Consider the following 57346-nt stretch of genomic DNA (forward strand, 5'->3'; position numbering starts at 1 on the left):
GTTCGGTTGACACCTTTCGCGGTCGGGCCACGACTCATTGCCGCTGCGGTACTGGAACGGGCAGGCGAGCCGCAAACCGCGCTCGAGCAGAGCCGCCTTGCACTCAGGCATGGCGCGGCAGACCCTTTCGTCTGGCATGCCCATGCACGCCTGAAGATGCGCCTGGGACAGATGGATGACGAGCTGAGTTTTGCGTTGGCACGTATCGAGCAGCTCGCTCCTCGAAGCTACTGGCTGCGATCACGCAATGCGACGCTGGGCCTGCAATACTGGGAATGGGGCAGGCCGGACCAGCGTGCCGCCTGGGTCCGAGACGTTGATTTCGTGCTTGCCACCGATGCGCAGGCATTCCTGCGTACGGTCCTGAGCATGCGCCGTGAGACGCTGTTCTGCAGGGAATTCCGCACACGCACAGCGGCGCTGGAGCCCTGGTGTCGGGGTGCGCTGGCAGCACGCCAGATCTGTTATACGACGCCGCAACGACCCGGAACCCAGGCGTGGTGTCGGCGTGTCGGTCTTTCCATGGATCTGCCGCATGAGTGAAACTGGCCAGGGCCTGCGGCTGGCGGCGCGGTTGCCGTTTGCGGCACTGCTGCTCATCGTGTTGTGGATGCCCCTGCCTTACGGCTCGAATGTACCCTGGGCCGTTGCGCTGCTGGGAATACTGACTTTCTCCGCACTCGCTCTCTGGGCGCTGCTGTCGCTGACGGGACAATCGCGTGTGCCGCGAGCGCTGTGGGCCAACCACTGGGTGCTGCTGATCTGGCTGTTGTGGCTGGGTTGGGTGGCAGGGCAGCTCATGCCTTTACCGGTGCCGGGTGCTGCCACGGCAACGACCCCGAGCATTGCACCCGAGAAAACCTACCAGCACCTGCTGGAAAGCTTCACGTACTTCGGTCTGTATCTGCTCGTGCTGCTTACCGCGACCAGCCGGCAGCGCCTGCGCCTGCTGGGCATGGCCATCGTAGTCTCGGGTCTGATCCAGGCGCTCTATGGCAGTCTCATGGTGCTATCCGGCCTGGAGTATGGTTTCTTTGAGAAGAAAACGGCCTATCTCGGCAACGCAACCGGCACGTTCATCAACCGGAATCACCTGGCCGGTTACCTGGAAATTTGCGCTGCCGTCGGTGTTGGCCTGGTGGTCGCGGACCTGAAGACGGGTGGCGCGCGAAACTGGAAAACCTGGCTCCGGGATATCACCGAATTGGCTTTCAGCCGCAAGTTCCTGGTACGGGCATTTCTGGTCGTTATGGTGATCGCGCTGGTTCTGACGCGCTCGCGCATGGGTAACGTCGCATTCTTCGCCAGCCTTGCTGTGTGTGGCTTGCTGTACGTCTTGCTCCGTGAACGGCGCGCCTTCCTGAAGGCCGTGGCGGTGTTCGGCAGCTTCCTGGTGATCGACCTGGTGATCGTGAATCAGTGGTTCGGTCTGGAGAAAGTCGTCGAACGGATCGAGCGGACGGAGGCGACGACGGAAGGGCGGGCCTACATATTCCCGGTGCTCATGCGAGCGATAGAGACCCACTGGCAGGCCGGCTCTGGGCTTGGCACCTTCAGCCTTGCCATACTCCCATTCCGTGCCACGATGCCCAAGCAGCACTGGGACCACGCACATAACGACTATGCGCAATTCCTGATCGAAGTCGGCTTGCCTGGGGCGCTGCTGCTGGCCTGCCTCGCGCTGGTAACGACCGTACATGCATTCAGGGTGATCGCCAGCCGGCGCAACCGGCTGAGAACCGGTGTCGCACTGGCAGCGCTGATGGCCCTGACCGCACTGGCCGTTCACAGCGCCGTGGATTTCAATCTGCAGATCCCGGCCAACGCAGCCACGCTGGTCATCGTCATGGCCATGGTCAACAGCTGTTCGCACCGTTCGCGCCGCGTGCGCGACGGCAGCGCTGACGACCGACACATGCCCGCAACAGGCCATTGACCCTCAGCTGCAGCCGGCACGACTGTTCGAGGGGCGGCGAGGGGTGTATATTCGGGAAAATATGACCAAGCAGTCAGGCGGGGGGATTTATGCCAAGGGTACCTGGTCAGGTTCTGCAACTGGGCTTGCTGCTGGCGCTGCTGTGTCTCAGCCAGACCGCGACGGCGGCCATCGGTCGTATCTACTTTGTACATGGCGGTGTTTATATCCAGCGCGGCGCGGACCGGATCCCGGCGGAGAAGGATGCGCTGCTCGAAGCGGGCGACACCTTGGTTACAGAGTCTGATGGCCGCGTGCAATGGCGCCTGGCGGACGATTCCTATTTCGTTTTACGCCCCAATTCCAGTTACCGGATCGAAACCTATCAGTTTCCGGAAGGTGGCCCAGCAAAGGCTGGCGCCGGCAAGGCCATATATGAACTGCTGAAGGGTGGCGTGCGCACCCTCACTGGTCTCATCGGCAAGACCGATACGGCGGCCTATCAGGCCAAGATGCCGGTGGCAACCATGGGCATCCGGGGCACGGACTACACGTCGATTTATTGCGGCGACTGCAGCTGGGCGGGACCGAACATCAAGTCCGGCCTCTATGTCCGCGTGGATCACGGCGAGATCGAAATCATCAACCAGGGTGGCAGTCTGCGAGTCAAGGCAGGGCAGTATGCCTATGTGGCGTCGGATTCGTTCGCGCCCCAGTTATTGCCTGAGGCACCGGCGGTGTTCCTGACTTGGGCGGTGGACTTTGAGTTCGTCTATCCGGGCCTGGAGAGCGTGATCGACCGTCTGCGGCGCATCGAGCCGATCGAGCCGATCGAACCTTGTCTTCCGGTGCCGAGCCCGAACGAACCCTGCCCGTAAGTCCGCGAGGGGCCAAAGCGTGCGGGGATTCAGTTTGCGACGGACTGGTCGGAGTGACAGGATTTGAACCTGCGACCTCTTGGTCCCGAACCAAGCGCTCTACCAAGCTGAGCTACACTCCGCTCGCTTCAGAAGCTGCGGCTGACCGAGAATTCCGCCAGGCGGATCAACGCGTCTTTGTAGGCCGAACCGGGAATGTCGGCCAGGGCGGCGATGGCGTTGTCCGCCTCCCGCCTGGCGAGGGCGGCAGTGTACGCGATCGCCCCAGTCGATTCAATCGCTTGCAGAACGTCCTCGATGCGCTCGAGGCCGCCGTTGCGCACGGCATCGCGCACCAGTTCGATCTGGGCGGGCGTGCCGGTCCGCAGCACGTGGATCAGCGGCAGCGTGGGTTTGCCCTCCGCCAGGTCGTCGCCGATGTTCTTGCCCAGCGCCGCTGCGCTGGAGTTGTAGTCGAGCGCGTCGTCCACCAGCTGGAAGGCCAGGCCGGCATGCAGCCCGTAACGGGCCAGCGCGTCCTCCGAGGCGGCGGGCAGGCCGGCCAGGATGGCGCCCAGCCGCGTGGCGGCTTCGAACAGCCTTGCAGTCTTGCGCTCGATGACCTCCAAGTAGCGCGCCTCGGTGATGTCGGGGTCGTGGCAGTTCATCAGCTGCAGGACTTCGCCTTCGGCGATGGCGTTTGTGGTGTCCGCCAGCACCTGCATGACGCGCATCTGGCCAGCCTCGACCATCAGCTGGAAGGCGCGCGAGTAGAGGAAGTCCCCGGTCAGGACGCTGGCCTCGTTGCCCCACAGGGCATTGGCCGTTTGTCTGCCCCGGCGCAGGGTCGAGGCGTCCACCACGTCGTCATGCAGCAGGGTGGCGGTATGGATGAATTCGATCACGGCCGCCAGCAGCAGGTGCTGCTGACCGGCATAGTCGCCGGCGCGGGCCGAAAGAATCACCAGGGCCGGGCGCAGGCGCTTGCCGCCGCTGCCGATGATGTGCTGGCCGAGCTGGTTGATCAGGACCACGTCCGACTGCAGGCGCTCACGGATCAGCTGGTCCACGGCCTGCATCTCGTCGCGGATCAGGCCGAGAAAGGGTGGCAAGGACATGGAACGGCCCGGGAAAAGTGGACGCCATGCTAGGGGCCCGCGCCAGCCAGCGTCAAGGCAAGAAAGGCCGGCGCCCGCCTCATTCCGCGATCCGATTTTTCTCATTGACCCCGCAGGGCGAAGTCTATAAAATGCCGCGTCTTTTCAAGGCCTAACGGCCCCACCGTTTCTGGAGATGTGTCGATGCACGCCGTGATTGTGACTGGAGGCAAGCAGTACCGCGTCGCCGAGGGCGACGTCCTCCGGGTCGAGAAGCTGGAGGCCGGCAAGGACGGCAAGCTCGAGTTCGACCAGGTCCTGCTGCTGTCGGACGGCGCCGAGGACATCCGCATCGGCACGCCCTATGTCGAAGGCAGCACGGTCACGGCCACGGTCGAGGGCCAGGGTCGCGCGGACAAGGTGGAGATCTTCAAGCTGCGCCGCCGCAAGCACTACCGCCGGCACCAGGGCCACCGCCAGTACTACACCGAGATCAAGATCACCGGCATCAAGGCCGGCAAGAAGTAACCGAGGCTAGTTCCCATGGCACACAAAAAAGCAGGCGGCAGTACCCGTAACGGCCGCGATTCCATCTCCAAGCGCCTCGGCGTCAAGTGCTTCGGCGGCGAGAGCGTCGTGGCCGGCAACATCATCGTGCGCCAGCGTGGCACCCAGTACCACCCCGGCGTGAACGTCGGCCTGGGCAAGGACCACACCCTGTACGCCAAGGTGAACGGCACGGTCAAGTTCGAGACCAAGGGCCCGAAGGCACGCAAGGTCGTCAGCATCGTGGCCGGCTGAACGCTACCTGGGAATCACGCAAAGGCCTCGCGATGCGAGGCCTTTTCGTTTGCGCGCCGTAGAATCACCCCATGAAATTCGTAGACGAGGCCAGGGTCAGGGTCGAGGCCGGCGATGGCGGCAACGGCTGCGTCAGCTTCCGGCGCGAGAAGTTCATCCCCTTCGGCGGGCCGGATGGCGGTGACGGCGGCGATGGCGGCAGCGTCTGGCTCGAGGCCGATCCCAACCTCAACACCCTGGCGGATTTCCGCATCGCGCGCGTGTTCCGCGGCGGTCGCGGCGAGAACGGCCGTGGCAGCGACTGTACCGGCGCCTCCGGTGCGGACTGCGTGGTGCCGGTGCCGGTCGGCACGCTCGTCTACGACGCCGGCACGCGCGAACTGATCGGCGACCTGACCCGGCCGCGCCAGCGCCTGAAAGTCGCCCAGGGCGGTTTTCACGGCCTCGGCAACACCCGTTTCAAGAGCAGCACCAACCGTGCCCCGCGCAAGGCCACCGCCGGCACGCCGGGCGAGAAGCGCGACCTGCAGCTGGAACTGAAGCTGATCGCCGACGTGGGCCTGCTGGGCCTGCCCAATGCCGGCAAGTCCACGCTGCTGGCGGCGGTGTCCGCCGCCCGCCCGCGCATCGCGGACTATCCGTTCACCACCCTGCACCCGCAGGTCGGGGTGGTGTCGGTCGGCCCGCTGCGCAGCTTCACGCTGGTGGACCTGCCGGGACTGATCGAGGGCGCGTCCGAAGGGGTAGGGCTGGGCCTGCGCTTCCTGCGGCATGTGCAGCGCACCCGCCTGTTGCTGCACGTGGTGGACCTGTGTCCGGCGGACGGCAGCGACGTGCTGGATAATATCCGCCAGATCCCGACCGAGCTGGAGAAATTCAGCGAGGAACTTTCCCGGCGCGAGCGCTGGCTGGTGTTCAACAAGGCCGACCTGCTGCCGCCGGATGAGGCCCAGGCTCGAGTTTCGGAACTGGTGCGGGCGCTGGGCTGGCAGGGCCCCGTATATCTGATCTCGGCCCTGCAGCGCCGCGCTCTGGACCAGCTGATGCAGGATGTCATGGCGCGCCTGGAAGCCCTCGGGCGGCCTGAACAGGAAAATGAGACCCCCGATGGACAAGACGCCGCTCCATAAGGCCCAGCGCTGGGTGGTGAAGATCGGCAGCTCGCTGCTGACCAACGACGGCCGTGGCCTCGACCTGGCCATGATGGACGCTTGGGTGGCCCAGGTCGCCAGCCTCTGCGCGCAGGGCCGCGAGGTGGTGCTGGTGTCCTCCGGGGCGGTAGCCGAGGGCATGTCGCGGCTGGGCTGGCGCCAGCGGCCCAAGACCATGCACGAGCTGCAGGCGGCCGCCGCGGTCGGCCAGATGGGCCTGGTGCAAGCCTACGAGAGCCGCTTCCAGCAGCACGGGCTGCGCACTGCCCAGGTGCTGTTCACGCACGAGGACGTGCGCGACCGCCAGCGCTATCTCAACGCCCGTACGACCTTGAAGACCCTGCTGGGGCTGAAGGTGGTGCCGGTGGTCAACGAGAACGACACCGTGGCCACGGACGAGATCCGCCTGGGCGACAACGACACCCTGGGCGCCCTCACGGTCAACCTGACGGAGGCCGACGTGCTGGTCATCCTGACCGACCAGCAGGGCCTGTACGAGACCGACCCGCGCGCCAATCCCGGCGCACGCCTGATCAGCACCGGGCGCGCCGGTGACCCGGCCCTGCTGGCCATGGCGGGCGGCAGCGCGGGCGAGCTGGGCCGCGGCGGTATGCGCACCAAGCTGGCGGCGGCGGAGCAGGCGGCCCGTTCGGGGGCGGCCACGGTCATTGCCCACGGCCGCGAGCCCGAGGTACTGCCGCGGCTGGCGGCGGGAGAGGCCATCGGGACCCTGCTGCTGCCGGGCGAGGCCAAGCTGGCCTCGCGCAAGCGCTGGATTGCCGGGCAGATGCAGGTCCGCGGCCGGCTGCACTTGGATGCCGGCGCGGCGCGGGTCCTGCGCGAGGCCGGCAAGAGCCTGCTGCCGGTCGGCGTACAGCGAGTCGAGGGGCGTTTCCAGCGCGGCGACCTGGTGGCCTGCCTGGACCCCGAGGGCCGCGAGATCGCCCGTGGGCTGGTCAATTACGCGGCCGAGGAGGCCATCCGCATCAGCGGCCGCTCCAGCGCCGAGATCAGCGAGCTGCTGGGCTACGCCGCCGAACCTGAACTCGTGCACCGCGACAACCTGGTGCTGCTCTGAAGGCCAGGCGTGCAAATACAAAGGCCGGCGTAAGCCGGCCTTTTTATAAGCTCAGACAGTAAGTTAAGAAATCGTCTTCATGCGCTTGCTGAGCAGACTCTTCTGGCGCGCGGCGGTGTTCTTGCCGATCAGGCCCTTGCGCGCGGAGCGGTCGATGACCGGGACCGCCAGCTTGATGGCTTCCAGCGCCTTGGCCTTGTCGCCGCTGGCGATGGCCTGCAGCGCATTCTTGAAGTAGGTGCGGACGGCGGAACGCTGGCTGGCGTTGCGCTGGCGACGCACTTCGGACTGACGGGCGCGCTTGCGCGCTTGAGCGGTGTTGGCCAAGGCAAAACTCCTGCACGGGATGGTCGCGGGACCGGGGTCTAAGCCCCTGAAAGCGGCGCATTATCTGGACTTGGCCGCGCCAAGTCAATGCGTCTGCCGGTACCGCAGACGCTGGGGTATGATGCCGCGACCCAAGAAAAATCCCATGCCCTCACTCCTGAAATCCACCTCGGTCGTCGGCCTGATGACCTTCCTGTCGCGGCTGACCGGCTTCATCCGCGACATGCTGATGGCGGTGCTGTTCGGCGCCACGGCCGGCATGGACGCCTTCCTGATCGCCTACCAGATCCCGAACTTCCTGCGGCGCATGTTCGCCGAGGGCGCCTTCTCGCAGGCTTTCGTGCCGGTACTGGGCGAGACCAAGGCCAAGGGCAGTGCGGCCGAGGTCCGCGAGCTGGTGGGCGTGACCAGCGGCACACTGGGCGGCATCCTGCTGGGCCTGACCGCACTCGGCATCCTGGCGGCGCCGCTGCTGATCCTGCTGTTCGCGCCGGGTTTCCTGCAGGAGCCCGGCAAGTACGCTCTGAGCGTCGAGCTGCTGCGCATCACGTTTCCGTATCTGCTGTTCATTTCGCTGACCGCACTCGCCGGTGGCGTGCTCAACACCTACAGCCGCTTCGCCATACCGGCCTTCACGCCGGTGCTGCTGAACCTGTGCATGATCGGCGCGGCGCTGTGGCTGGCGCCGCAGTTCGAGCAGCCGGTCGTGGCGCTGGCGCTGGGCGTTTTCGTCGCCGGTGTGGTGCAGCTGGCGTTCCAGTTCCCGTTCCTGCGCCGCATCGGCATGCTGCCGCGGCCGCGCTGGGGCTGGCGCGACAGCCGGGTGCGCAAGATCCTGCGCCTGATGCTGCCGGTGCTGTTCGGCTCCTCGGTCTCGCAGCTGAGCGTCCTGCTCAACACCATCATCACCTCGACCCTGATCACCGGCAGCGTCAGCTGGCTGTACTACGCCGACCGCCTGATGGAGTTCCCACTCGGCATTTTCAGTGTGGCGATTGCCACGGTGATCCTGCCGGCGCTGTCGGCGCGCCATGCGGAGGCCTCGCACGCGCACTTCAGCCAGACGCTGGACTGGGCGCTGCGCCTGCTGCTGCTGATCGTGGTGCCGGCTGCGGTGGGGCTGTTCGTCCTGGCCGGGCCGATGGTCGCCACGCTGTTCCAGTACAAGTCCTTCACCGCGCAGGACACGGTGATGACGCGTTACGCGCTGATGGCCTACGCGCTCGGGCTGCTGAGCTTCAGCCTGGTCAAGGTGCTGCTGCCGGGGTATTACGCACGCCAGGATACGCGCACGCCCGTGCGCTACGGGGTGATCGCGCTCTCCATCGGCATGGTCATGAGCCTGAGCTTCGGCCTGGGCCTGAAGGCAGCCGGCTGGGTGGCGCCGCATGCCGGCCTGGCGCTCGCCACCTCGCTCGGCGCCTTGCTCAATGCCGGCCTGTTGTTCCGCGGTCTGCGCCGCAGCGGCGCCTACCAACCGGCCGGTGACTGGCTGCGCTTCGGCGCACAAGTGGCCCTTGCGGCCGTCGTGATGGGCGGCCTGCTGTGGTGGCTGGCCGGCGATCTGGCGCTGTGGCAGGGCTGGGGGCTGCGCGAGCGCGTCTGGCGCCTGGCGCAGCTGATCGCGCTGGGTTTTGCCACCTATGCCGGCCTGCTGATGCTGACGGGCTTGAGGCCACGTGACTTGAGCGCGCCAAGGCATTGATTGACCGCTATAATGCAAAATTTGCACCGCTTGCCGGGATGACCCGCCACCGATGGAGCTGATACGGGGACTGCACAACCTGCGTGCGCGTCACCACGGTTGTGTCGCCACCATCGGCAATTACGACGGTGTGCACAGGGGCCATCAGGCCATCCTTGCCCAGCTGCAGGCGCAGGCTCGGCAGCACGGCCTGCCGTCCACGGTGATGATTTTCGAGCCGATGCCGCGGGAGTTTTTCGCCCCCGAGCAGGCGCCGCCGCGCATCGCCAGCCTGCGCGAGAAGCTGGAGGATCTGGACGCCACCGGCGTGGCGCGCGTGCTGTGCGTGCGCTTCGACGCGCGCTTCGCGGCCCTGAGCCCGCAGGCGTTCATCACGCGGGTGCTGGTCGAGGGGCTGGGCGTGAAGCATCTGGCGGTGGGCGATGATTTCCGCTTCGGCCATCGCCGTGCCGGGGATTTCACGTTGCTGCAGCAGGTCGGACGTGCGCAGGGTTTCGCGGTCGAGCACCTGCCGGCCTTCTGCCTCGATGGCGAGCGGGTCAGCAGCACGCGCATCCGCGCGGCGCTGATGGCCGGTGACCTGGCGCAGGCGGCGCGGCTGCTGGGGCGGCCCTACCGCATCGACGGGCGCGTGGCGGCGGGACAGAGACTCGGGCGTCAGCTGGGCGTGCCGACCGCCAACCTGCCACTGCGGCAGCGGCGCGCGCTGCGCTACGGCGTTTATGCGGCGCGGGTCGATATACCCGGCGCCGCGGGGCAGCCGGCGGTGGTGAGTGTCGGCGTGCGCCCGACCGTACCGGGTGGCGACTGCCTGCTGGAGGCGCACCTGCTGGATTTCAGCGGTGACCTCTACGGGCGCCGGATCCGCGTGCACCTCTTGCACTTCCTGCGCGCGGAGGAGCGTTTCGAGAGCCTAGACCGCCTGCGCCTGCAGATGCAGTGCGATATCGCCCAGACGCGAGCCTGGCTGCAGGCCAATGTGTGAACCACAAGCGAGAGAGACAAGTGCAGTGAGCCCAAAGCCGTGACCCAGGACAGCCCGAACGAATACAAGCACACGCTGAACCTGCCGCAGACGGATTTCCCGATGCGCGCCAACCTGCCCGAGCGCGAGCCGCGCTGGGTGCAGGACTGGCAGGCCGCGCGCCGCTACCAGCGCCTGCGCGAGCACTGCGCGGGCCGGCCGCGCTTCGTGCTGCTGGACGGCCCGCCCTATGCCAACGGCGACATCCACATCGGGCATGCCGTCAACAAGGTGCTCAAGGACATCATCGTCAAGGCCAAGACCCTGGGCGGGTTCGATGCACCCTATGTGCCGGGCTGGGACTGCCATGGCCTGCCGATCGAGCTGCAGGTCGAGAAAAAGGTTGGCAAGCTGGGCGAGACGCTCGACGCCAGGGCCTTCCGCAAGGCCTGTCGCGACTACGCCGCCGAGCAGATCGACCGCCAGCGCGCCGACTTCATCCGCCTGGGTGTGCTCGGTGACTGGGAACGGCCTTACCTGACCATGGACGCCCGCTTCGAGGCCGATCAGCTGCGCGCGCTGGCGCGCATCATCGAGCGCGGCCATTTGCACCGCGGCTACAAGCCGGTGCACTGGTGCATCGACTGTGGCTCCTCGCTGGCCGAGGCCGAGGTGGAATACCAGGATCGCCGCTCGCCGGCCATCGACGTGCGCTTCCCGGTGGTGGACGGCCATGACCTGCTGCGCCGCTGCGACTGGCTGGTGGACGACGACGAGCCGCTGCCGCTGTCCGTGGTGATCTGGACCACGACGCCCTGGACGCTGCCGGCCAACCGCGCGGTGGCGGTGAACCCGAAGCTGGACTACGTCATCGTGCAGTGCGAGCTGGACCGTGGCCCGGAGCGGCTGCTGCTGGCCGAACGGCTGGCGGAGGACGCCCTGCGGCGTTACGGCGCGGCACAGCACCGGGTCATGGCGCGCTGCGCCGGCGAGGCACTGGTGGGCTTGCAGCTGCAGCATCCCTTCTACGCGCGCCAGGTGCCGGTGGTGGCAGGCGACCACGTCACGCTCGAGACCGGCACCGGCCTCGTGCACACTGCGCCGGCGCATGGCCAGGAGGACTACGCCGTCGGCCAGGCCTACCACCTGCCGGTGGACAACCCGGTCGGCGGCAATGGCTGTTTCCTGCCGGAGGTCGAGCACTTCGGCGGCCTGCACGTATTCAAGGCCAACCCGCTGATCGTGGCGCACCTGCGCGAGCGTGGCATGCTGGTCTGCGAGCAGGCGCTCGAGCACAGCTATCCGCACTGCTGGCGCCACAAGACGCCGCTGATCTTCCGCGCCACGCCGCAGTGGTTCATCGGCATGGACCAGGCCGGCCTGCGTCAGTCCGCCCTCCAAGCCATCGGCCAGGTCGAATGGACGCCGGCCTGGGGCGAACGCCGTATCCGCGAGATGGTGGCCGAACGCCCGGACTGGTGCATCTCGCGCCAGCGCAGCTGGGGCGTGCCCATCGCGCTGTTCATCGACAAGGCGACCCAGGAACCGCACCCGGAATCACCGCGCCTGCTGCGTGCCGTGGCCGAGCGCGTGGAGCAGGGCGGGCTGGATGCCTGGCATGACTTGGATCCCGCCGAACTGCTGGGCGCACAGGCCGCAGGCTACGAGAAATCCACCGACATCCTCGATGTGTGGTTCGACTCCGGCGTGGTGCATGCCTGCGTGCCCGCGCGTCGGCCGGAGCTGCGGCATGGCCCGGACGATACCGAGGCCGTTGCCGACCTGTACCTGGAAGGCTCGGACCAGCACCGCGGCTGGTTCCAGTCCTCGCTGCTGACGGCAGCGGCCATGTACGGCCGCGCGCCGTACAAGGGCGTGCTCACCCATGGCTTCACCGTGGACGAGCAGGGGCGCAAGATGTCCAAGTCGCTCGGCAACGTGATCGCGCCGCAATCCGTGGTACAGCGCATGGGCGCCGACGTGCTGCGGCTGTGGGTGGCCGCGTCCGACTATCGCGGCGAGATCATGGTGTCGGAGGACCTGCTCAAGCGGATCGCCGATGCCTACCGGCGCATCCGCAACACCGCGCGCTACCTGCTCGGCAACCTGGACGGCTTCGATCCGGCCCGGCATCGAGTGCCGGTCGGGCAGATGCTGGCGCTGGACCGCTGGGCGGTGGAACAGGCGGCGACCCTGCAGGCCGAGCTGTGTGCGGCCTACGACCGCTACGAGTTCCACCAGGTTTACCACCGGCTGCACAACTTCTGCGTGGTGGAGCTCGGCGGCTTCTACCTGGATGTGCTCAAGGACCGCCTCTACACCACGCCCAGGGACAGCTTGCCGCGACGTTCTGCGCAGACCGCGCTGTACCACCTGGCGGAGGGGCTGGTGCGCTGGATGGCGCCGATTCTCAGTTTTACCGCCGAGGAAATCTGGCAGGCGCTGCCGGGGGACAGACCGGAATCGGTGCTGTTTACGACCTGGTATGAATTCCCGCAGGCACAGCAGGCGCCGATAGCGCCCGACTGGGACAGCCTGATGCAGGCGCGCGAGGCGGTGAAGAAGGTGCTGGAGGCGCTGCGGGCCGCCGGCACGATCGGGTCATCGCTCGATGCCGAGGTCGAGCTGCACTGCAACGGACGCATGCTGACCGGCCTGCAGACGCTGGGCGACGAGCTGCGCTTTGCGCTGATCACCTCGGAAGCGCGTGTGCTGCCGGCGGCGTCGCCGCCGGACGATGCACAGCCCACGGACGTCGAGGGTCTCTGGATTCGCGCGACGGCCAGCCCGCATGCGAAGTGCGGCCGTTGCTGGCATCATCGTCCGGACGTCGGACGCCACGCGGCACACCCGAGGCTGTGCGGCCGCTGCGTCGAGAACGTGGCGGGCGGCGGCGAGACACGCCGCTACGCCTGAGGAAAACCGGAATCTTATGGCCATCAAGTATCACAACGTGCACTGGCTATGGCTGTCGCTGGCCGTCATCGTCATCGATCAGATCACCAAGCAGCTGGTGTTCATCAACCTGGAGCCCTACGAAACCCTGCGACTGCTGCCGGTGTTCAACCTCACGCACATGCGCAATACCGGCGCCGCGTTCAGCATGCTGAGCAGCGCCTCGCCGCTGTTCTTCATCGCGCTGGGCGTGGCGGTCAGCATCGGCATCCTGATCTGGCTGCGCCGGCACCCGCAGGGCGAAACCCCGGTGGCGGTCGGCCTGGCGCTGATCCTGGGCGGGGCCCTGGGCAATGTCATCGACCGCGCCTACCGCGGTTACGTGGTGGATTTCCTGGATTTCCATATCGGCGAATGCGGCTGGTGCCACTGGCCGGCCTTCAACGTGGCCGACTCGGCCATCGTGATCGGCGCCGGGCTGCTGGTCTGGGACATGTTCCGCAAGCGCGATCCCGCGCGCAGTGGCTGAGCCGCTCGGCTAAACTTCCATCATGCAGATCCTGCTCGCCAACCCCCGCGGCTTCTGCGCCGGCGTGGACCGCGCCATCGAGATCGTCGAGCGCGCGCTTGAACGCCTGGGGCCGCCGATCTATGTGCGCCACGAGGTGGTGCACAACCGCTTCGTGGTGGACGGCCTGCGCCGCAAGGGCGCGGTGTTCGTGGAAGAGCTGGACGAGGTGCCGGCCGGCGCCACCGTGATCTTCAGCGCGCACGGCGTGGCGCAGTCGGTCTATCGCGATGCCCAGGCACGCGGGCTCACCGTGTTCGACGCCACCTGCCCGCTGGTGACCAAGGTGCACATCGAGGTGCGCCGCTATGCGCGCGAGGGCCGCGAGGTGGTGCTGATCGGCCATGCCGGGCATCCGGAGGTCGAGGGTACCATGGGCCAGTTCGAACGCGGGCATGGCGGCGAGATCTATCTGGTGGAGACGGTCGAGGACGTGCAGCGGCTGCAGTTGCGCAATCCCGATCACACCGCCTACGTCAGCCAGACCACGCTGTCGATGGACGATACGGCGCGCGTGATCGAGGCCCTGCGCGCGCGCTTTCCCCGCATCCTTGGCCCGCGCAAGGATGACATCTGCTACGCGACGCAAAACCGCCAGGATGCGGTCAAGACGCTGGTGAACCGCTGTGACCTGCTGCTGGTGGTCGGCTCGCGCAACAGCTCGAATTCCAACCGCCTGCGCGAGATTGCCGACCAGCGCGGCGTGCAGGCGCATCTGATCGACGGCGCGGATGACATCGATCCGGCCTGGCTGGCCGGCAAGGCCGCGGTGGGCGTCACCGCCGGTGCTTCGGCGCCGGAAGTCCTGGTCCGCCAGGTCGTGGCGCGGCTGCAGGAACTGGGCGGCACACCGCCGCAGGAGCTCTCGGGCCGGCCGGAGAACATCGTGTTCTCGCTGCCCAGGGCTTTGCAGCGGGCCTGAACCGGCAGCCATCCCTGTCCACGCGATGAGCGGCAAGCATCCCGACGCGGTCGTGATCGGGGCCGGCGCGATCGGCCTGTTCACGGCCTGGCGGCTGGCCGAGGCCGGGCTGCGCGTCCTGGTGCTGGAACGCGGCGAGGTCGGCCGTGAAGCCTCCTGGGCCGGCGGCGGGATACTGTCCCCCCTGCATCCCTGGCGCTATCCCGAGGCAGTGCTGGCGCTGGCGCGCTGGTCGCAGGGGGTTTATCCGCAGCTTTGCGAAACCTTGCGCGAACGTACCGGCATCGATCCGCAGTGGACCACCGGCGGCATGCTGATCCTGGAGCCGGAATCGGTACCGGAGGCGCGTCGCTGGGCCGGGTCTGCGCCGGAAACCGTGGAAATCCTCGACGCCGGCCAGCAGGCCCTGCGCTTTCCCGGCGTCATGACTACTTCCTCCGCCATCCTGCTGCCGGCAGTCGCGCAGCTGCGTAACCCGCGGCTGCTGCAGGCCTTGCAGGCGCAGCTGCGTGCCCTGGGGGTGGCGTTCCGCACCGGGCTGCCGGCCGAGCGGCTGCGGGTCGATAAGGGCCGTGCGGTGGCGGTGCAGACCCGGGAGGGTGAAATCGGCGCCGCGTGCTTTGTCGTGGCTGCAGGGGCCTGGAGCGGATCAATCGCGCCGCTGGCGATTCCGGTGGAACCGGTCAAGGGTCAGATGCTGCTCTATGCGGTGGGCGCCGCGACGCCGCCGGTGATGCTGCTGCGCGAGCACAGCTACCTGATCCCGCGCCGCGACGGGCGCGTGCTGGCGGGCAGCAGCGTGGAATACGCCGGCTTTGACAAGACGCCCGACGCCGCCATGCGGCGGCAGCTGCACGAAGGGGCCGTCGCGCTGTTTCCGCAACTGGCCACGGGCGTGATCGAGGCGCACTGGGCCGGCCTGCGTCCCGGCAGCCCCCGGGGGATCCCCTTCATCTGCAGGCACCCGGAGATTGCCGGCGTGTATCTCAATACCGGCCATTTCCGCCACGGGCTGCTCACGGCGCCGGCCTCGGCGCAGCTGCTGGCGGATCTGGTGCTGCAGCGCCAGCCGTTCGTCAATCCGGCGGACTACCAGATGGCCTGAGGCATGGCCGTTTTCGAGGAAGGCTATTTATCCCAGCAGTCGGTACCCAGCGTCCCGCTGGCGCCGCGCACGCCCAGGTGGTTGAGGGTGAAGCTGCCGCATTTGCTGTCGGCGGCCTGTGCGCCCTGCGGTGTCGCCGTCAGGGTATAGGTGGTGGCGGTGCGATTACTGATGGCGATGCGGTAATAGCCCTCGGGTGTCGTGAACGGCCCATTGCCCACACTGCAGCCGGTACCAGTCAGATAAGTGCCGAACTGGCTGTAACAACGCTCCAGCCGCTGTGCCAGGCCTGACAGCTCGGTCTTGGCTTCCGCGCGCCGCGCGCGCTGCACATAGGACTCGTAGCTGGGCAGGGCGATCATGGCCAGGATGCCAATGATCGCCACCGTGATCATCAACTCGATCAGCGTAAAGCCCCTGCTGTGCGGTGCCATCGCTATGAACCTCAGCGGATCTGGCGCCAAGACTGACGACCGCTGTCATCACCCGCATACTCCCCCTTGCGGAAAATGCCACCAGTCGTGCCGCTGGCCAGTTTGTACTGCTTGCGGTCATCGCCACCGCCCGAGCCCGAGCCGCCAGCATTAAGGATACCCGGTGTTTTGATGATGCCCTCTGTGGATTTGCTGCCGCTGACGGGCACCATGACCGGGTTGCCGCCGATCGTGATCTGTACGAAGTCGCCGATCGTGAAGACACCGTCGTTGTTCAGGTCGAAGGGTGAGAAACTCAGCCGCGAGCCGCTAAGCGCATCCAACTCCATCAGCCAGCTGTCGCCCCCGAAGCCGCAGGGGTCATTGTTCGGAATCAGGGTGGTGAAGATGATGCGCCCGCCGCGCAGGATCGGATTGGCGACCTGGCGTTCGCCGCCGATCGGCAGGTCGATATACCAGCCCTTGTGGGTGTTGTCGATGCTGTTATTGCTGGTGACACGGACCTGATCGCTGCCTGGGCTGCCGTCCGGGTTGGTGAAACTGAAGGTCTGAGTGGCGATGACCTGCTGCTGCAACAGGTTGGTCGTACTGCGACCGCTACCGACCGGGGCTGGCGTGCCCGTGCTGCCCTTGGTAAACAGGTCGCGGATGGCATAAAAGGACTGCACCACCTGCGTTGCAGTGCCCGTGGTGGTACAGCTCACCGTGCTGCCGTTGGTCGTGGTGCGTGCATCACAGTCCTCAAAATACTTGCCGGTGCCGACATAGACCATCTGCCCACCGGTCGGGTTGTTGCCAACCTCAGGCCGCGCGGTGATGGACTGACGGGTGTTATAGCAAGTGGTCGTGCTGCTGGCGTCGGTGCAGGCGGTGAACAGCGGCTTGGGCGTGCTGCCCTGCTTGAAGCCGAAGTCCCACTGGCTGACGTTGTTGCTGGTCACGTCGAACTTCCACAGGTTGCCCCACAGGTCGCCGGCGTAGATGAAGTCCACGATGCGATCCTGGTCCACGTCTACCGGGATCGGTGAGGACAGGCCGTTCGGCTGCGAGGCCGAACCGACGCCCGTGTTGAATTCCTTGATCACGCTGCCGGTGGCCAGGTCGAGGATGTACAGCCGCGCGGTGTTGGAAGCGCTTTCATAGCCGTTTGCAACGATGGCGGCCCAGCTGCCGTTGTACATGCGGCCCATGCTGGGCTGGGGAATCGAGAATCCCATCTCGCTTCCGCCCGTGCTGCTGCTGGTGAATTCCCACAGCGGCGTCGAGGTACCCAGCGCCGACGGGTCGGTCACGTTCAGGGCGAAGACACCGCGCCCACCGGCGCCCAGCGCGCCGACCAGGATCGTGCGCCAGGCCGTGCTGCTGCCCAGCGTGAGATAGGCGTCGATCACGCGCGAGGAGCCGTCCACAAAATAGCGGTGTTTCTGGTTGTAGCCGGAGGCTGGCAGGCCGACATTGCCCGGGTCGTCGGCGCGGCTGGCCTCAGTCAGGAAGCGCAGGTTCGGGATGATGGCATTGGGGACGTAGGCAAACAGCTCGTCGCCCGAATTCGGCTGCCCCGAGGTGGCGTTGAAGCCGTGCAGCATGCCATCGTTGGCACCGACGTAGATCATGGGGATGCGGTTCTGGTAAGCGCTGCTGGCACGGAAGGTCCGGTAGGCGCTGCCCTCGGTGCCTGGCAGCACATCGAAGCCGAAATCCTGCTTGCCGACGAACACTGGATCGGAATTGATGATGTCGCCTAGGCGACTGGTGCGCGGTCGGAAGTCTTGCGCGTCAGGCGCCTCACCCGAATCATCGCCACGCAGGTAGTTGACGACGGCCGTGCCATACGCATCGTCGCCGCTGCTGTTGTCGGGCTTGAGCTTGAGCGCATTTTTCTGCGCACTGTTCAGGTTGGCATAGAGAAAGTTCACGCCGGTGCCACCGCTCAGCGTCACGATGTTACGGCTGCCCGGTGCGGGGATATGGTCCTTGGCGTCCCAGGCAGGGATGCCGACGGTGCCGCTGGATGAGACCGGATACGCCAGCAGCTGGCCGCTCCAGTCATTGGTGGAGAAGCGCGCCTGGAAGATCAGGGTGTCCGTGCTCAGGCGCGTGGAGTTGGTGGCGACGGAGGCAGCGGCGCTGGTGCGAGTCTGGATGTCCGAGATGGCGGAACGCAGCGCGGCGTTCAGTTCGGCGTCATTGTTGGCGGTGAAATAACGGCCATCGCCATAGAACGCGGCATCCTCCAGCATCTGGTTGGCGACGGTGAATCCGACCGTGTAAGTGCGCAGGCTCTGAATTGGAAAGCGCGGGTCGTTGAAGCTGCCGGCCGCAAGATCGTTACCACCGGTGCGCATGTCGATCTCGTAGCCGAACTTGGCGATATCGTCTAGATAATAGGTATCGCCTTCGGCATCGCCGCTGATATTGTCGCCGTCCGAAAAGCGCGCCGGCGGTGCGGGACTGAGGCCATCCCAGTTAGGCAGACTGCGACTGCTCTCTCGCGGGTCATCGGGGTCGTTGGTTGGGAAGGTGCGGTCGAAAGTGGGTGCGCCGTCCGTCACCACGATCGCAAAGTTGCGCTGGCAGCGATACTGAATGGGGCTGGTGTAGCTCGTACTGGCATTGTAAAAGCTGGTCATACCGCGGAAGTAGCGGGTGATTTCGTACAGTGTCTCGGCCAGCGGTGTGTTGGTACTGGCGGTAAAACCGTTGATCGCCGAGACCAGGCTGCTGGTCGCCGTGCCGCACACGGCGTTGATTCTGCCGCCGGGTGCGCCATTGAAGCTGCTGCCGCTGCCACTCGGCGGATTGAACGAGGATAGGCCGATGCGCAGATTGGCGTTGCTATTGACGAAGTTGATGGCGACGTTCTTCGCCGTCTGCAGGCGGAAACTGCTGGGAATCAGCCCAGTGGTCAGGTCGCGGCCGCCATTGCCGGTGACGGTAGCATAGGTTTCGAACAGGTAGTTGAGGTAATTGCCGGTGTAACGCGTGGCATGTGCGCCGACCGGATCGGGCAGCAGCAGACAGCGTGTGGTGGAACCTTTGACGCCGCGAATACGTGCCGTGCCCGGTGTGCCGCTGCTGCTGACGCTGACCGAGTTGCAACTGCCACGATCGTCATAAATGTCGGACAGAATCACGTTGCCTTCCTGCGCAGTCCAGCAGGGGGTCTGACTTTGTCCACCGCGATCGCAGTTGTAATTTGCCCAGTTGGGATAGGTTGTGTTCGGGTTGTAGCCCGTGGCCCAGATGATGTTGTTCATGCTGCCGGAGTTGTCGAACAGCAGCATGACGTTGGGTGTGGCCGAAGTAGAGACAAACAGGGGCACAGTGGCGACGGCTGCATACAATCCGGCGCTTCCGAACAGGGTGCCCGCCGTTAACAATACGATGCTGACCAGACGGATACGCTTGCGCATCTCTGACTCCTCCCGGATATCTGTGCTGGCTTCAGCGCTTGTAGGTGGATTGCAAGATCACGCTAGTGGTCCCGCTGATGCCGACGCCGCGCGCGGTGACGCGGTAGAAGCGCAGCTCATCTACCGGCGCGTCGGCTGCCAGGCTCTCGCCGGGCCCAGGGATCAGCGGGAATTCCTCGAGGTAATAGCGTGCGCTGGCCTGGCTCAGCGGAGCCGGCGCGCTGCCGAACCCGCCGTAGGCGATTGCATTGGCAGCCCAGTTGCTGCTTTCGCTGCCGCCCTGCCACTGCTTCCAGTACGGCGGCTGGGCCGGGTCGGTGTATTCGCGCGCCCGATAGCGGCCGCCCGTGCCATCGAAGTCCGGCAGGGTGGGCGCGAGCAGGCTCTGCTCGCCGGCGCGCAGCGCCGCCTCCGCGGCCTGGAAGGCGACGTTATGGTCGGTGTTGCTGCCGGACATGCGCTCTTCGAGCAACGTGCTGCGCGCCGCCGACAGCCCGATCAGCGTCATGACCAACAGCACGATCATGCCGACGACGAGGATGACGCCGCTCTGCGATCTCGGAAACCGTGGGATGTGGCTCATGGTCTGTCTCCGGTCACTGCGCCTTGTTGCGCAAAGTGAGGGTAGTGGTCACGGCTTGGTACATGCGGCCATCGCTGAAGGGGCCGACTGTGGTTCCCAGCAGATTGAACGTGCGGGTGTCGACATCGAAGCCGGCACGTTCCAAGCTGCGGAATAGCAGCGCAATCCGGATGCTGACCACGTTGCGGAAACTGCCGACCTGGTTCGCGTTGCGGTAGATATCGGGCATCAAGTCGCCGTCGGTGTCCTCACCGTACTGCACTTGCAGGTTTTGCACGCCCTCGACCAGTTCCTGGGCTGGATCACTGCCCACGCGTCGCCACAGGGAGGGACCGCTGCCCGAGCCGCTGTTGCGGACGAAATAGCTGATCGTGGCCACCTTGAAGAGCTGCGAGCCGATCGGATAACGGCGCCCGAGATCCTGGGTCGCATTGCCTGGTGTTCCCGTACCCGTCTGGTGCACGATATTGCCGTTGCTGACGGTATAGTTGGTGATCTGGAAGATGGCGCTGCCCAGACAATCGGATACCATCACGATATCGCCGTTGGCTACCGGCGGGGGACTCAGATTGTCCGTGATCTTGAGGTCGGCAGACGTATTCGGCATTTCCTGCCGGATAACAACGCCGTCATCCAGCACGCCGCGCACCACCACCACGTCGGTACCGGTAACGACCGCTCCGAAGCCACTGGGTAGGGCCGGTGACCAGGTTCCGCCGCTGTTGCCCTCGAAGCCCTGCACCGGTGTCTGGAAGTCGTACAGGAAGGCGCTGGGGGTATTCAGCGTGTTGTTGATGGGGGCCAGCGAGCCATCGCGCGCGCAGCCGCGGTAGCCGGCCATGCGCAGGTCGCGCCCGATCAGGTACAAGGCGTAACGTGCATTCTCTTGAAGCCGGGAAATGCTGTCCTGTACCCGGAATGTGGCTTTGCTGTCGTCATAGCTCTTAAGCAGTGCCACCAGAATCAGCAGGCCCAGCGTGATCGAGATCAGCACCTCGATCAGGCCGACGCCGCGTTGCCGTTTCCGCGTGCTGCGCATGCTCAGAGTTCGGTCCTGAACACCAGGGTCATGAAGCGGTTGCTCTCGCTGGCCGCAAGATCCTGGTCCCATCTTTCGAGCCATTGCACGGTGACGGTGGCGACCCGGCCGTTGACCACGATCGCGCCGTCGCCGGCCGGCAGGTTGCTGTCCAGCGCGCTGAGCCAGTCGCGCAGGTCGCAGCTGGCGATCGTGGCGCAGGCGGTGGGTGCGCCGGCGCTTAGGGCGATGTTGTAAGCACCGTTGAGCGCCGGCGTGCGGTTGGCACGCATGCGATCCAGAATCTCATAGGCTAGCGTGGTGGCCTCGAAACGGCTCAGCGCGCTATTGTTGTTCTTGAGCGTCGCAATCTGCAGCGCGGCCAGCGAGAGCAGGCCGATGGAGAGTATGACCAAAGTGACCAGCACCTCGATGAGTGAGAAGCCGGTCAGCTGCCCCCTGCGCACGATATTGCCAGCGCTCATGTGCAGGCCACCTTCGTTACTTCCGTTCGGCCTTGCGCCCTGACCACGACATCACGGTTGTTGTCGCCACGGCACCTGGAGATTCTGAGGCTGAATGTAAACTCAGCCCCACTCAGAAAACCCGTCTGTTCAAACACCAAGGTCGCCCGCGTGCCGGTCAGTGTTGCGCCGGTGGTCGCCTGAGTTATCGCCGGATAGGCCTTGACGGTAGCACCTGCCGAATTCCGGATCAGCCATCCGGTGGCCCAGTTCGTGCTGTCGGCGCAGGCGACCCCATCCACGGTGGGGCACAGTGTGACCTGCTGCGCGCGTGTCACGGCTTCGCTGCGGGCGAGTCGGATAGCGGAGACGAGATCGTTGGCGATCGCAGCTGCGCGGTTGTTCTGCAGCAAGGCCTGCAGGGCCGGGGCGGCAAGCGTAGCCATTACGGCCAGCAGGGCCACCGTGACCATCAGCTCCACCACAGAGAAGCCGCGGGCAGTTTGCATGCGCTGTGCACTTTATTTTTTCTGCTCTTGTGCAGTCTACTGGGATTAACTTCCCCAAGACAAGCGTGCTGAAAACGCCGATGAACGTAGATTAGCATTATTGACAATGGCATCCGGTTATATGCCGGAAATGCAGTCTTTGAGGCTCTCATCGCCTATCCGGGCTACGCGGGCGCGACCAACGACACTGATGATGATGGCGCGAGCATGCTGCGGCGCGGCAGTCGTGCACAGTGTCAGCGTGCGGTTGGTGGCATAGCCGCTGGGGTAATAGCGGATGTAGGCTGGCGTGCCACGCACCTGCGCTCCTCCGGGGCCGTTACGATGCGCCAACAGCAGGTTATCGCTGTCTGGGTTGAACTGCGGTGGCTGGCTGTAATCCTGGTCCCTGAACACCAGCCAGCCCTGCGACCAGGCTTTCGCGTCATGGGCACACAGGGCCCCATCCGCGCTGGGGCAGATGACCACGTCGCTGGCGTCTAGCACCGCGCGCAGGCGTGCCAGCTGGATGTGGGTCAGGAGCAGATTGGCACTGGCGACAACGCGGTTGCGCTCGTGCAGTTCCTGCAGCGCCGGCAGCGCCAGGCCGGCAAGCACGGCCAGCAACGCGACTGCGACCAGCGATTCGACGAGGGAAAAGCCCCGTTCCTGAGTCATGCACGCCATCCTTGGCTGCGGCGATGATCGGTGAAGTGGCCTTAGGCTAAGACAGACCGCCACACGGGGCAAGTGTCCCGGACGAACATTATTGAGGTGGTGAGACGGGGTGTTTATACTGCGCAGCCTTCGTTGGCCGGCGTAGCTCAGTTGGGTGAGGCTGAGCGCAAGGCGAGCACGGCTCGCCGCGAGGCCGAACGCCCGGCCTTGGCCGGGCCGGGTCGCGGTATCCAACACTGCCGTGGCCCGGTGACAGGACAGAATTTGCCGGCGTAGCTCAGTTGGTAGAGCAACGCATTCGTAATGCGTGGGTCGGGGGTTCGACTCCCTCCGCCGGCACCACCTGACCGATCCCCCTCAATGCTTTGCGAAATCAGGCGCTGCTGCACCTGGCCACCGGTTCAGACTGGGTTAATACTGGGCCGTATAAAGTCGTCAGCAGACTTCCAACGAAGGAGACGGTTCCATGAAAAAGCCCATCACACACATTCTTCTGGCCGGCTTTTGCGCGAGCGTACTGGCGGCCACGCCGGCGCTGGCGGCAAAGCCCGACAACCCCGGCAACGGCAAGGGCCGGGCAGCCGAGGCGGCGGGCCAGCCGGCCGCCGCCGAGCATGGCAAGTCCCATGCCGAGCATGGCAAGGGCGTGGCTGTCTCCAAAGGCGCGCACTTCGACGAGCGTCACCGGGACATCATCCGCGAGTACTTCGGCCGCGAATTCCGGCGGGGCAACTGCCCGCCGGGTCTGGCCAAGAAGAACAACGGCTGTATGCCGCCGGGCCTGGCCAAGCAATGGGCCATCGGCCGGCCGTTGCCGCATGACATCGTGTTCTACGATTTGCCCTACGCGCTGCTGAAGGAGCTGGGTCGCGCACCGGACGGCTACAAGTACGTGCGCGTGGGGGCCGATGTCCTGATGATCGCGATCGGCACCAAGATGGTCGTCGATGCCATTGAGGACCTGAACAGCCTCTAAGGAACATCTGATCAATTCCTTCGTCATTCCGGCGCAAGCCGGAATCCAGCGACTTTTAAGGCTCTGGACCCCGGCCCCCGCCGGGGTGACGAATTAATCAGAGCTTCTTACTGCCTCGCGCGGCAGACAATACGCGGGTCGCGAATGCGGCCCGCTTCTTTGTCGGGGCGTGTCGCATTGACGGCCTGCGACATTGGGTTATCATGGCCATGCCCGGAATCGGTCCGGGCAGCTCAGGATGAGCGCACCTGCGGCCATGGATGGCTGTTCCCGGTCCTGTCCGCCCGCGTTCGTCCTGTGGATCCCAACCCGCACAGGAGAACCCAAGATGTCGTTCATCAAGACCACGCTTGCCGCATTGCTGCTGGCTTCTTCCAGCCTCGTCTTCGCCGCCGGAACGGTGGACATCAACACCGCCGATGCCCAGACCCTGCAGACCCTCGACGGGGTGGGCCCGGCCAAGGCGCAGGCGATCATCGAGTACCGCCAGGCCAACGGGCCGTTCAAGTCGGTCGAGGATCTCGGCAAGGTACAGGGCATCGGCGAGAAGACGCTGCAGGCCAATCGCGATCGGATCAGCGTCGGCAAGACGGCCGAACCGGCCAAGAAGAAAACCGCCGCCAACTAGCCGGCGGTATGCCCGTACGGGCCCGGCGGGCAGTGCCGCCGGGCCCGTCTCGTTTGGCGGGAATCTGGCCGCTGGGGCGGCCCATCGGGTATTCTTATGCGTCTTCGGGAGAGGTGGCCGAGCGGTTTAAGGCGGCGGTCTTGAAAACCGTTGACGGTTTACCCCGTCCGTGGGTTCGAATCCCACCCTCTCCGCCAGTCCCGGAACCCCCTAAATCGCAAGATCAGGCAAGCCAGGCCAGGCCTGTGGAGAGCAAACGATGAACGCCAAGACCCTGATGGAAACCGCACGTGCAATGGTCGCCGACGGCCGCGGCATTCTGGCCGCCGACGAGAGCACCGGCACGATCGAGAAGCGCTTCAAGAGCATCGGCATCGAGAACACCGAGGAGCACCGGCGCGCCTACCGCGAAATGCTCTTCACCACGCCGGACATGGAGAAGTACATCAGCGGCGTGATCCTCTACGAAGAAACCCTGTTCCAGGCCACCCGCGACGGTAAGCCCTTTGCGAAGCTGCTGGCGGATAAGGGCGTGATCCCCGGCATCAAGGTGGACAAGGGCACCAAGCCGCTAGCGGGCGCGCCGGACGAGCTGGTGACCGAGGGGCTCGACGGCCTGCGCGACCGCCTGATCAAGTACCGCGAGGCCGGGGCGCGCTTCGCCAAGTGGCGCGCGGTCATCACCATCGGCCCCGGCATCCCCAGCGACTACTGCATCGAGGTCAACGCCCACGCGCTGGCCCGGTACGCGGCGCTGTGCCAGGAGCAGGACATCGTGCCGATCGTGGAGCCCGAGGTGCTGATGGATGCCGACAACACGCTCGAGGTCTGCGAGGCGGTCACCGACCGGACGCTGGCCGAGGTGTTCCGCCAGCTCTACCGCCAGCGCATCATGCTGGAGGGCATGATCCTCAAGCCCAACATGGTCATCTCCGGCAAGAAGTGCCCGGTGCAGGCCGACGTGGAAACGGTCGCCGCCGCCACCGTGCGTACCCTCAAGCGCCGCGTTCCCGGCGCCGTGCCTGGCATCGCCTTCCTGTCCGGCGGCCAGAGCGATGAGGCCGCCACCGCGCACCTCAACGCCATGAATCGCCTGGGACCGCTGCCCTGGACGCTGTCCTTCTCCTACGGTCGCGCGCTGCAGGCGCCCTCGCTCAAGGCCTGGGCCGGCCAGACCGCCAACGTGGCGGCGGGGCAGCGTGCCTTCCTGCATCGCGCGCGCTGCAATTCGGCTGCGGTCCAGGGGCGTTACAACGACGCGATGGAAAAGGCCGCCTAAGCCGGCGCCGACATGAGCGGGCTGCAGGCTTGCCTGGCGCTCAGTCCGCTGTTCCGGGACCTCGATGGCGCCGTGCTGGCCGACCTGGCGGCGCGTGCCCAACGGATTGAACTGGCGAGCGGCAGCACGCTGTTCCGTTATGGCGACGCAGGCGATGCACTCTATGTCGTCGCCACCGGCCGGCTGCGCGCGAGCCTGCCGGTCGGGGAAGGCGAAGAAACCATGGGCGATGCCGGTCGCGGCGAGGTGGTCGGGGAGATCGCGCTGGTGACCGGCGAACCGCGCACCGCCACGGTACGTGCCATCCGCGACAGCGTCCTGATCCGTATCGGCAAGCAGGACGTCGAGTGCCTGCTGGACCGCCACCCTGCCGCGATGATGCAGCTGGCGCGCCTGATCGTGCTGCGCCTGAGTACACATGGCCGTCGGCGCCGGCGTGACGCCTTGCGCAGCATGCGTACGCTGGCGCTGGTGCCCGCACATGACGGCGTGACGAATCTGCGCCGGCTGGCGGAGGATCTGGCTGCCGAGCTGTGCGCCTTCGGCAGTGTGCGCCTGCTGGATGCCGCGGCGGTGGACGACACGTTCGGCCCAGGCTATGCGGCGACACCCTTCAGCCCCGGTGAGCACAACAACCGGCTGGTCGACTGGCTGAACGCGCTGGAGGCGGAGCATCGCTTCCTCATTTACCTCGCCGATGCCGCCACGACGGCCTGGAGCGCGCGCTGCCTGCGCCAGGCTGACCGGATCCTGCTGCTGGCGGAGGCCCGGCATCCACCCCAGTTGAGCGACGCCGTGCGCTACTGCTTGGATCATGCCATCCAGACGCCGCGCGAACTGGTGCTGTGGCACGAGAGCGCGCAATTGGCCGAGGGTTGCCAGCCGGTCGAATGGCGCGAACAGTGCGCTGCGGTCGCCCACCATCATCTGCGGGCCGGTAACGCCGGCGATGTGGCGCACCTGGCCCGTATGCTGACCGGGCACGCGCTGGGCGTCGTGTTGGGCGGCGGCGGCGCGCGCGGTTTTGCGCACCTTGGTCTGCTGCGACTGTTGACGGAGCAGGGTCACAGGATCGACCTGATCGGCGGCACCAGCATCGGCGCGCTGATCGCCGCACTCTTTGCGCAGGGGCGCAGCCTGGACGACATGCGCGCGGCCCTGGACGACCTGTTCGTCAGGCACAACTACCTCAACGACTACAGCCTGTCACGCGTTTCGCTGATCGGCGGCCGCAAGTTCCGCGCGCAGCTCGAGCGCCTGTTCGGCGAGCAGCACATCGAAATGCTGCCGGTTCCGTACTTCTGCGTCAGCACCAATCTGACACGGGGCAGCGCCGTCGTACATGACAGCGGGTTGCTGCGCGAGTGGGTGGCGAGCAGCATGACCATTCCGGGGATTGGCCCGCCGGTGGTCTGGCGTGGCGACCTGCTGGTGGACGGCGGCCTGCTCAACAATGTGCCGACCGACGTCATGCAGGATCTGGGCCGGGGCATCGTCATCGGCTCGGACGTCAGCAACGCCGTGGAGCTGCGCGTCGAAGGCGTCGACAGCAGCCAACCGCGCGACCTGCTGCACTACCGCAGCATGGCGTCCGCCTTCAACATCGCCAAGATCCTGTTCCGCTCCGCCACACTGGTCGATGAGAATCAGGTGCGGGCCCGGCGTGGCAGCGCCGACCTCTACCTGCGCATGCCGGTGCAGGGCGTGGGCACCTTCGACTGGGCCGCTGCGCAGACGCTGGAGCAGCAAGCTTACGATTACGCGCGCGTCGAGCTGGAGCGCTTTTTCGCCGAGCAGGCGAAAGCAGCCGCCTGACTTCTTTAGCCCAGCAGCCGCCGCAGGATGGCCTGGTAGATCAGGCACAGGCGATCGAGGTCCTCGATCCGCACGTGCTCGTCGATCTTGTGGATGCTGGCGTTCACCGGGCCGAGTTCCACCACCTCGGCGCCCGTGGGTGCGATGAAACGCCCGTCCGAGGTGCCGCCCGCGGTCGACAGCTGCGGCGTGATGCCGGTGACTTCGCGCACGCCCTCGCGCGCCGCATCGACCAGCCGGCCGCGCGCGGTCAGGAACGGCGCGCCGGAGTGGCGCCACTCCAGCCGGTAGTCGAGCCCATGGCGCTTCAAGACCGCTTCCACGCGCTCGCGGATGGCGTCCGCGGTGAGTGCAGTCGAATAGCGCAGGTTGAACAGCAGTTCCGCATGGCCGGGAATGACGTTGTCGGCGCCGGTGCCGGCATTGAGGTTCGACACCTGGAAACTGGTCGGCGGGAAGTCCTGCGTGCCGCGATCCCATTCGATCGCGCAGAGTTCGGCCAGCGCCGGGGCCAGGCGGTGAATGGGGTTGTCGGCCAAGTGGGGGTAGGCGACATGGCCTTGCCGGCCGCGCACGCTGAGACGCCCGGTCAGCGAACCGCGACGGCCGTGCTTGAGCGTGTCGCCGAGCACTGTGGCGCTGGAGGGTTCGCCGACGATGCAGTAGTCGATGCGCTCGCCGCGCGCCTGTAGCGCCTCCACCACGCGGCGCGTGCCGTCCACGGCGACGCCTTCCTCGTCGCTGGTGATGAGGAAGGCGATGCTGCCGGCGTGCTGCGGCCGTGCGCGCACGTACTCGCCGGCGGCCACCACCATGGCGGCCAGACTGCCTTTCATGTCGGCGGCGCCGCGGCCGTACAGAAGGCCGTCACGGATGTCCGGCATGAACGGGTCGCTGCTCCAGGCCTCGAGCGGGCCGGTCGGCACCACGTCCGTGTGGCCTGCGAACACGACCAGCGGCGCGCCGCGGCCGCGCCGCGCCCACAGGTTCTGGACTGCGCCGAAGCGCATGGGCTCGAGCGCGAAACCGGCGGCGGCGAGCCGCTCGCCGATCAGGGCCTGGCAGCCGTCATCCTCGGGCGTGACCGAGCGCCGCCGGATCAGCTCCAGGGTCAGCTGCAGGGTCGGGGAGTGGCCGGACATCAGTCGGCGCCCTCGAAAACGACATCGTACTGCGCACTGCTGAAGCCGACGACCACCGCGGCGCCGATTTCCAGCACCGGGCGCTTGATCAGGCTCGGGTGCGCCAGCATGAGCGTGCGGGCCTTCGCGCCGGTGAGCCCGGCCTTGTCGCCGTCGGGCAGCCCGCGCCAGGTGGTGCCGCGGCGGTTGAGCAGAACCTCCCAGCCCACCTCGGCCAGCCAGCGCTCGAAGTGCTCGCGCGGCAGGCCTTCCTTGCGGAAATCGTGGAAGCGGTACTCGATCCCATGCTGGTCCAGCCAGGCGCGCGCGGCCTTGCAGCTGCCGCAGTTCGCCAGACCGTAGAGCGTGGTGGCGCTCATCCGTCGATGCTGCGCAGCAGTTCGTTGATGCCGACCTTGGCGCGGGTCTGGGCGTTGGCGCGCTTGACGATAATCGCGCAATTCAGGTTGTAGCGGCCGCCGGCCTTGGGCAGCGAACCGGCCACCACCACGGCGTCGGCGGGCACGCGGCCGTACAGGACCTGATCGTTCTCGCGGTCGTAGATCGGGGTGCTCTGGCCGATGAATACGCCCATCGAGATCACGGCGCCGCTTTCGACGATCACGCCCTCGACGATCTCCGAGCGCGCGCCGATGAAGCAGTCGTCCTCGATGATGGTCGGGCTGGCCTGCAGGGGCTCGAGCACGCCGCCGATGCCGACGCCGCCGGACAGGTGCACGTTCTTGCCGATCTGCGCGCAGGAACCGACTGTGGCCCAGGTGTCGACCATGCTGCCTTCGTCCACGTAGGCGCCAATGTTGACGTAGGACGGCATCAGGATGGCGTTCTTCGCGATGAAGGCGCCCTTGCGCACCATTGCCGGCGGCACCACCCGCGCGCCCTGCGCCTGGAAGGCGGCGGCGTCGTAGCCGGCGAACTTGGCCGGCACCTTGTCGTAGTAGCGCGTCTCCGCGCCTTCCATCACGACGTTGTCCTGCAGGCGGAAATACAGCAGCACGGCCTTCTTGAGCCACTGGTTGACCACCCACTGCCCGTCGCGCTTCTCGGCGACGCGCAGCCGGCCCTTGTCGAGATGTTCGATGACGGTCAGCACCGCCTCGCGGAGCTGGGGTTCCGCGTTCTGCGGCGTGAGCGACTGGCGGCGCTCGAAAGCGTTCTCGACGATGGCTTGCAGGTCTTGCACGAAGGGCTCCGCCCCGGTTTTGGTGACGCGCAATTCTAGCGCAGCGCTCAGCGCAGCGTCGAAACGAAATCCCGCAGCCGGCGCGCCGCTTCCGCACATTGCTCGAGCGGCGGCACCAGCGAGATGCGGATGCGGTTGGCGCCGGGATCCCGGCCGTCCACCGTCCGCGACAGGTAGCGGCCCGGCACCACGCGCAGGTTCTCGCGCGCCAGCAGCTCGCGGGTAAAGTCACGGTCGTCGATGGGGGTCCGGGGCCACAGGTAGAAACTCGCCGCCGGGCGTGTGACTGGAAGGCTGTCCCCAAGGATGTCTAGCACGGCGTCGAACTTGGCGCGGTACTGTGCGCGGTTGTCCGCGACGTGCGCCTCGTCGCGCCAGGCGGCAATGCTGGCCTGCTGCACGGCCGGGTTCATCGCGCTGCCGTGATAGGTGCGATACAGCAGGAAGCGTCGCAGCACTTCGGGATCGCCGGCAACAAAACCCGAGCGCAGGCCGGGGACGTTGGAGCGCTTGGACAGGCTGTGAAAGACCACGCAGCGGCGGAAATCCGGCACACCCAGCTCGGCCGCCGCCTGCAGCAGGCCGGGTGGCGGAGCCGATTCGTCGAGATAGATTTCGCTGTAGCACTCATCGGACGCGATCACGAAGTCGTGGCGTTCGGCCAGTTCGATGGCGCGATCGAGCTGCGCCAGCGGCAGCACCGCACCGGTCGGGTTGCCGGGGCTGCACAGGTAGAGCAGCTGGCAGTCGCGCCAGACCGCCGTCGGCACGGCGTCGAGGTCGGGCAGAAAGCCGTTCTCTTCCAGGCAGGGCAGGAAGTGCGGCTGCGCGCCGGCCAACAGCGCCGCGCCCTCGTAGATCTGGTAGAAAGGATTAGGCATCAGCACGCGCGCCGGTCGTGTGCGATCCACGATGGCCTGGGCGAAGGCGAACAGCGCCTCGCGCGTGCCATTGACCGGCAGCACGTGGCGGGCGGGATCGAGCGCGCCGGCGGGGAGGCGGAAGCGGCGGGCCAGCCAGCCGGCGATCGCCTCGCGCAGCGCCGGAACGCCGGCGGTGGTGGGGTAGCTGTCGATGGCCGGCAGCGCGCGGGTCAGTGCCTCGAGAATGAACGGCGGCACGGGGTGTTTCGGCTCGCCAATGGACAGTGCAATCGGCGGCTTGGCGGCCGGCGTGACGCCCGCAAGCAGCTGGGCCAGCTTCTCGAAGGGATAGGGCTGCAGGCGCTCGAGATCGGGATTCATGTCATGCTGCGCCTTCAGCTCGCCGGGTCGGCGTCCAGTGCCTGCGTCAGCGCCTGGCGCAGCAGATGGAAGCGTGCGGGATCGGTGATCGGTTTGTGCTGGGTGTCGGTGACGTAGAACACGTCTTCGGCACGTTCGCCGATGGTGCCGATCTTGGCGGCCTCGACCAGGATGCCCTGGTCCTTGAATACTGCGCCGATGGTCGAGAGCAGGCCCGGGCGGTCGCCGGTGACCACTTCCACCAGGGTCCGCTGGCGGTCCACGTCCTGGCTGAAGAAGATCTGCGTCGGTGTATTGAAGTGCTTGAGCTGGCGCGGCAGACGCCGCCCGACCTCGACGCTGGAGACTTTGGGGTCGCTGATCACGCGGCGCAGAGCGTCGCGGATCTCGTCGAAGCGGGAGGCCTCGACGATCGGCGCGCCGTTGCCTTCCATCACCACGTAGGTGTCGAGCGTGTAGCCGTCGCGGGTGGCGCCGATGCGTGCGTCCAGGATGTTGAGTCCCAGACGCGCCAGCATGCCGGTGCTCAGGCCGAACAGGTAATCCACGTCGCGGGTATAGACGAAGACCGTGGTGCCGCGCGCGGCCAGCGTGTCCACGCGAACCAGCGGCAACGCCTCTTCGGGGGTCTCGGCAATGGCCTGTGTCTGCCAGGCGATCTCGGCGCTGCTGTGGCGCAGGAAATGCTCGTCCTCGATACGGGCCCAGACGGCGTCGATCTGTTCGCCCGAAAGGCCGCGGTCCTCCAGCAGACGGCGCGCGCCGGCCTTGGTCTCTTCGACCAGCTCGCGCTCGCCGATCGGTTCGTGCAGGCCGCGCTCCAGCGTGCGGCGGGTGGCGGCATACAATTCCTGCAGCAGGCTGGCGCGCCAGGAATTCCACAGGTTGGGGTTGGTGGCGCGAATGTCGCAGACGGTCAGCAGGTAGAGGTAGTCGAGACGGGTCTGGTCGCCCACCTGGCGCGCGAATTCGAGGATCACCTTCGGGTCCGAGATGTCACGGCGCTGCGCGGTCATGGACATCACCAGATGGTTGCGCACCAGCCAGGCGACCAGCTCGCTGTCCGGATGCGACAGGCCATGCGCCAGGCAGAAGTCCGCGGCCTCGGCCGCGCCCAGCTCCGAATGGTCGCCGCCGCGGCCCTTGGCGATGTCGTGGAACAGCCCGGCCAGGTACAGCAGTTCCGGCTTGGGCAGGCGCTTGAACACCGCGCTGGCGTAGGGCAGCTCGTGCTCGAACTCGGGCAACGCCAGGCGGCGCATGTTGCGCACCACGAACAGGACATGCTCGTCCACCGTCAGGGTGTGGAACAGGTCGTACTGCATCATGCCGATGACCTGGCCGAAGGCGGGCAGGTAGCGGCCGAGCACGCCGTAGCGGTTCATGCGCCGCAGCTCGTGGGTGATGCCGCGCGGCTGGCGCAGCATCTCCATGAACAGCGTCCGGGCGCGCACGTCGCGGCGCAAGCGCTCGTCGATCAGCCCGCGGTCGCGGCGGATCAGGCGCAGCGTTTCAGCGGCGATGCCCTTCAGCTCGCGGTGGCAGGTCAGCAGGTAGAAAATTTCCAGCAGCGCCACCGGATCTTCCTGGAACACATCCGGATGGCAGGCCTCGATGTAGCCGTGGCGGGTCTGGAAGCGGGCGTTGAGCGGCTCGGGCGGCGCGGCGTCCTCCGGGTACAGGATCGCCTCCTGGAACAGCTGCAGCAGCATGTCGTTGAGGCAGGACAGCGCCTTGACCGTTCGATAATAGCGCTGCATGAATTGCTCGACCGCCAGGTTGTGGCTGGCATCGCGATAGCCGAACATCTGCGCGACCTTCACCTGGTGGTCGAACAGCAGCCGATCCTCGCGCCGCTCGCACAGCCGGTGCAGGGCGAAACGCACCCGCCACAGGAAGGACTGGTGCTCATTCAGTTCGCAGTATTCCTGCTCGGTCAGGAAGTCATGCGTCACCAGATCGTGCAGGGTTTCGGTGCCGAAATGGCGCATCGCCACCCAGCTGATGTTCTGCAGATCGCGCAGCCCCCCGGGCGATTCCTTGACGTTGGGTTCGAGCTTGTAAGCCGTGTCCTGGTACTTGGCGTGCCGCGCGCGCTGCTCCTCCAGCTTGGCAGCGAAGAAATCCCGCACCGGCCAGAGCCGGTCCGGCGTGATGGCCGCGCGCATGGCGCGAAACAGGGCCGCGTTGCCGGCCAGCGGACGCGACTCGAGCAGGGTGGTCATGATGGTGAGGTCGGCGGCAGCCTGGCGGCAGCACTCCACCGGCGTGCGCACGCTGTGGCCGAGGTCCAGGCCGATGTCCCAGACAAAGGTCAGGAAGGCTTCCAGCCCGGCCTGCGCTGCGCCGAGATCCGGCTCCTCGTGCAGGATCAGCAGGTCAATGTCCGAATAGGGCAGGAGTTCACCGCGCCCGTAGCCGCCGACCGCCACCAGGCAAAGGCCCGTCGTGTCGGAGCCCAAGAAGTGCTGCCAGGCGCGCGTCAGCAATTCGTCGACCTGGCGTGCCCGGCCGCGCACCAGATTCTCGACCGGCACACCGGCGTCGAAGGCCTTGTACAACAGCTGCTGGCCCTGCTCCAGCCTTTGGCGGCCTGCGGCGACAGTGAGGCCGGCCTCATCGAACCCCGGCAACAGGCCGAACAGTTCGCCGCTTTCGCAGTTTGCCGTTGGCAGCTGCGCAGCCTCGACCATCAGAGTGCCCCGTTACGCAGGGTCAGCACCTCGACGCCGTCGTCGGTGACCAGCACGGTGTGCTCCCACTGGGCCGACAGCGAGTGGTCCTTGGTGACCACGGTCCAGCCGTCCGGCAGCAGCTTCACCTCGGGCCGGCCGGCGTTGACCATCGGTTCGATGGTGAAGCACATGCCCGGTTCGAGCCGCAGCCCGGTGCCGGGGCTGCCGTAGTGCAGCACCTGCGGGTCCTCGTGGAACACACGGCCGATGCCGTGGCCGCAGTATTCGCGCACCACCGAGAAGCCGTTCTTCTCGACGTGCGTCTGGATGGCGGCGCCGATATCGCCCAGCCGCGCGCCCGGCCGCACCTGCTCGATGCCGCGGCACATGGCCTCGTAGGCCACCTGCGAGAGGCGTCTGGCCTGCACGCCGACCTCCCCGACGAAGAACATGCGGCTGGTGTCGCCGTGCCAGCCGTCCTTGATGACGGTGATGTCGATGTTGACGATGTCGCCGCGCTTGAGCTTCTTGTCCCCCGGGATGCCGTGGCAGACCACGTGGTTGACCGAGGTACAGATGGACTTGGGGAAGCCGCGGTAGTTGAGCGGTGCCGGCACGGCCTGCAGGTGGTTGACGATGTAGTCGTGGCAGATGCGGTTCAACTCGTCGGTGGTGACGCCCGGCTGCACATGCGGCTCGATCATCAGCAGCACCTCGGCCGCCAGCTGCCCGGCCACCCGCATTTTCTGCTGTTCTTCCGGGGTTTTGATGGTCACGCTCATGGCAGGCCTGGGTGGGTCCGGCCGGAACGGGGCCGAAAGCCGGAAATTTAGGCAAATCCGATTGTTACGCGAAGCGGCTTATGGTATAAAGCGCACGCTTTTTTAGCAATTTCGCTAATCAAGTCAGGTGCCAGGCCCCGGTTGCGACCGGGCCGGCGAAATTCTCACACGCATCGTCACGTGCGGCAGGGTGCCCGGGGCTCCGGTCCAGGGTTGCCGCATGGGGTGCGTGGAGGCCCAACCCAACGGAGTCTGAACGACATGTCGCAAGTCACCATGCGCCAGCTGCTGGAGGCCGGTGCCCATTTCGGCCATCGTACCCGCTACTGGAACCCCAAGATGGCCCCGTACATCTTCGGCCATCGCAACAAGATCCACATCATCAACCTGGAACAGACGCTGCCGCTGCTGCGCGAGGCGCACAATTACGTCAGCCGGCTGGCCGCCAACGGCGGCAAGATTCTGTTCGTCGGCACCAAGCGTGCCGCGCGCGAGGCGATCGAGGCCGAGGCCACCCGCTGCGGCATGCCCTACGTCAGCCATCGCTGGCTGGGTGGCATGCTGACCAACTTCAAGACCGTCAAGCAGTCCATCAAACGCCTGACCGATCTCGAGCAGATGATCGAGGAAGGCTCCTTCAACCGGCTCAGCAAGAAAGAACAGCAGAGGCTCAATCGCGAGCTGGAGAAGCTGCGCCGCAGTCTGGGCGGCATCAAGAACATGACCAGCCTGCCGGACGCCTTGTTCGTGGTGGACGTCGGCCACGAGAACATCGCCGTGCAGGAGGCCAACAAGCTCGGCATCCCGGTGGTGGGGGTGGTGGACACCAACAACTCGCCGGACGGCATCGCTTGCGTGATTCCCGGCAACGACGACGCCATCCGTGCCATCCGCGTCTATGCCTCGGTCATCGCCGATGCGGTGATCGACGGCCGCGGCACCGTGACCACGGCAGCCAAGGATGAGTTCGTCGAGGTCAGCGAGGACGCCGGCAAGGCCAGAGCCAAGCCACGGGCGCGCCCCGCGGCCAAGCCCAAGGCCGCGACGCGCTCGCGCAAAGCCACGGACAAGGAATGACGAGGCCGGCATGACGATTTCCGCAACACTGGTGAAGGAGCTGCGCGAGCGCACCGGCTCCGGCATGATGGAATGCAAGCGCGCGCTGGAGGCGACCGGCGGCGACATCGAGGCCGCGGTCGAGAAGATGCGCAAGGAAGGCATGGCCAAGGCCGACAAGAAGGCCGGCCGCGTGGCGGCCGAAGGTGCGGTCCTGACCCGGATTTCCGAGGATGGCCAGACCGGCCTGATCCTGGAGATCAACTGCGAAACCGACTTCGTCGCCAAGGACGCCAGCTTCCAGGCCTTTTGCCAGGACGTGGCCGCAGCGGCGCTCAAGGCACGGCCCGCGGATCTGGAGGCGCTGCTGGCGCTGGATCTGGGCGGCGAGAGCGTCGATCAGCGTCGTCGTGGCCTGGTGGCCAAGATCGGCGAGAACATCGGCGTGCGCCGTTTCGCCTTCGTGCCGGCGACCGGCGGCGTGCTGGCATCCTATATCCACGGCGGCCGCATCGGCGTGCTGGTGGCCCTGACGGGCGGTGATGCGGAGCTGGCCAAGGATCTGGCGATGCACATCGCGGCCAGCAGTCCCGCCTATGTCAGCGCTTCCGACGTGCCGGAAGAGGTCAAGGCCAAGGAGCGCGAGATCATCGCGGCCCAGACCGCCGACGCCAAGAAGCCGGCTGACATCATCGCCAAAATGGTGGAAGGCAAGCTGCGCAAGTTCCTGAACGAGATCACGCTGCTCGGCCAGCCCTTCGTCAAAAACCCCGACCAGACCGTCGAGCAGCTGCTGAAGCAGGCCGGGGCTACGGTCACGGCGTTCCAGCGCTATGCGGTGGGCGAGGGGATCGAGAAGCAGGCGGGTGATTTCGCCGCCGAGGTGGCGGCGGCGGCCCAGGCGGCGAAATAGGCAGCACCCGCCAGACACGACAGGCCCCGTCACCGGGGCCTGTTTTTAGATGGAGCCGCCGGCAGGCGCTCCGTTAGAATGCGGCAGCGATCCGAGGAGCCAGCGCGCACATGTCCCAAAAACCCGCGTACCAGCGCATTCTCCTGAAACTCAGCGGCGAAGCGTTGATGGGCGATGCCGACTACGGCATTTCCCCCGCGGTCATGGAGCGTCTGGCCGGCGAGATCGGGGAGGTGGTCCGGGCCGGGGTGCAGGTGGCGCTGGTGGTCGGCGGCGGCAACATCTTCCGTGGCGAGGGCTTGGCGCGCGCCGGCATGGACCGCGTCACCGGCGACCACATGGGCATGCTGGCGACCGTGATCAACTCGCTGGCGCTGCAGGACGCCATCGAGCGTCATGGCATGACTGCGCGCGTCATGTCCGCGATCCGCATCAATGAGGTCTGCGAGGACTACATCCGCCGCCGCGCCGTTCGCCACCTGGAAAAGGGCCGCGTGGTGATCTTCGCCTCCGGCACCGGCAATCCCTTCTTTACCACCGACTCGGCGGCCAGCCTGCGCGCGATCGAGATCGGCGCCGAGCTGATGCTCAAGGCCACCAAGGTGGACGGCATCTACGATGCCGACCCGCTCAAACATCCCCAGGCCAGGCGCTACGAGCGCCTGACCTACGACCAGGTGCTCGACCAGCGCCTCAACGTGATGGACCTGACCGCGATCGTTCTCTGCCGCGACAACCACCTGCCGCTACGGGTGTTCGACATGAACCGCGCTGGCGATCTGATGCGCATCGTCATGGGCGCCCAGGACATCGGCACGCTGGTGGAAGACGGCCGGTCGTGACGTGAACAAATTAAGGACTCAGCCATGATCGAAGACGCCAAGAAAGACGCCCAGAAGCGCATGACCAAGTGCGTGGATGTGCTGCGCCAGGAACTGGTGAAGATCCGCACCGGGCGCGCGCACCCGAGTCTGCTGGACCACGTCAAGGTGGATTATTACGGTTCCGAGGTGCCCGTCAGCCAGTGCGCCAACGTGGTGGCCGAGGACGCACGCACCCTGTCGATCACGCCCTGGGACCGTGGCATGGTACAGGCGATCGAGAAGGCCATCATGACCTCCGACCTGGGCCTCAATCCCTCCACCGCCGGCACCGTGATCCGCATCATCCTGCCGGCGCTGACCGAGGAGCGCCGCCGCGAACTGGTCAAGATCGTGCGCAGTGAGGGCGAGAACGCGCGTGTCGCGATCCGCAACGTGCGGCGCGACAGTAACCAGGACCTCAAGGACATGTTGAAGGAAAAAATGATCAGCGAGGACGAGCTCAAGCGCGGCGAGCAGGAGATCCAGAAACTGACCGATCAGTACATCGCTGAGGTGGACCGGCTGCTGGAGAACAAGGAAAAGGAGATGATGGCGCTGTGACCGCGCCTGCGCCGCCTAGCGGCGATGTGCCCGCGCTTCCGACACTGCTCCAGTCCCGCCCATGCCCGAAACCGCGCCTTTGCACCTTCCCCGCCATCTCGCCGTGATCATGGACGGCAACGGGCGCTGGGCGCAGCGCCGGCTGTTGCCGCGAACGGCCGGGCACCGTGCCGGCGTCAAGTCCACACGGCTGCTCGTGGAGAACGCCGCGCGCCGCGGGATCGGCATCGTCACCGTCTTTGCCTTCAGCAGCGAAAACTGGAACCGCCCGCCCGACGAGGTCGGCATGCTGATGGACCTTTTTCTGCGCTCGCTCAGGCAGGAAGCCGCCGAGCTGCACGAGAACCGTATCCGCCTGCGTTTCATCGGCGACCGTTCGGCTTTCCAGCCCTTGCTGCGCGAGGAGATGGCCAGGGCCGAGGCGCTGACGGCGGCCAACGACCGGCTGGATCTGATCGTCGCGGTCGGCTATGGCGGCCGCTGGGACATCGTGCAGGCAGCGCGTGGGCTGGTGGCGCAGGCCCTGCGCGGCGAACTGCGCGCTGAGCACGTGACCGAGCAGCGCTTTGCCGCTGAGCTGAGCCTGGCCGGCCTCCCGGAGCCGGACCTGCTGATCCGTACCGGCGGCGAGCAGCGCATCAGCAATTTCCTGATGTGGCACTTCGCCTATACTGAGCTGTACTTTTGTGAAACCCTGTGGCCGGATTTCGATGAGGCGGCCCTCGACCAGGCCCTCGCGTGGTATGCCAGCCGCCAGCGCCGCTTCGGCCGCGTGCCGGCGCCGGACGGGGACTGAGCGATGTTGATGCAGCGGGTGATCACTGCGCTGATCCTGATCCCGCCCGTGGTGGCCGCCGTGTGGTTCCTGCCGACTGCGGCTATCGCCGTGGCACTGGCGCTGTTGATGCTGATCGGCGCCTGGGAGTGGGGACAGCTGATGCGACTACGCGCGGTACCGCTGCGGATGGGCTATGTCGCCGTCGTGGCGGTACTGCTGCTGGTGCTATACGGGCTGCGCGAACACGCCGACCTGCAGCGTGGCATGCTGGGCCTGGCTCTGCTGTGGTGGCTGCTGGCCTTCTTGTGGGTGCTGCGCTATCCCGCAGGCCTGCGCACCAATCAGCCGCGCCCCTGGCTGGTCGCGGGCATCGGTCTGTTGCTGCTGGGGCCGGCCTTCCTGGCGCTCGTGCTGTTGCACGCACGCCTGCAGGGACCGCTGTGGATCCTGTTCCTGCTGGCGCTGATCTGGGCGGCGGATACCGGCGCGTACTTCAGTGGCCGCAGTTTCGGTCATCACAAGCTGGCCGTACGCGTAAGCCCTGGCAAGACGTGGGAAGGCGCCGCCGGTGGCCTGTTGTTGAGCGCCACGGTCGCCGCGCTGGCCGGGCACTGGCTGTTCGACCTTGACGGCCGCCAATTGCTGCTGTTCGTCCTGCTGTGCGCCGGCGTGGTGGTGTTCTCGATCGTCGGCGACCTCACGGAGAGCATGTTCAAGCGCCATGCCGGCGTGAAGGACAGCGGTACGCTGTTTCCCGGCCATGGCGGCGTGCTGGATCGGCTGGACAGCCTGTTCGCTGCGGCACCGCTGTTCCTCGGTGGGCTGCTGGTGATGGGGCTCTGACATGCACGGACTCGCGGTACTCGGCGCGACCGGCACGATCGGCCTGAACACCCTCGACGTTGCCGCGCGCCATCCGGAGCGTTTCCGCATCCTGGCGCTCAGCGCGCACCGTGACGTCGCGCGCATGGTCGAACTCTGCTTGCGCCACCGCCCCGCATACGCCGTAATGGGCGATGCCGCCGGCGCCGAAGCCTTGCAGGCACAGTTGCGCGGCCCGCTGCCCGGAACCGAAGTGCTGTACGGCGCCGCCGCGCTGGCGGCGGTCGTCGCCCTGCCGGAGGTCACGCAGGTCATGGCGGGTATCGTCGGCGCAGCCGGGTTGCTGCCGACCCTGGCCGCGGTACGCGCCGGCAAGCGTGTGTTGCTGGCCAACAAAGAGCCGCTGGTGATGGCCGGCCGCCTGTTCATGCACGAACTGGCCCATGGCAACGCCACGCTGATTCCCGTCGACAGCGAGCACAACGCCATCTTCCAGTGTCTACCGGCCGGCTATCGCTGCGGCATGCGGCCGAGCGGCGTCCGGCGGATCATCCTCACGGCCTCGGGCGGGCCCTTTCGCGAGCTGCCGCTGGCGCAGCTGCGTGGCGTCACCCCGGAGCAGGCGGTTCGCCATCCGAACTGGGTGATGGGGCGGAAAATCTCGGTGGATTCCGCCACGATGATGAACAAGGGCCTGGAACTGATCGAGGCCGCGTGGCTGTTCGCGCTCCCACCCGAGCGCCTCGAAGTCATGCTGCATCCGCAGAGTCTCGTGCACTCGCTGGTGGAGTTCGATGACGGCTCGCAGCTGGCGCAGCTCGGCCAGCCCGACATGCGGGTGCCCATCGCCAATGCGCTGGCCTGGCCGGAGCGGATCGAGTCCGGTGCCGCCACGCTCGACCTGGCCGGCGCAGGACGGCTGGATTTCGCCGCGCTGGATGCCATGCGCTATCCCTGCCTGGATCTGGCACGGCAGGCCTTGAGCGCGGGCGGCGATGCACCGGCGGTGCTCAACGCGGCCAACGAAGTGGCGGTGGAGGCATTCCTCGAACACCGCATCGCCTTCACGGCGATCCCCGAGGTGATCGATCGCTGTCTCGATGCGCTGCCGCGGGCACCGCGTGGCGCCAGCGATGAACTGCAACGCATCCTGGCGGTCGATGCCTGGGCGCGACAGGAAGCCGAGGTGCAGCTGACGAATCTGCAGAAGAGGCCGCTACATGCCTGAGTGGATCATTTCCATTCCCTCGTTCATCTTCGCGATCGCCGTTCTGGTGGCGGTGCACGAATGGGGGCATTTTTGGGTGGCGCGCCGGCTGGGTGTTCGCGTGCTGCGTTTCTCCATCGGTTTCGGCAAGCGCCTGTGGGGCTGGACCGGGCGCGACGGCACCGAGTACTGGATTTCGGTGGTGCCGCTGGGCGGTTATGTGAAGATGCTCGACGAACGCGAGGGGCCTGTGGCAGCAGAAGAGCTGCACCGCGCCTTCAATCGCCAGCCGGTCGGTGCCCGCATCCTGATCGTGGCCGCCGGACCCCTGCTCAATTTCCTGTTCGCCATCGCCGCCTACTGGGTGATCTTCATCATCGGCATCCCGGGCCTGAAGCCGCTGCTGGCCGAGGTGCCCAGGGACAGCGTGGCCTACAGCGCCGGCTTGCGCGGTGGCGAGGAAATCCTCGCCGTGGAGGACAGTCCGATCGTGACGTGGAACGAGCTGCGTACGGAGCTGCTCAAGTCGGCGCTGCGCAAGCAGACCGTGCGCGTGCAGGCACGGGAGGCGGATGGCGATGTCTCGGTTCATCTGCTGTCGCTGGAAGGCCAGTCCGCCGACCCCGAGCAGCTGTTCCCGGCGCTGGGCATGAACCCATACCAGCCGCGCATCGAGCCGGTCATCGGCACGATCGAGGCCGGTAGCCCTGCGCAACACGCCGGCCTGCGTGCCGGAGACCGCGTGCTGGCGGTGGATGGCCTGCCGGTGCAGGATTGGGCGGCGCTGGTCGAGTGGATCCGTGCCCACCCGGATACCCGGTCGCAGCTGCAGGTGTTGCGCAACGGCGAAACCCTGACGCTGCCGATCACCATCGGCGCCGTCGGCGAGGGCGCGGCGCGCAGCGGCCGCATCGGCGCCGGCGTGGATGTAGACCCGGACTTGTGGCAGGATTTGCGGGCAGTTCGTAAGTATGGGCCGCTGCAGGCAATTCCCGCTGCCGTCGTGCAGACTTGGGATCTCTCGGTGCTGACCCTCAAGCTGATGGGTCGGATGCTGACCGGCGAGGTTTCGTGGCGCAATGTCAGTGGGCCGATCCAGATCGCGCAGTTTGCGGGCTACACGGCGAGCGTCGGGCTGGTGTCATTCCTGGGCTTCCTGGCGCTGGTCAGCGTCAGCCTCGGCGTATTGAACCTGCTGCCGGTACCGGTGCTGGATGGAGGACACCTTCTGTATTACGGTCTGGAACTCGTGCGCGGCAAGCCCCTGTCGGAGACCGCCCAGATTCTGGGACAGAAGGTAGGCCTGGCGCTATTGCTGGCCCTGATGTGCGTGGCGTTCTATAACGACATCACCCGCCTGCTGGCTCAATAAAAGAACACAAGGGAACCGTCGCTCATGAGACTCAGCCGCAAGCTGCTGTGGATACTGCTGGGTACGCTGCTCAGCGTTCCGGCCTGGGCCTTCGAGGCCTTCATCATCGAGCACATCCGCGTCGAGGGCCTCCAGCGCCTCGAGGTCGGCACGGTTCTGACCTACCTGCCGCTGTCCACCGGCGACGAGATCAACGAGCAGACCGGCCAGCAGGCGATCCGCGCCCTGTACGGTACCGGCCTGTTCCAGGACGTCAGCCTCGAGCGGGAGGGCGGCACCCTGGTGATCCGCGTGCAGGAGCGGCCCTCGATTTCGAGCCTGAGCATCGAGGGCAACAAGAAGCTGGGCGGCGACGAGCTGAAGAAAGGCCTCGCCGACGCGGGGCTGGCGGAAGGGGAGCTGTTCAAGCGCGCGCTGCTGGATGGCGTCGAGCAGGAACTGCGCCGGCAGTACTACGCCAACGGTTTCTACGGCGTGCAGATCAAGACCGAGGTCGTCGAGGAGCCCGACAACCGCGTCAAGGTGGCGATCAAGATCACCGAGGGCGAGGTCGCCAAGATCAGCCAGATCAACATCGTCGGCAATAACGCCTTCACCGACGAGGAGCTACTCGAGTCCTTCAAGCTGGAGCCGACCCGGGTCATCGCCTTCTTCCAGAAGAGTGACCGCTACTCCAAGCAGCAGTTGCTGGGTGACCTCGAGAGCCTGAGCTCCTACTACCAGGATCGCGGCTACCTGCGCTTCAGCGTGGACTCGGTACAGGTGGCGCTGAGCCCGGACAAGCGCGACATCTTCGTCACGGTCAACGTTTCCGAGGGGCGCGTGTATAAGGTGCGCGACTTCAGCCTTACCGGTAACCTGGTGCTGACGGAGGAGCAGCTGCGGCGCCTGATTACGGTCAAGGCGGGCGACACCTTCTCGCGGCGCGAGGCGACCGAGAGCGGCAACCGCATCAGCGCCGTGCTGTCGGACCTCGGCTATGCCTTCGCCAAGGTCGAGCCGGTGCCCGAGGTGCACGACGAGGCGCAGGAGGTCAGCATCGACTTCCGCGTGGATGCCGGCAAGCGCGTGTACGTGCGCCGCATCAACTTCACCGGCCACGCCAAGACCAACGACGAAACCCTGCGGCGCGAGATGCGCCAGCTCGAGGGCGCGCCCTTCTCGCGCACGGCGGTGGAACGCTCGCGCACCCGCCTGGCGCGCCTGCCGTTCATCGAGGAGGCGGAGGTCGAGACCAAGCCGGTCCCCGGCACGGAGGACCAGGTGGACGTCAACTTCACAGTCAAAGAACGCCCGCCAGGCTCGATCCAGCTGGGTGTCGGCTTCTCGGACGCCTCGGGTTTCCTGATCTCCGGCAGTGTGACGCATACCAATTTCCGCGGCACCGGCGACCGGGTCGAGTTCAGTGCACAAAACAATGAGTTCTCCAGGCAGTTCAGCGCCAGCTGGACCGATCCTTATGCCACCCGCGACGGTGTGAGCCGCACGATCGCCGCATTCTTCCGCAAGTCCGAGCAGGTGGTCCGCTTCAGCTCCGGCTTCAACATCAACGCTACCGGGCTGTCGCTGACCTATGGCCTGCCGATCAGCGAGTTCTCGGCGCTGCGCCTGGGACTGGCTTACGAGCAGACATCGGTGGACGCCTTCACCGGCATCAGCTCGGATGAGCTGCTGTTGTTCACGACCGAAAACGGCACCAAGTTCGACGCTTATGAACTGCGCACCGGCGCATCCCGCGACACCCGGAATCGTACGGTATTCGCCACCAGCGGCATGCTGGATCGCTTCAATTTCGACCTGGTGCTGCCCGGCAGCGACCTGACCTATTACCGCGGCGTGTTCGATCACGAACAGTACATCCCGCTGCGCGCAGATTTCATCGTCCAGCTCAAGGGGCGACTGGGATATGCCGATGGCTACGGCGACAGCCGGGACATCCCGCCTTATGAGAATTTCTTCGCCGGCGGCTTCGAGTCAGTGCGTGGTTTTCGGGATGGCACGCTTGGCCCGCGCGATACGCCGGCCCCCGGACGCGAGTCCAACCCATTCGGTGGCAAGCTGGTGACCACCCTGCAGACTGAGCTGATCGTGCCCACGCCGCTGGAGAGCAACAACAAGTCCACGCGTCTGTCGGTGTTCTTCGATGTCGGCAACGTGTTTGCTGAGCCGGGCGACTTCGACCTGTCCGACCTGCGGCAGTCCACGGGTGTGGCGTTCTACTGGCTGACGCCGTTCTTCGGCGTACTCAAAGTCAGTCTGGCATACCCGCTGAACGAGGAAGACGAGGACGAGATCGACCGGTTCCAGATCTCCTTCGGCGTAGGGCTGTGATGTGCGGAACCCCTTTGTGTGAGGCAATGGCTGTGAAGATCCTGAAATCGATTCTATGTGCATTCCTGGTCGCCGGGTTGGTCGGCTTTGCCGGTAGTGCAGCAGCGCAGACGCGTGTGGCGGTGGTCAATATCTCCAAGCTGGTCACGGAGTCCCCGCAGGCGGCCAGTGCGCGCCAGAAGATGGACCAGGAGTTCTCCGCGCGACGCAAGCGGCTGGAGGGTCTGCAGGAGAAACTCATCGCCGACGTTGACAAGGCCAAGAAGGACGCGGCGGTGATGAGCGAGGACCAGAAGAAAAAGACCCAGGAGGACCTGTCCCGCCGCCAGCGCGAGTTCGCTCAGCAGCAGGGTGAATACAACGCCGAGGTCGCGCGTCGCGAGCAGCAGGAACTCGAGGCCCTGCGCAAGACCATCCTCGAGGTGGTGGCCGAGGTCGCACGCCAGAACAAGTACGACGTCGTGATCGGCGACGGGGTGGTCTACGCCGCCGACGCGGTCAACATTACCGACAAGGTGCTGGCCGCGATGCGCAGCAAGGCTGGCAAGCCCTGAGCGGGCAGGCGATGGAGCTTGCCCTGCAGGAGCTGGCAGCGCGCTTCGGGCTGGAGCTGCGCGGCGATCCCGCCACGCGCATCCGCGGGGTATGCAGCTTGGCACCGGGCCGTGACGGCTGCATCAGCTTTCTGGCCGATCCCGCCCTCGAAAAACAACTGACCGCCACCCGGGCGGCGGCCGTGATCCTGCGTCCGGCCTTGGCCGGCGCCTGTCGCGTGGCGGCCCTGATCAGTGACAACCCGCTGCTGGACTATGCCCGCATCGCTGCCCTGTGGGATCGGCGCATCCTGCCCGCACCGGGCGTGCATCCGACCGCCTTCGTCAACAGTCAGGCACGCGTCGATCCCAGCGCCAGCATAGGCCCGCATGCGGTGGTGCAGGCGGGTGCGCGCATCGGTCCCGGCGTCGAAGTCGGGCCGGGCTGCGTGATCGGCCACAACGCCGAGATCGGTGCCGGCAGCCGGCTGGTGGCGAACGTCAGTGTCGCCGACCGTGTCAGCATCGGCCAGCGCGTCACCATCGAGCCTGGCGCCGTGATCGGCGGCCGCGGTTTCGGCCTGGCGCGCGACGGCGAACGCTGGGTCGAGATCCCCCAGCTGGGCAGTGTGCGCATCGGTGATGACGTCGAGATCGGCGCCAACGCGACCATCGACCGCGGCGCGATCGAGGATACGGTCATCGAGGACGGGGTCAAGCTCGACAGCCACGTGCACATCGGCCACAACTGCCGCATCGGCGCGCACACGGTCATCGCCGGTTGCAGCGCCATTGCCGGGAGCGTGACCATCGGCCGCGGCTGCGTGCTCGCGGGCGCGGTCGGCATCGTGGATCACGTCATTCTGGGCGACAATGTGGTGGTGACGGCACGTTCGCTGGTCACCCGAGACCTGACCGAACCTGGAATGTACTCCTCCGGCTGGGGTGCGGTGCCGGCGGCGGAATGGCGCCGGCAGGTCGCCAGCCTGCGGCGCCTGGCGGAGCGGCCGGCACGGGGCAAGTCGCGGCCGCGCCGCGGCCAATCGGGAGAGGACAGGTGAAGTCTGCGGACATCAACGAAATCATGCGGCTGCTGCCGCACCGTTATCCCTTCCTGCTGGTGGACCGGGTGCTGGAATGCGAACCCGGCCAGCGCATCCTGGCGATCAAGAACGTCAGCATGAACGAGCCGTTCTTCATGGGGCATTTCCCGCAGCGGCCGGTGATGCCGGGCGTGCTGATCGTCGAGGCGCTCGCCCAGGCCGCGTGCCTGCTTGGCATCTGGAGCGCGGAGGGCGGGATGGAAGCGGGCACGCTCTATTACTTCCTGGGTATCGACAAGGCGCGCTTCAAGCGGCCCGTGGAACCCGGCGACCAGCTGCGGCTGCAGGTGCGTCTGGTCACCTCCAAGCGCGGCATCTGGAAGTTTGCCGCCGAGGCGCATGTCGGCCACGAGCTGGCCTGCGAGGCGGAAATCATGGCTACTGCGCGCAAACCCGCCGCACAGGGCGGTCAACCATGATCGACCCGCGCGCGGTCGTACATCCCGAGGCGCGGCTGGGCCGCAACGTCAGCGTCGGCGCCTACAGCCTGATCGGCGCCGGTGTCGAGATCGGCGACAACACCTGGATCGGCCCGCATGTGGTCATCAACGGGCCGACGCGCATCGGTCACAGCAATCGCATTTTTCAGTTCTGTTCGATCGGCGAGGAACCGCAGCACCGCAAGTACGCCGGGGAACCGACCCGGCTGGAGATCGGCGATCGCAATATCATCCGCGAATACTGTTCGTTCCACCGCGGCACCACGGTGGACCAGGGCGTGACCCGGGTCGGCAGCGACAACTACCTGATGGCGCATGTACACGTGGCGCACGATTGCGTCGTGGGCAGCCACATCACCATGGCCAACAACGCCACCCTGGCGGGCCATGTGCAGGTCGGCGACCACTGCATCCTCGGCGGCTATGCGCTGGTGCACCAGTTCTGCCGTATCGGTACCCAGGCCTATCTCGGCTTCGCCTGCGCCGTGGCGCAAGACGTGCCACCCTATGTGATGGCCAACGGCAACCCGGCGGTGCCGCACGGCATCAACACCAAGGGGCTCAAGGCGCGCGGCTTCAGCACGGCGCAGATCGAAGCCCTGCGCAAGGCCTACAAGGTCCTGTACCGTTCGGATCTTTTATTCGCCGATGCCAGGCGCGAGCTGGCGCGGATGGGGGAGGGCGAGCCCGTGGTCAGGGTGCTGGCCGACTTCCTGAACGACTCCAAGCGCAGCATCATCCGCTGACAAATTAAGAACTGGACTGGATAACAGGATGAGCGGGATCAACAGGAAGGGTGTTTTCACAAATCAAGAATCTTGAGCTGTGAATCCTGAAAATCCTGTCTATCCTGTCCATGCGTTGATTGCCGGGGTGGATGAGGCCGGACGCGGGCCGCTGGCCGGGCCGGTAGTGGCGGCGGCGGTGATCCTGCACCCGGACCGGCCGATCGAGGGCCTGGCCGATTCCAAGACCCTGAGCGCCGCGCGCCGCGAGCGCCTGGCGCGCGAGATCCAGGCCAGCGCGCGGGCTTGGGCGCTGGGGCGGGCGGAGCCGGACGAGATCGATACGCTCAACATCCTGCAAGCCAGCCTGCTGGCGATGGCGCGCGCGGTGACTGCCCTGTCGCAGCCGCCCGACGAGATCCTGGTGGACGGCCGCCACCTGCCACCGGTGACCTGCCCGGCGCGTGCCATCGTCGGCGGCGACGCGAGCGTCCCGGCGATCAGCGCCGCTTCCATCCTGGCCAAGGTCGCGCGCGATACCGAGATGCTGGTACTCGATGCGCAATATCCGCAGTATGGCTTTGCGCGGCACAAGGGCTATCCCACGGCCGAGCATCTGGCGGCACTACGCGCGCATGGCGCCTGCGCGATCCATCGCCGCTCGTTCGCACCGGTCCGGCGCTGCCTGGGTGCAGGGTAAGATAGGGCGCGACCGGGCAGCCGTACCGCCATGCCGACACCCCGCTTCATCCACCTGCGCGTGCACAGTGAATATTCGCTGGTGGACGGCACCGTGCGCCTGGAGGCCGTGCGCGACAAGCACAGCAAACAGCTGCTGATCCCGGGCCTCTTCGAACGTCTGCAGGAATTGCACCAGCCGGCGGTGGCGTTGACCGACGAAAGCAACCTGTTCGCCCTGGTCAAGTTCTATGGCGGCGCACAGAAGGCCGGCATCAAGCCGCTGGCCGGCGCCGACCTGTGGCTGCAGGAAGGTGCAGGCGAAGCGCCGACGCGGCTGACCCTGCTGTGCCGCGACCGCGAGGGCTATCTCAACCTGTCACGCCTGCTGACGCGCGGCTACCTGGAAGGCCAGCAGGGCGGTCGCCCGCTGCTGCGACGAGCCTGGCTCGACGGGCTGACCGGCGGGCTGATCGCGCTGTCCGGCGCACGCGAGGGCGACATCGGCCGCGCGCTGCTGGGCGGCCGCGTGGCACAGGCGCAGCAGGCGCTGGACTTCTGGCGCGGTCTGTTCCCGGGCAGTTTCTACATCGAGCTGCAACGCACCGGGCGCTCCCAGGAAGAGGCCTATCTGGAGGCCGCCGTCGAGCTGGCCCTGCGTGAAGGTCTGCCGCTGGTGGCGACCAACGACGTGCGCTTCCTGCGCGCCGAGGACTTCCCGGCCCATGAGGCGCGCGTCTGCATCCAGGAAGGCTACACCCTCGAGGATGCGCGCCGGCCACGGCGCTGCAGCGATCAGCAGTACCTCAAGTCTGCGGAGCAGATGGCCGAGCTGTTCGCGGACCTGCCGGAAGCGCTGGAAAACACCGTCGAGATCGCGCGCCGCTGCAATCTGGAAATCGAACTGGGCCGCCACCACCTGCCGGATTTTCCGGTGCCGAAGGCGCATACGGTCGTCAGCTACCTGCGCCTGCGCTCGGAGGAAGGCCTGCAGCAGCGGCTGCCGCGCCTGGTTCCGGACGGCGCACCGGATACCGAGGCGCGGCGCCGGGTTTACCAGGAGCGTCTCGAGCGCGAACTGGCCGTGATCGAGAAGATGGGCTTCCCGGGTTACTTCCTGATCGTGGCCGACTTCATCGAATGGGCCAAGACGCACGGCGTGCCGGTCGGGCCCGGCCGCGGCTCCGGCGCGGGTTCGCTGGTGGCTTATTGCCTGGGCATCACCGATCTCGACCCGCTGGCCTATGACCTGCTGTTCGAGCGTTTCCTGAACCCCGAGCGGGTGTCGATGCCGGATTTCGACATCGACTTCTGCAAGGAAGGGCGCGACCGGGTGATCGAGTACGTCGCGCAGCGCTACGGCCGTGAGAAGGTTTCGCAGATCATCACCTTCGGCACCATGGCCGCGCGCGCGGCGGTGCGTGACGTCGGCCGGGTACTCGGCCACCCCTATGGCATGGTCGACGCCATCGCCAAGCTGGTGCCTTCGGGGCCGCAGAACCTCGACATCACCCTTGACCAGGCGCTCAGGGATTCGCCCGAGCTCAAGCGCCGCTATGACGATGAAGAAGAGGTGCGCTACCTGATCGATCTGGCGCGCACACTCGAAGGCCTGGCGCGCAACGCCGGCAAGCATGCCGGCGGCGTGGTCATCGCGCCCAGCGCGCTGACCGACTTCACGCCGCTGTACTGCGAAGCCGGCGGCGAGCATGCGGTGACCCAGTTCGACAAGGACGACGTCGAGAAAATCGGCCTGGTCAAGTTCGACTTCCTGGGCCTGAGCACGCTGACCATCATCAACCACGCGCTGCGGCTGCTGAATGCCGAACGCGCGACGCGCGGCGAGCCGCCGATCGACATCAACACGCTGCCGCTGGATGACGCTGCCACCTACGAACTGCTGCGCAGTGGTGACACCACGGGCGTGTTCCAGCTGGAGTCGGGCGGCATGCGCCGCTATTTGAAGGCGCTTAAACCGGACTGCTTCGAGGACATCGTCGCCATGGTGGCGCTGTACCGGCCGGGCCCGTTGCAGTCGGGTATGGTGGACGACTTCATCGCCCGCAAACACGGGCAGCAGAAGGTGAGCTACCCGCATCCTGCGCTGGAGGCGGTGCTCAAGCCCACTTACGGCACCATCGTCTACCAGGAACAGGTGATGCAGATCGCGCAGGTGCTGGCCGGCTACACGCTGGGCGGTGCCGACCTCCTGCGCCGCGCCATGGGCAAGAAAGACGCCAAGATCATGGCCGAGCAGCGGAGCAAGTTCGTGACCGGCGCCGTGCACAACGGCGTCGCCCAGCGCGTAGCCGAGGAGATCTTCGGTCTCATCGAGAAATTCGCCGAGTACGGCTTCAACAAGTCACACTCCGCGGCCTATGCGCTGGTGACTTATCAGACCGCCTGGCTCAAGGCGCATTATCCGGCGGCCTTCATGTGCGCGGTGCTGACCGAGGAAATGGGCAACACCGACAAGCTGGTGAAGATGATCGACGGCTGCCGGCGGCTCGGTATCGTCATCGAACCACCGGATGTCAATCGCTCCGATTATGCGTTCACGGTGGTCGATCCGAAGACCGTTCGCTACGGCCTGGGTGCGATTCGTGGCGTCGGCCAGACAGCGGTTGAGGGCGTGCTGGCGGATCGAAATGCCCATGGGCCGTTCACGGGTCTGGATGATTTCTGTCAGCGCATCGACTTGCGCAAACTCAACCGCCGCGTGCTCGAAACCCTCATCCAGGCCGGCGCCCTCGACAGTTTCGCCAGTACCCGCGCCGGGCTCATGCAGGCGCTGCCGCAGGCGCTGGCCCGCGCCGAGCGCGATATGGCCGATCGCAGCGCCGGCCAGGTAGACCTGTTCGGCGGCGCGGCGCCAGTCGCCGTCGCAGCGACGCCGGAGGTGCCGGAATGGCCCGAGGCGGAGCGCCTGCGGCTGGAAAAGAACACCCTGGGCCTGTATCTGACCGGCCACCCGATCCTGATGTATGCCGAGGAGCTGCGACCGATCGTCAGCGGTCGCCTGGGCGACCTGATCCAGGACGTCGCGCAAGCCGGCGAGTATGGCCGAAGTTACGGCCCGGGCGGCGGGAATGGAGACAAGAGCGTCGTGGTGGCCGGTCTGCTGGTGGACAAGCGCCGGATCAGGAACGGCAACCGTACGGTGCTGACCCTGGACGACCAGAGCGAGCGGATCGAATGCGTGCTGTTCGAGGAGAAGGCACGCGAATACGAACCGCTGCTGCAGCCGGACAAGCTGCTGATCGTGCAGGGGCGGCTGAGCTACGACGACTACGGGGATCGCTACCGCATCACGCCGCAGTCGCTGACGGACCTCGAGGGGGCACGCCGGCAGTACGCCACGCGCATCCTGCTCAACGCCCCGGAGGCGGTGCAGATCGATCTCGACGCGCTGGAGCACTGCCTGGGGAAATACCGGCGCAGCAGCGGCTGCCCGGTGACTTTGCGCTACCATAACGGCCGGGCCCGGGCCGAGCTCACCCTGGACGATGCCTGGAAGGTACAGGTCTGCGAGGCTCTGCTGGGTGACCTCAAGCGTCTGTTCGGCGATGGATCCGTGCAGGTGCTATACCGCCGGCCTGCTTAGGCGGCCGGTCTTGCCGATGTCAGGGAACGCATGAATCTCGATTATCTGGATTTCGAACAGCCCATCGCCGAACTGCAGCAGAAGATCGAAGAGCTGCGACTGGTGGCCGACGGCAGCGTGGTCAACCTGAGCGAGGAGATCGCGCGCCTGGAAGGTAAGATCAAGGTGCTCACCGAGCAGATCTTCAGCGGGCTGTCGGCCTGGCAGGTGACCCAGCTGGCACGCCACCCGCAGCGGCCGTACACGCTCGATTACGTGCAGGGCATTTTCACCGACTTCAACGAGCTGCATGGCGACCGCGGCTTTCGTGACGATCCGTCCATCGTCGGCGGTCTGGCGCGGCTGGAAGGGCGCCCGGTGATGGTCATCGGCCACCAGAAGGGCCGCGACACCAAGGAAAAACTGGCGCGCAACTTCGGCATGTCCAAGCCGGAGGGCTACCGCAAGGCGCTGCGACTGATGCAGATGGCCGAGCGCTTCCGGCTGCCGATCATCACCCTGATCGACACCCCCGGCGCCTACCCGGGGATCGATGCCGAAGAGCGTAACCAGAGCGAGGCCATCGCCCGCAATCTCTTCGTGATGTCCCAGCTGAAGACGCCGATCCTGTGCGTGGTGACGGGCGAGGGCGGCTCCGGCGGCGCGCTGGCGGTGGGTGTCGGCGATCACATCGCCATGCTGCAGTACAGCGTCTACTCGGTGATCTCGCCGGAGGGCTGCGCCTCGATCCTGTGGCGCAGCGCCGACAAGGCGCCGGAGGCGGCCGAGGTCATGGGCATGACCTCGCAGCGCATCTACGAGCTGGGCCTGATCGACGAGATCATTCCCGAACCGCTGGGCGGTGCGCACCGTGATCCGGCGCGCATGGCTGCGGAACTCAAGTCCCGTCTGCTGGCCAATCTCGAGCGCCTGCAGCAGGTGCCCGCCACGGAACTGGTCAACCGCCGCTACGAGCGGCTGATGCGCTACGCGCGCGTCAAGGAATAGGTTGGCCGAACTCGACCGCCGAGAACTCCTTGGCCGGCTGCCAAGGCCGGGCAGCGGGGGGCGCTACCTTCTCGCCTTCAGCGGCGGCCTCGACTCCACCGTCCTGTTGCATCTGCTGATGCGCACGCGGCTGCGCGCGCCGCTCGCGGCGGTGCATGTGCACCATGGCCTGCAGGTGTCTGCCGACGACTGGGTGCGTCATTGTCGGCAGATCTGCCGCGAGTGGGCGGTACCGCTGATCGTGCGGCGAGTGGCGCCACGGCGCGGCCCGCGCCGCAGCCTGGAGGCCGAGGCACGCGCGCTGCGTTATGCCGCATTGCGCGGCCTGATGCGTCCGGGCGACGTGCTGCTGACCGCGCACCAGATCGAGGACCAGGCCGAGACCCTGCTGCTGCAGCTGCTGCGGGGGGCAGGCCCACGTGGACTCGCGGCCATGCCGGCCGTGAGCGAGTTCCCCCCGGGCCTGCACGTCCGTCCGCTCCTGACCTACGGACGCGCCGAGCTGGAGGCCTACGCCCGTACGCATCGGCTGCACTGGGTCGAAGATCCCAGTAACCAGGACCGCGCGCATGCCCGCAACTTTCTACGGCACGACATCCTGCCGCGCCTGCGGACACGCTGGCCGCAGGCCGACCGGCTATTGAGCCGCTCGGCGGCGTTGTGCGCCGAGGCTGCCGAGCTGCTCGACGCCCAGGCCGAGGACGATCTCGAGTGGTGCGCCGGCGAGCAGGCCGGCAGCCTCTCGATTCCGGCACTCCTGCGGCTGACACCGGCAAGGCGGCGCAATCTGTTGCGTGCCTGGCTGGGCTGGCTGGAGCTGCCCTTGCCCGAGGCCCGGCACCTGCAAAGACTGGACCGTGAGGTTCTACAGGCCCCCGCCTGCGCGAGCCCGCGCCTCGCCTGGCCCGGGGCGGAGCTGCGCCGTTACCGCGAGCGCCTGTTCGCGATGCGGCCACTGGCGGAGCCCCCTGCCGGCTGGCAGGTTCGCTGGCGCCCCGGCGACAGTGCGGTGGCGCTTCCGGATGGCAGCCGGCTCGTAGCCCGGGCGTCGCGGGCGCCGGGCGCCTTGCGCCCGCCACGTCGCGGCGAAACCGTCAGCCTGCGGCTGGCGCACGCAGGCGAGCGGCTGCGGTTACCGGGCCGCGCCGGCCACAGCGCGCTCAAGACGCTATGCCAGGCAGCCGGCATCCCGCCCTGGCTGCGCCCGCGGCTGCCGGTGCTGCTGTACGACGGCCGTATCGCCGCCATCGCGGACCGCTGGATCGCGGCCGAGTTTGCGGCCGCGCCGGGCGAACGCGGCTGGCGTCTGCACTGGCGCAATCCGCCGCCCGGTTATCCGGCGAGCTGACGCGGCCGCGCGGCGCCTCTGCATGGTTCGGCGCTGTCGTTTCTGTTAAAGTGGCGCGCGACCTGAAGCACCCGACCGCCTCGCCAGCCGCCAGGGATCTTATGTCGCAGCATACGAACACCCGCTACGTTTTCGTCACTGGCGGCGTGGTCTCCTCCCTCGGCAAGGGCATCGCCTCCGCCTCGCTGGCGGCGATCCTCGAAGCCCGCGGCCTCAAGCTCAAGTTGATCAAACTCGACCCTTACATCAACGTCGATGCGGGGACCATGAGCCCGTTCCAGCATGGCGAGGTCTATGTCACCACCGATGGGGCTGAGACCGACCTCGACCTCGGCCATTACGAGCGCTTTACCCGTACCCGCACCAGCCGGCACAGCAATTTCACCACCGGCCAGATCTACAACAACGTCATCAGCAAGGAACGCCGGGGCGACTACCTCGGCCGCACCGTGCAGGTGATCCCGCACATCACCGACGAGATCATCGAGTGCGTGCGCAAGGGTTCCGAGGGCGCCGAGGTCTGCCTGGTGGAGATCGGCGGCACGGTCGGCGACATCGAAGCCATGCCCTTCCTGGAGGCCATCCGCCAGCTCGGCATCCAGCTCGGGCGCCAGCGTACCCTGTACCTGCACCTGACGCTGGTGCCCTACATCGGCTCCTCGGGGGAGATGAAAACCAAGCCGACGCAGCATTCGGTCAAGGAGCTGCTGTCGATCGGTATCCAGCCTGATGTCCTGCTGTGCCGTACCGACCGGCCGCTGCCGGAGAGCGAGCGGCGCAAGATCGCGCTGTTCACCAACGTGCCGATCAACGCCGTGATCTCGGCCATGGACGTGGATGACATCTACAAGATTCCGCAGGTATTCCACGACCAGAACCTGGACGAGCTGGTGGTGCAGCACTTCGGTCTAGACCTGCCGCCGGCGGATCTGGCCGAATGGCGCCGGGTGACTGGCGCGCGCGCACTGCAGGACCGCGAGGTGCAGGTCGCGATGGTGGGCAAATACGTGGACCTGACCGATGCCTACAAGTCGCTGAACGAGGCGCTGTACCACGCCGGCATCCATACCCATACGCGCGTGAAGATCCGTTACTTGGATTCGGAGAAGATCGAGAAAGAGGGCGTATCCGAGCTGGCCGGGATGGACGCCATACTGGTGCCGGGCGGCTTCGGCGTGCGCGGCATCGAGGGCAAGATCGCGGCCGTGCGCTACGCGCGCGAGAACCGGATCCCATATCTCGGCATCTGCCTCGGCATGCAGGTGGCGGCGATCGAGTACGCGCGCAACGTCGCCGGACTCACGGGTGCGCACAGCACCGAGTTCGACAGGCACAGCCCGCATCCCGTCATCGCGCTGGTCACCGAGTGGCATACCGGCGACGGCCGGGTCGAAAAGCGCGACGAAAACGCCGACAAGGGCGGCAGCATGCGGCTCGGTGCGCAGCCGGCGACCCTGGCGCCGGGCAGCCTGGCCCAGCGCATCTATGGCAGTAACGAGATCGCCGAGCGTCACCGGCACCGTTACGAGTTCAATGACCGCTACCGGCCTCTGCTCGAGCAAAAGGGCCTGCGCTTCTCCGGCATCGCCGCCCGGGACCAGTTAGTCGAGATCATCGAAATCCCGGACCATCCCTGGTTCATCGGTGTGCAGTTCCATCCCGAGTTCACCTCGACGCCGCGCGACGGTCATCCGCTGTTCAGCGGCTTCATCCGCGCGGCGCGCGAATACGCCGAGCGTCGCCGCGTGGCGGCCTAGGAGTGCCCGTGAAGCTGTGCGGATTCGACGTCGGTGCGGAGCGGCCGTTCTTTCTGATTGCCGGGCCGGACACGCTGGAGAGTGAGGCCCTGTGCCTCGAGGTTGCCGGGCACCTGAAGGAAGTCACCGCCGCGCTGGGCATCCCCTACATCTTCAAGGGCTCTTTCGACAAGGCCAACCGTTCCTCCGGCAAGTCCTACCGCGGCCCCGGCATCGAGGAAGGGCTGCGCATCCTCAGCGAGGTGCAGCGCCAGGTTGGCGTGCCGGTGCTGACCGATGTGCACGAGTACACGCCGATCGCCGAGGTCGCGGCAGTGGTGGATGTGCTGCAGACACCGGCCTTCCTGTGCCGCCAGACCGATTTCATCCAGAACGTTGCCCGCGCCGGCAAGCCGGTCAACATCAAGAAGGGGCAGTTCATGTCGCCCTGGGAGATGGGCAACGTGGTGGACAAGGCGCGCGCCACCGGCAACACGCAGATCCTGCTGTGCGAGCGCGGCTTTTCCTTCGGCTACAACAACCTGGTGGTGGACATGCGGGGCCTGGCCGCCATGCGCGGCTATGCGCCGGTAGTGTTCGATGCCACGCATTCGGTACAGCTGCCGGGCGGGCAGGGCGCGCGCTCGGGCGGCCAGCGCGAGTTCATCCCGGTGCTGGCGCGCGCCGCCATTGCCGCGGGGGTAGCGGGCCTGTTCATGGAAACCCACCCTGACCCGGACCAGGCCCTGTGCGACGGCCCAAACTCCTGGCCCCTCAAGTACGCGCGCGCCCTGCTGGAGATGCTGAAGACCCTGGACGCAGCCGTCAAAGCGCGCCCTTACGCCGAAAATATCCTCTGAAATTCAAATAGCTGGAGCATCGATCGCATGTCGAAGATCAAGTCCATTTGCGGTTTCGAAGTGATCGACTCGCGCGGCAATCCCACGGTCATGGCCGAGGTGACCCTGACCTCCGGTGCCGTGGGGCGCGCCATGGTGCCCTCCGGCGCCTCGACCGGCAGCCGCGAGGCGGTGGAACTGCGCGATGGCGACCCGAAGCGCTACCTGGGCAAGGGCGTGCTCAAGGCGGTGGCCAACGTCAACGGCACGCTGGCGCGGGCCCTCAAGGGCCTGAAGGCCGCGGACCAGAAAGCCATCGACATGCGCATGCTCGAGCTGGACGGAACGGAATACAAATCGAAGCTCGGCGCCAACGCCATTCTGGCCGTGTCCCTGGCCAATGCGCATGCCGCCGCCGCGCATGCCGGCCAGCCGCTGTACCGCTACCTGGGCGGGCCGCGGGCCGCCGAACTGCCGGTGCCGATGATGAACGTGATCAACGGCGGCGCGCATGCCGACAACAACGTGGACTTGCAGGAATTCATGATCCTGCCGGTCTCAGCGAAGAGCTTCGCCGAGGCCATCCGCATGGGGGCCGAGGTGTTCCACACGCTCAAGAAGGTGCTCAACCAGCGCGGCCTCAACACCGCAGTGGGCGACGAAGGCGGCTTTGCGCCGGACCTGCCGTCCAACGCCGCCGCGCTGGAGACCCTGGCCGAGGCGGTCGAGCGCGCCGGCTACGCGCTGGGCAAGGACATCTACCTGGGCCTGGACGTGGCCTCGACCGAGTTCTACAAGGACGGCTATTACCACCTCGAGTCCGAGAACAAACGCTACAGCCCGCGCGAGTTCGCCGGCTACCTGGAGGAGCTGGTGGCCAAGTATCCGGTCATCACCATCGAGGACGGGATGGCGGAGGGGGACTGGGATGGCTGGTCCGAACTGACCCGCCGCCTGGGCCACAAGGTCCAGCTGGTGGGCGACGACCTGTTCGTCACCAATACCAAAATCCTCAAGGAAGGCATCCAGAAAGGCATCGCCAACGCCATCCTGATCAAGCCCAATCAGATCGGCACGCTGACCGAAACGCTGGCGGCCATCCGCATGGCGACCAAGGCCGGCTACGCGGCGGTGGTGTCGCACCGCTCCGGCGAGACCGAGGATTCGACCATCGCCGATATCGCGGTGGCGACCAGCGCCACCCAGATCAAGACCGGCTCGCTGTCACGCTCCGACCGCATCGCCAAGTACAACCGCCTGCTG

The 57346-nt window shown here is 66.5% G+C and carries 52 protein-coding genes and 3 tRNA genes (1 of these 55 cut by a window edge); 39 read left to right on the top strand and 16 right to left on the bottom strand.

All coding sequences use genetic code 11. The annotated features are described in order from the left end of the window. The 3 genes from VNJ47_04725 to VNJ47_04735 form a co-directional block, all read left to right on the top strand. The coding region (locus VNJ47_04725) for a hypothetical protein (protein HXG28137.1) at nt 1–543 on the top strand (543 nt) is incomplete at its 5' end. Next, on the top strand, nt 536–1936 hold the full coding sequence (locus VNJ47_04730) for an O-antigen ligase family protein (GenBank protein HXG28138.1): 1401 nt from the start codon (nt 536–538) through the stop codon (nt 1934–1936). The genes VNJ47_04725 and VNJ47_04730, both read left to right, overlap by 8 nt. A 125-nt stretch (nt 1937–2061) precedes the next feature. After that, entirely contained in the window at nt 2062–2793 is a 732-nt protein-coding gene (locus tag VNJ47_04735) for a FecR family protein (protein ID HXG28139.1), read from the top strand. Nucleotides 2794–2838: 45 nt separating this feature from the next. Here VNJ47_04735 and VNJ47_04740 read toward each other — a convergent pair. Together VNJ47_04740 and VNJ47_04745 are read right to left on the bottom strand one after the other, a co-directional pair. Continuing rightward, nucleotides 2839–2915: transfer RNA gene (locus tag VNJ47_04740), tRNA-Pro, on the bottom strand. Between the two features lie 6 nt (nt 2916–2921). Further along, the gene (locus VNJ47_04745; GenBank protein ID HXG28140.1) at nt 2922–3890 is read right to left on the bottom strand and encodes a polyprenyl synthetase family protein; all 969 of its coding nucleotides are present in this window, start codon (nt 3888–3890) and stop codon (nt 2922–2924) included. A gap of 183 nt (nt 3891–4073) precedes the next feature. On the opposite strand from VNJ47_04745, the gene rplU reads away from it, so the two are divergent. The 4 genes from rplU (at nt 4074) to proB (ending at nt 6899) form a co-directional block, all read left to right on the top strand. Then, on the top strand, nt 4074–4397 hold the full coding sequence (gene rplU / locus VNJ47_04750; protein HXG28141.1) for a 50S ribosomal protein L21: 324 nt from the start codon (nt 4074–4076) through the stop codon (nt 4395–4397). Between the two features lie 15 nt (nt 4398–4412). Further along, on the top strand, nt 4413–4670 hold the full coding sequence (gene rpmA / locus VNJ47_04755; protein ID HXG28142.1) for a 50S ribosomal protein L27: 258 nt from the start codon (nt 4413–4415) through the stop codon (nt 4668–4670). A 71-nt stretch (nt 4671–4741) separates the two neighbouring features. Beyond that, nucleotides 4742–5800 carry an Obg family GTPase CgtA gene (gene cgtA / locus VNJ47_04760; GenBank protein HXG28143.1) on the top strand — a complete coding sequence of 353 codons (1059 nt, stop codon included), beginning with the start codon at nt 4742–4744 and terminating at the stop codon, nt 5798–5800. Continuing rightward, complete coding sequence (gene proB / locus VNJ47_04765) at nt 5778–6899, top strand: glutamate 5-kinase (protein ID HXG28144.1); 1122 nt, start codon at nt 5778–5780, stop codon at nt 6897–6899. The genes cgtA and proB overlap by 23 nt, the downstream gene beginning before the upstream one ends. 63 nt (nt 6900–6962) lie before the next feature. Here the strand turns inward: proB and rpsT are convergent, their stop codons facing one another. Further along, nucleotides 6963–7226, bottom strand: a complete 264-nt coding sequence (rpsT, locus tag VNJ47_04770) for a 30S ribosomal protein S20 (GenBank protein ID HXG28145.1) — start codon at nt 7224–7226, stop codon at nt 6963–6965. Between the two features lie 145 nt (nt 7227–7371). On the opposite strand from rpsT, the gene murJ reads away from it, so the two are divergent. Genes murJ through thiO form a run of 6 tightly spaced genes read left to right on the top strand, consistent with a single transcriptional unit; the run spans nt 7372 to nt 15385 of the window. Then, nucleotides 7372–8931 (top strand): murein biosynthesis integral membrane protein MurJ, encoded by a 1560-nt coding sequence (murJ, locus tag VNJ47_04775; GenBank protein ID HXG28146.1) that lies wholly within the window; start codon nt 7372–7374, stop codon nt 8929–8931. Nucleotides 8932–8983: 52 nt separating this feature from the next. Next, nucleotides 8984–9916, top strand: coding sequence for a bifunctional riboflavin kinase/FAD synthetase (gene ribF / locus VNJ47_04780; GenBank protein ID HXG28147.1), 933 nt, complete (start codon nt 8984–8986; stop codon nt 9914–9916). Between the two features lie 39 nt (nt 9917–9955). After that, entirely contained in the window at nt 9956–12811 is a 2856-nt protein-coding gene (gene ileS / locus VNJ47_04785) for an isoleucine--tRNA ligase (protein HXG28148.1), read from the top strand. A 16-nt stretch (nt 12812–12827) separates the two neighbouring features. Then, the gene (lspA, locus tag VNJ47_04790) at nt 12828–13319 is read left to right on the top strand and encodes a signal peptidase II (GenBank protein ID HXG28149.1); all 492 of its coding nucleotides are present in this window, start codon (nt 12828–12830) and stop codon (nt 13317–13319) included. A gap of 22 nt (nt 13320–13341) precedes the next feature. Further along, a complete protein-coding gene (ispH, locus tag VNJ47_04795; protein HXG28150.1) occupies nt 13342–14280 on the top strand; it encodes a 4-hydroxy-3-methylbut-2-enyl diphosphate reductase in 939 nt (312 codons plus the stop codon). A 25-nt stretch (nt 14281–14305) separates the two neighbouring features. After that, a complete protein-coding gene (gene thiO, locus VNJ47_04800) occupies nt 14306–15385 on the top strand; it encodes a glycine oxidase ThiO (GenBank protein ID HXG28151.1) in 1080 nt (359 codons plus the stop codon). A gap of 23 nt (nt 15386–15408) precedes the next feature. On the opposite strand, the gene VNJ47_04805 is transcribed toward thiO, so the two are convergent. From VNJ47_04805 to VNJ47_04835, 7 genes are all read right to left on the bottom strand, one after another. Beyond that, nucleotides 15409–15819 carry a type IV pilin protein gene (locus VNJ47_04805; GenBank protein ID HXG28152.1) on the bottom strand — a complete coding sequence of 137 codons (411 nt, stop codon included), beginning with the start codon at nt 15817–15819 and terminating at the stop codon, nt 15409–15411. 11 nt (nt 15820–15830) lie between these two features. Continuing rightward, a complete protein-coding gene (locus VNJ47_04810; protein ID HXG28153.1) occupies nt 15831–19232 on the bottom strand; it encodes a PilC/PilY family type IV pilus protein in 3402 nt (1133 codons plus the stop codon). A gap of 31 nt (nt 19233–19263) precedes the next feature. Next, complete coding sequence (locus tag VNJ47_04815; protein HXG28154.1) at nt 19264–19815, bottom strand: PilX N-terminal domain-containing pilus assembly protein; 552 nt, start codon at nt 19813–19815, stop codon at nt 19264–19266. A 13-nt stretch (nt 19816–19828) separates the two neighbouring features. Then, nucleotides 19829–20854 carry a PilW family protein gene (locus VNJ47_04820; protein HXG28155.1) on the bottom strand — a complete coding sequence of 342 codons (1026 nt, stop codon included), beginning with the start codon at nt 20852–20854 and terminating at the stop codon, nt 19829–19831. Between the two features lie 2 nt (nt 20855–20856). Beyond that, the gene (pilV, locus tag VNJ47_04825; protein HXG28156.1) at nt 20857–21318 is read right to left on the bottom strand and encodes a type IV pilus modification protein PilV; all 462 of its coding nucleotides are present in this window, start codon (nt 21316–21318) and stop codon (nt 20857–20859) included. Beyond that, the gene (locus VNJ47_04830) at nt 21315–21806 is read right to left on the bottom strand and encodes a GspH/FimT family pseudopilin (protein HXG28157.1); all 492 of its coding nucleotides are present in this window, start codon (nt 21804–21806) and stop codon (nt 21315–21317) included. The genes pilV and VNJ47_04830 overlap by 4 nt, the downstream gene beginning before the upstream one ends. Before the next feature lie 117 nt (nt 21807–21923). Then, complete coding sequence (locus VNJ47_04835) at nt 21924–22463, bottom strand: GspH/FimT family pseudopilin (GenBank protein HXG28158.1); 540 nt, start codon at nt 22461–22463, stop codon at nt 21924–21926. A 266-nt stretch (nt 22464–22729) separates the two neighbouring features. Here VNJ47_04835 and VNJ47_04840 point away from each other — a divergent pair. From VNJ47_04840 to VNJ47_04865, 6 genes are all read left to right on the top strand, one after another. Then, a tRNA-Thr gene (locus tag VNJ47_04840) sits at nt 22730–22805 on the top strand. Nucleotides 22806–22929: 124 nt separating this feature from the next. Beyond that, on the top strand, nt 22930–23439 hold the full coding sequence (locus tag VNJ47_04845) for a hypothetical protein (protein HXG28159.1): 510 nt from the start codon (nt 22930–22932) through the stop codon (nt 23437–23439). A 328-nt stretch (nt 23440–23767) separates the two neighbouring features. Next, nucleotides 23768–24067, top strand: coding sequence for a helix-hairpin-helix domain-containing protein (locus VNJ47_04850; GenBank protein ID HXG28160.1), 300 nt, complete (start codon nt 23768–23770; stop codon nt 24065–24067). A 107-nt stretch (nt 24068–24174) separates the two neighbouring features. Continuing rightward, a tRNA-Ser gene (locus VNJ47_04855) sits at nt 24175–24264 on the top strand. A 62-nt stretch (nt 24265–24326) separates the two neighbouring features. Next, a complete protein-coding gene (locus VNJ47_04860; GenBank protein HXG28161.1) occupies nt 24327–25346 on the top strand; it encodes a class I fructose-bisphosphate aldolase in 1020 nt (339 codons plus the stop codon). Between the two features lie 12 nt (nt 25347–25358). Next, complete coding sequence (locus VNJ47_04865) at nt 25359–27161, top strand: patatin-like phospholipase family protein (protein ID HXG28162.1); 1803 nt, start codon at nt 25359–25361, stop codon at nt 27159–27161. A gap of 5 nt (nt 27162–27166) precedes the next feature. Here the strand turns inward: VNJ47_04865 and dapE are convergent, their stop codons facing one another. From dapE to map, 6 genes are read right to left on the bottom strand one after another with little or no spacing between them, the layout of a single operon-like run. Further along, nucleotides 27167–28303 (bottom strand): succinyl-diaminopimelate desuccinylase, encoded by a 1137-nt coding sequence (dapE, locus tag VNJ47_04870; protein HXG28163.1) that lies wholly within the window; start codon nt 28301–28303, stop codon nt 27167–27169. Further along, on the bottom strand, nt 28303–28662 hold the full coding sequence (locus VNJ47_04875; protein HXG28164.1) for an arsenate reductase: 360 nt from the start codon (nt 28660–28662) through the stop codon (nt 28303–28305). Before VNJ47_04875 ends, dapE begins: the two co-directional genes overlap by 1 nt. After that, nucleotides 28659–29486: a 2,3,4,5-tetrahydropyridine-2,6-dicarboxylate N-succinyltransferase gene (gene dapD, locus VNJ47_04880; GenBank protein ID HXG28165.1), complete on the bottom strand. Its 828-nt coding sequence runs from the start codon at nt 29484–29486 to the stop codon at nt 28659–28661. The genes VNJ47_04875 and dapD overlap by 4 nt, the downstream gene beginning before the upstream one ends. Before the next feature lie 47 nt (nt 29487–29533). Then, nucleotides 29534–30730, bottom strand: coding sequence for a succinyldiaminopimelate transaminase (dapC, locus tag VNJ47_04885; GenBank protein ID HXG28166.1), 1197 nt, complete (start codon nt 30728–30730; stop codon nt 29534–29536). A gap of 14 nt (nt 30731–30744) precedes the next feature. Then, nucleotides 30745–33423 carry a [protein-PII] uridylyltransferase gene (gene glnD, locus VNJ47_04890; protein HXG28167.1) on the bottom strand — a complete coding sequence of 893 codons (2679 nt, stop codon included), beginning with the start codon at nt 33421–33423 and terminating at the stop codon, nt 30745–30747. Then, complete coding sequence (gene map / locus VNJ47_04895) at nt 33423–34187, bottom strand: type I methionyl aminopeptidase (protein ID HXG28168.1); 765 nt, start codon at nt 34185–34187, stop codon at nt 33423–33425. Before map ends, glnD begins: the two co-directional genes overlap by 1 nt. A 261-nt stretch (nt 34188–34448) precedes the next feature. Between map and rpsB the strand changes: the two genes are divergently transcribed. The 20 genes from rpsB to eno all read left to right on the top strand — a co-directional run. Next, nucleotides 34449–35264, top strand: a complete 816-nt coding sequence (rpsB, locus tag VNJ47_04900; GenBank protein HXG28169.1) for a 30S ribosomal protein S2 — start codon at nt 34449–34451, stop codon at nt 35262–35264. A 10-nt stretch (nt 35265–35274) separates the two neighbouring features. After that, a complete protein-coding gene (tsf, locus tag VNJ47_04905) occupies nt 35275–36156 on the top strand; it encodes a translation elongation factor Ts (GenBank protein ID HXG28170.1) in 882 nt (293 codons plus the stop codon). A gap of 110 nt (nt 36157–36266) precedes the next feature. Next, nucleotides 36267–36998: a UMP kinase gene (gene pyrH, locus VNJ47_04910; protein ID HXG28171.1), complete on the top strand. Its 732-nt coding sequence runs from the start codon at nt 36267–36269 to the stop codon at nt 36996–36998. Between the two features lie 24 nt (nt 36999–37022). Further along, the gene (frr, locus tag VNJ47_04915; GenBank protein HXG28172.1) at nt 37023–37580 is read left to right on the top strand and encodes a ribosome recycling factor; all 558 of its coding nucleotides are present in this window, start codon (nt 37023–37025) and stop codon (nt 37578–37580) included. A gap of 61 nt (nt 37581–37641) precedes the next feature. Further along, entirely contained in the window at nt 37642–38376 is a 735-nt protein-coding gene (gene uppS, locus VNJ47_04920) for a polyprenyl diphosphate synthase (protein ID HXG28173.1), read from the top strand. Nucleotides 38377–38379: 3 nt separating this feature from the next. Further along, a complete protein-coding gene (locus VNJ47_04925) occupies nt 38380–39201 on the top strand; it encodes a phosphatidate cytidylyltransferase (GenBank protein HXG28174.1) in 822 nt (273 codons plus the stop codon). A 1-nt stretch (nt 39202) separates the two neighbouring features. Beyond that, nucleotides 39203–40408 carry a 1-deoxy-D-xylulose-5-phosphate reductoisomerase gene (ispC, locus tag VNJ47_04930; protein ID HXG28175.1) on the top strand — a complete coding sequence of 402 codons (1206 nt, stop codon included), beginning with the start codon at nt 39203–39205 and terminating at the stop codon, nt 40406–40408. Next, a complete protein-coding gene (gene rseP / locus VNJ47_04935; protein HXG28176.1) occupies nt 40401–41759 on the top strand; it encodes an RIP metalloprotease RseP in 1359 nt (452 codons plus the stop codon). Before ispC ends, rseP begins: the two co-directional genes overlap by 8 nt. A 24-nt stretch (nt 41760–41783) precedes the next feature. Then, the gene (gene bamA / locus VNJ47_04940) at nt 41784–44090 is read left to right on the top strand and encodes an outer membrane protein assembly factor BamA (GenBank protein HXG28177.1); all 2307 of its coding nucleotides are present in this window, start codon (nt 41784–41786) and stop codon (nt 44088–44090) included. Between the two features lie 32 nt (nt 44091–44122). Beyond that, entirely contained in the window at nt 44123–44644 is a 522-nt protein-coding gene (locus tag VNJ47_04945) for an OmpH family outer membrane protein (protein ID HXG28178.1), read from the top strand. A gap of 11 nt (nt 44645–44655) precedes the next feature. Then, complete coding sequence (gene lpxD, locus VNJ47_04950) at nt 44656–45684, top strand: UDP-3-O-(3-hydroxymyristoyl)glucosamine N-acyltransferase (protein ID HXG28179.1); 1029 nt, start codon at nt 44656–44658, stop codon at nt 45682–45684. Further along, nucleotides 45681–46145 carry a 3-hydroxyacyl-ACP dehydratase FabZ gene (fabZ, locus tag VNJ47_04955; protein HXG28180.1) on the top strand — a complete coding sequence of 155 codons (465 nt, stop codon included), beginning with the start codon at nt 45681–45683 and terminating at the stop codon, nt 46143–46145. The genes lpxD and fabZ overlap by 4 nt, the downstream gene beginning before the upstream one ends. After that, nucleotides 46142–46912 (top strand): acyl-ACP--UDP-N-acetylglucosamine O-acyltransferase, encoded by a 771-nt coding sequence (gene lpxA / locus VNJ47_04960; GenBank protein HXG28181.1) that lies wholly within the window; start codon nt 46142–46144, stop codon nt 46910–46912. Before fabZ ends, lpxA begins: the two co-directional genes overlap by 4 nt. Nucleotides 46913–46991: 79 nt before the next feature. Next, the gene (gene rnhB / locus VNJ47_04965) at nt 46992–47591 is read left to right on the top strand and encodes a ribonuclease HII (GenBank protein ID HXG28182.1); all 600 of its coding nucleotides are present in this window, start codon (nt 46992–46994) and stop codon (nt 47589–47591) included. Nucleotides 47592–47621: 30 nt separating this feature from the next. Next, nucleotides 47622–51173, top strand: a complete 3552-nt coding sequence (gene dnaE, locus VNJ47_04970) for a DNA polymerase III subunit alpha (GenBank protein ID HXG28183.1) — start codon at nt 47622–47624, stop codon at nt 51171–51173. 30 nt (nt 51174–51203) lie between these two features. After that, nucleotides 51204–52160, top strand: a complete 957-nt coding sequence (locus VNJ47_04975; protein HXG28184.1) for an acetyl-CoA carboxylase carboxyltransferase subunit alpha — start codon at nt 51204–51206, stop codon at nt 52158–52160. 1 nt (nt 52161) lies between these two features. Beyond that, entirely contained in the window at nt 52162–53508 is a 1347-nt protein-coding gene (tilS, locus tag VNJ47_04980; GenBank protein HXG28185.1) for a tRNA lysidine(34) synthetase TilS, read from the top strand. A gap of 101 nt (nt 53509–53609) precedes the next feature. Continuing rightward, a complete protein-coding gene (locus VNJ47_04985; protein ID HXG28186.1) occupies nt 53610–55265 on the top strand; it encodes a CTP synthase in 1656 nt (551 codons plus the stop codon). Between the two features lie 8 nt (nt 55266–55273). After that, nucleotides 55274–56104, top strand: a complete 831-nt coding sequence (kdsA, locus tag VNJ47_04990; protein ID HXG28187.1) for a 3-deoxy-8-phosphooctulonate synthase — start codon at nt 55274–55276, stop codon at nt 56102–56104. Nucleotides 56105–56131: 27 nt separating this feature from the next. Beyond that, nucleotides 56132–57346: the 5' portion of a phosphopyruvate hydratase gene (eno, locus tag VNJ47_04995; protein HXG28188.1), read on the top strand. Its footprint extends 72 nt past the window's final position; the window shows 1215 of its 1287 coding nt (coding positions 1–1215); its start codon is at nt 56132–56134; its stop codon lies beyond the right edge, outside the window.

It is taken from the genome of Nevskiales bacterium, assembly GCA_035574475.1.
Taxonomy (GTDB): Bacteria; Pseudomonadota; Gammaproteobacteria; order Nevskiales; family DATLYR01; genus DATLYR01.

Coding starts and splice junctions, on each gene's coding strand:
- VNJ47_04730 (HXG28138.1), top strand. CDS start 536: ATGAGTGAAACTGGCCAGGGCCTGCGGCTGGCGGCGCGGTTGCCGTTT.
- VNJ47_04745 (HXG28140.1), bottom strand. CDS start 3,890: ATGTCCTTGCCACCCTTTCTCGGCCTGATCCGCGACGAGATGCAGGCC.
- rplU (HXG28141.1), top strand. CDS start 4,074: ATGCACGCCGTGATTGTGACTGGAGGCAAGCAGTACCGCGTCGCCGAG.
- rpmA (HXG28142.1), top strand. CDS start 4,413: ATGGCACACAAAAAAGCAGGCGGCAGTACCCGTAACGGCCGCGATTCC.
- cgtA (HXG28143.1), top strand. CDS start 4,742: ATGAAATTCGTAGACGAGGCCAGGGTCAGGGTCGAGGCCGGCGATGGC.
- proB (HXG28144.1), top strand. CDS start 5,778: ATGGACAAGACGCCGCTCCATAAGGCCCAGCGCTGGGTGGTGAAGATC.
- murJ (HXG28146.1), top strand. CDS start 7,372: ATGCCCTCACTCCTGAAATCCACCTCGGTCGTCGGCCTGATGACCTTC.
- ribF (HXG28147.1), top strand. CDS start 8,984: ATGGAGCTGATACGGGGACTGCACAACCTGCGTGCGCGTCACCACGGT.
- lspA (HXG28149.1), top strand. CDS start 12,828: ATGGCCATCAAGTATCACAACGTGCACTGGCTATGGCTGTCGCTGGCC.
- ispH (HXG28150.1), top strand. CDS start 13,342: ATGCAGATCCTGCTCGCCAACCCCCGCGGCTTCTGCGCCGGCGTGGAC.
- thiO (HXG28151.1), top strand. CDS start 14,306: ATGAGCGGCAAGCATCCCGACGCGGTCGTGATCGGGGCCGGCGCGATC.
- VNJ47_04805 (HXG28152.1), bottom strand. CDS start 15,819: ATGGCACCGCACAGCAGGGGCTTTACGCTGATCGAGTTGATGATCACG.
- VNJ47_04810 (HXG28153.1), bottom strand. CDS start 19,232: ATGCGCAAGCGTATCCGTCTGGTCAGCATCGTATTGTTAACGGCGGGC.
- VNJ47_04815 (HXG28154.1), bottom strand. CDS start 19,815: ATGAGCCACATCCCACGGTTTCCGAGATCGCAGAGCGGCGTCATCCTC.
- VNJ47_04820 (HXG28155.1), bottom strand. CDS start 20,854: ATGCGCAGCACGCGGAAACGGCAACGCGGCGTCGGCCTGATCGAGGTG.
- pilV (HXG28156.1), bottom strand. CDS start 21,318: ATGAGCGCTGGCAATATCGTGCGCAGGGGGCAGCTGACCGGCTTCTCA.
- VNJ47_04830 (HXG28157.1), bottom strand. CDS start 21,806: ATGCAAACTGCCCGCGGCTTCTCTGTGGTGGAGCTGATGGTCACGGTG.
- VNJ47_04835 (HXG28158.1), bottom strand. CDS start 22,463: ATGACTCAGGAACGGGGCTTTTCCCTCGTCGAATCGCTGGTCGCAGTC.
- VNJ47_04845 (HXG28159.1), top strand. CDS start 22,930: ATGAAAAAGCCCATCACACACATTCTTCTGGCCGGCTTTTGCGCGAGC.
- VNJ47_04850 (HXG28160.1), top strand. CDS start 23,768: ATGTCGTTCATCAAGACCACGCTTGCCGCATTGCTGCTGGCTTCTTCC.
- VNJ47_04860 (HXG28161.1), top strand. CDS start 24,327: ATGAACGCCAAGACCCTGATGGAAACCGCACGTGCAATGGTCGCCGAC.
- VNJ47_04865 (HXG28162.1), top strand. CDS start 25,359: ATGAGCGGGCTGCAGGCTTGCCTGGCGCTCAGTCCGCTGTTCCGGGAC.
- dapE (HXG28163.1), bottom strand. CDS start 28,303: ATGTCCGGCCACTCCCCGACCCTGCAGCTGACCCTGGAGCTGATCCGG.
- VNJ47_04875 (HXG28164.1), bottom strand. CDS start 28,662: ATGAGCGCCACCACGCTCTACGGTCTGGCGAACTGCGGCAGCTGCAAG.
- dapC (HXG28166.1), bottom strand. CDS start 30,730: ATGAATCCCGATCTCGAGCGCCTGCAGCCCTATCCCTTCGAGAAGCTG.
- glnD (HXG28167.1), bottom strand. CDS start 33,423: ATGGTCGAGGCTGCGCAGCTGCCAACGGCAAACTGCGAAAGCGGCGAA.
- map (HXG28168.1), bottom strand. CDS start 34,187: ATGAGCGTGACCATCAAAACCCCGGAAGAACAGCAGAAAATGCGGGTG.
- rpsB (HXG28169.1), top strand. CDS start 34,449: ATGTCGCAAGTCACCATGCGCCAGCTGCTGGAGGCCGGTGCCCATTTC.
- tsf (HXG28170.1), top strand. CDS start 35,275: ATGACGATTTCCGCAACACTGGTGAAGGAGCTGCGCGAGCGCACCGGC.
- pyrH (HXG28171.1), top strand. CDS start 36,267: ATGTCCCAAAAACCCGCGTACCAGCGCATTCTCCTGAAACTCAGCGGC.
- frr (HXG28172.1), top strand. CDS start 37,023: ATGATCGAAGACGCCAAGAAAGACGCCCAGAAGCGCATGACCAAGTGC.
- uppS (HXG28173.1), top strand. CDS start 37,642: ATGCCCGAAACCGCGCCTTTGCACCTTCCCCGCCATCTCGCCGTGATC.
- VNJ47_04925 (HXG28174.1), top strand. CDS start 38,380: ATGTTGATGCAGCGGGTGATCACTGCGCTGATCCTGATCCCGCCCGTG.
- ispC (HXG28175.1), top strand. CDS start 39,203: ATGCACGGACTCGCGGTACTCGGCGCGACCGGCACGATCGGCCTGAAC.
- rseP (HXG28176.1), top strand. CDS start 40,401: ATGCCTGAGTGGATCATTTCCATTCCCTCGTTCATCTTCGCGATCGCC.
- bamA (HXG28177.1), top strand. CDS start 41,784: ATGAGACTCAGCCGCAAGCTGCTGTGGATACTGCTGGGTACGCTGCTC.
- lpxD (HXG28179.1), top strand. CDS start 44,656: ATGGAGCTTGCCCTGCAGGAGCTGGCAGCGCGCTTCGGGCTGGAGCTG.
- lpxA (HXG28181.1), top strand. CDS start 46,142: ATGATCGACCCGCGCGCGGTCGTACATCCCGAGGCGCGGCTGGGCCGC.
- dnaE (HXG28183.1), top strand. CDS start 47,622: ATGCCGACACCCCGCTTCATCCACCTGCGCGTGCACAGTGAATATTCG.
- VNJ47_04975 (HXG28184.1), top strand. CDS start 51,204: ATGAATCTCGATTATCTGGATTTCGAACAGCCCATCGCCGAACTGCAG.
- VNJ47_04985 (HXG28186.1), top strand. CDS start 53,610: ATGTCGCAGCATACGAACACCCGCTACGTTTTCGTCACTGGCGGCGTG.